Origin of the sequence: Paenibacillus konkukensis (genome assembly GCF_023523925.1) — a bacterium.
GTDB lineage: Bacteria > Bacillota > Bacilli > Paenibacillales > NBRC-103111 > Paenibacillus_S > Paenibacillus_S doosanensis.
Map to the genome: position 1 here is coordinate 2592833 of NZ_CP027059.1, position 57671 is coordinate 2650503.

At 52.7% G+C, this 57671-nt stretch carries 47 protein-coding genes (1 of these 47 cut by a window edge); 12 read left to right on the forward strand and 35 right to left on the reverse strand.

Translation table 11 applies throughout. The features are described 5' to 3' along the window. The 8 genes from SK3146_RS11065 to SK3146_RS11100 form a co-directional block, all read right to left on the reverse strand. Window positions 1-789, reverse strand: the 5' portion of a protein-coding gene (locus SK3146_RS11065) for a sulfatase family protein (RefSeq protein ID WP_249865126.1). 534 nt of this gene lie to the left of the window's left edge; the window shows 789 of its 1323 coding nt (coding positions 1-789); its start codon is at window positions 787-789; its stop codon lies off the left edge, out of view. Further along, window positions 786-1754: an ABC transporter ATP-binding protein gene (locus tag SK3146_RS11070; RefSeq protein ID WP_249865127.1), complete on the reverse strand. Its 969-nt coding sequence runs from the start codon at window positions 1752-1754 to the stop codon at window positions 786-788. Before SK3146_RS11070 ends, SK3146_RS11065 begins: the two co-directional genes overlap by 4 nt. Further along, complete coding sequence (locus tag SK3146_RS11075; RefSeq protein ID WP_249865128.1) at window positions 1720-2721, reverse strand: ABC transporter ATP-binding protein; 1002 nt, start codon at window positions 2719-2721, stop codon at window positions 1720-1722. The genes SK3146_RS11070 and SK3146_RS11075 overlap by 35 nt, the downstream gene beginning before the upstream one ends. A 99-nt stretch (window positions 2722-2820) precedes the next feature. Next, window positions 2821-3678 (reverse strand): ABC transporter permease, encoded by an 858-nt coding sequence (locus SK3146_RS11080; protein ID WP_249865129.1) that lies wholly within the window; start codon window positions 3676-3678, stop codon window positions 2821-2823. Between the two features lie 106 nt (window positions 3679-3784). Further along, a complete protein-coding gene (locus SK3146_RS11085; protein ID WP_249865130.1) occupies window positions 3785-4771 on the reverse strand; it encodes an ABC transporter permease in 987 nt (328 codons plus the stop codon). A 36-nt stretch (window positions 4772-4807) separates the two neighbouring features. Next, window positions 4808-6481, reverse strand: a complete 1674-nt coding sequence (locus tag SK3146_RS11090) for an ABC transporter substrate-binding protein (RefSeq protein WP_249865131.1) — start codon at window positions 6479-6481, stop codon at window positions 4808-4810. A gap of 206 nt (window positions 6482-6687) precedes the next feature. Further along, the gene (locus SK3146_RS11095) at window positions 6688-9063 is read right to left on the reverse strand and encodes a helix-turn-helix domain-containing protein (RefSeq protein WP_249865132.1); all 2376 of its coding nucleotides are present in this window, start codon (window positions 9061-9063) and stop codon (window positions 6688-6690) included. A 398-nt stretch (window positions 9064-9461) separates the two neighbouring features. Next, window positions 9462-10655, reverse strand: coding sequence for a sulfite reductase subunit alpha (locus SK3146_RS11100; RefSeq protein ID WP_349655202.1), 1194 nt, complete (start codon window positions 10653-10655; stop codon window positions 9462-9464). 299 nt (window positions 10656-10954) lie between these two features. Between SK3146_RS11100 and SK3146_RS11105 the strand changes: the two genes are divergently transcribed. Together SK3146_RS11105 and SK3146_RS11110 are read left to right on the forward strand one after the other, a co-directional pair. Then, complete coding sequence (locus SK3146_RS11105; protein ID WP_249865134.1) at window positions 10955-11536, forward strand: TetR/AcrR family transcriptional regulator; 582 nt, start codon at window positions 10955-10957, stop codon at window positions 11534-11536. Window positions 11537-11561: 25 nt separating this feature from the next. Further along, window positions 11562-12761 (forward strand): MFS transporter, encoded by a 1200-nt coding sequence (locus SK3146_RS11110; protein ID WP_249865135.1) that lies wholly within the window; start codon window positions 11562-11564, stop codon window positions 12759-12761. A 271-nt stretch (window positions 12762-13032) separates the two neighbouring features. Here the strand turns inward: SK3146_RS11110 and tnpA are convergent, their stop codons facing one another. The 8 genes from tnpA to SK3146_RS11150 form a co-directional block, all read right to left on the reverse strand. Continuing rightward, the gene (gene tnpA, locus SK3146_RS11115) at window positions 13033-13503 is read right to left on the reverse strand and encodes an IS200/IS605 family transposase (RefSeq protein ID WP_249860177.1); all 471 of its coding nucleotides are present in this window, start codon (window positions 13501-13503) and stop codon (window positions 13033-13035) included. A gap of 196 nt (window positions 13504-13699) precedes the next feature. Continuing rightward, entirely contained in the window at window positions 13700-14695 is a 996-nt protein-coding gene (locus SK3146_RS11120; RefSeq protein WP_249865136.1) for a glycoside hydrolase family 130 protein, read from the reverse strand. 52 nt (window positions 14696-14747) lie between these two features. Continuing rightward, window positions 14748-16295, reverse strand: a complete 1548-nt coding sequence (locus SK3146_RS11125; RefSeq protein ID WP_249865137.1) for an extracellular solute-binding protein — start codon at window positions 16293-16295, stop codon at window positions 14748-14750. 66 nt (window positions 16296-16361) lie between these two features. After that, window positions 16362-17234 carry a carbohydrate ABC transporter permease gene (locus SK3146_RS11130; RefSeq protein WP_249865138.1) on the reverse strand — a complete coding sequence of 291 codons (873 nt, stop codon included), beginning with the start codon at window positions 17232-17234 and terminating at the stop codon, window positions 16362-16364. A gap of 14 nt (window positions 17235-17248) precedes the next feature. Next, on the reverse strand, window positions 17249-18205 hold the full coding sequence (locus SK3146_RS11135; protein ID WP_375295546.1) for an ABC transporter permease: 957 nt from the start codon (window positions 18203-18205) through the stop codon (window positions 17249-17251). A 192-nt stretch (window positions 18206-18397) separates the two neighbouring features. Then, window positions 18398-20245: a sensor histidine kinase gene (locus tag SK3146_RS11140; protein ID WP_249865139.1), complete on the reverse strand. Its 1848-nt coding sequence runs from the start codon at window positions 20243-20245 to the stop codon at window positions 18398-18400. 15 nt (window positions 20246-20260) lie between these two features. Next, window positions 20261-21877 carry a response regulator gene (locus SK3146_RS11145; protein ID WP_249865140.1) on the reverse strand — a complete coding sequence of 539 codons (1617 nt, stop codon included), beginning with the start codon at window positions 21875-21877 and terminating at the stop codon, window positions 20261-20263. Window positions 21878-21969: 92 nt separating this feature from the next. Beyond that, the gene (locus SK3146_RS11150; RefSeq protein WP_249865141.1) at window positions 21970-23013 is read right to left on the reverse strand and encodes a LacI family DNA-binding transcriptional regulator; all 1044 of its coding nucleotides are present in this window, start codon (window positions 23011-23013) and stop codon (window positions 21970-21972) included. 154 nt (window positions 23014-23167) lie between these two features. Here SK3146_RS11150 and SK3146_RS11155 point away from each other — a divergent pair, with 154 nt between their 5' ends. Continuing rightward, a complete protein-coding gene (locus SK3146_RS11155; RefSeq protein WP_249865142.1) occupies window positions 23168-24571 on the forward strand; it encodes an FAD-dependent oxidoreductase in 1404 nt (467 codons plus the stop codon). A 14-nt stretch (window positions 24572-24585) separates the two neighbouring features. Then, window positions 24586-25215 carry an SGNH/GDSL hydrolase family protein gene (locus tag SK3146_RS11160; RefSeq protein ID WP_249865143.1) on the forward strand — a complete coding sequence of 210 codons (630 nt, stop codon included), beginning with the start codon at window positions 24586-24588 and terminating at the stop codon, window positions 25213-25215. Between the two features lie 179 nt (window positions 25216-25394). On the opposite strand, the gene SK3146_RS11165 is transcribed toward SK3146_RS11160, so the two are convergent. The 11 genes from SK3146_RS11165 to SK3146_RS11215 form a co-directional block, all read right to left on the reverse strand. Further along, window positions 25395-26267 carry a DUF1861 family protein gene (locus tag SK3146_RS11165; protein ID WP_249865144.1) on the reverse strand — a complete coding sequence of 291 codons (873 nt, stop codon included), beginning with the start codon at window positions 26265-26267 and terminating at the stop codon, window positions 25395-25397. A gap of 114 nt (window positions 26268-26381) precedes the next feature. Then, window positions 26382-27392 carry a glycoside hydrolase family 130 protein gene (locus tag SK3146_RS11170; protein WP_249865145.1) on the reverse strand — a complete coding sequence of 337 codons (1011 nt, stop codon included), beginning with the start codon at window positions 27390-27392 and terminating at the stop codon, window positions 26382-26384. Window positions 27393-27485: 93 nt separating this feature from the next. Continuing rightward, entirely contained in the window at window positions 27486-29051 is a 1566-nt protein-coding gene (locus tag SK3146_RS11175; RefSeq protein WP_249865146.1) for an extracellular solute-binding protein, read from the reverse strand. 82 nt (window positions 29052-29133) lie between these two features. Next, window positions 29134-30006: a carbohydrate ABC transporter permease gene (locus SK3146_RS11180; RefSeq protein ID WP_249865147.1), complete on the reverse strand. Its 873-nt coding sequence runs from the start codon at window positions 30004-30006 to the stop codon at window positions 29134-29136. Between the two features lie 33 nt (window positions 30007-30039). Then, window positions 30040-30936, reverse strand: a complete 897-nt coding sequence (locus tag SK3146_RS11185; protein ID WP_249865148.1) for an ABC transporter permease — start codon at window positions 30934-30936, stop codon at window positions 30040-30042. A gap of 166 nt (window positions 30937-31102) precedes the next feature. Beyond that, a complete protein-coding gene (locus SK3146_RS11190) occupies window positions 31103-32770 on the reverse strand; it encodes an extracellular solute-binding protein (protein WP_249865149.1) in 1668 nt (555 codons plus the stop codon). 12 nt (window positions 32771-32782) lie between these two features. Next, entirely contained in the window at window positions 32783-34327 is a 1545-nt protein-coding gene (locus SK3146_RS11195; RefSeq protein WP_249865150.1) for a response regulator transcription factor, read from the reverse strand. Next, a complete protein-coding gene (locus SK3146_RS11200; protein WP_249865151.1) occupies window positions 34305-36146 on the reverse strand; it encodes a sensor histidine kinase in 1842 nt (613 codons plus the stop codon). Before SK3146_RS11200 ends, SK3146_RS11195 begins: the two co-directional genes overlap by 23 nt. Before the next feature lie 254 nt (window positions 36147-36400). After that, entirely contained in the window at window positions 36401-36799 is a 399-nt protein-coding gene (locus SK3146_RS11205) for a VOC family protein (protein WP_249865152.1), read from the reverse strand. A 65-nt stretch (window positions 36800-36864) separates the two neighbouring features. Then, the gene (locus SK3146_RS11210) at window positions 36865-37368 is read right to left on the reverse strand and encodes a DUF3995 domain-containing protein (RefSeq protein WP_249865153.1); all 504 of its coding nucleotides are present in this window, start codon (window positions 37366-37368) and stop codon (window positions 36865-36867) included. Window positions 37369-37855: 487 nt separating this feature from the next. Then, the gene (locus SK3146_RS11215; protein WP_249865154.1) at window positions 37856-39235 is read right to left on the reverse strand and encodes a phospholipase D-like domain-containing protein; all 1380 of its coding nucleotides are present in this window, start codon (window positions 39233-39235) and stop codon (window positions 37856-37858) included. A 184-nt stretch (window positions 39236-39419) separates the two neighbouring features. On the opposite strand from SK3146_RS11215, the gene SK3146_RS11220 reads away from it, so the two are divergent. The 4 genes from SK3146_RS11220 (at window position 39420) to SK3146_RS11235 (ending at window position 43661) form a co-directional block, all read left to right on the forward strand. After that, window positions 39420-40112, forward strand: coding sequence for a response regulator transcription factor (locus tag SK3146_RS11220; RefSeq protein ID WP_249865155.1), 693 nt, complete (start codon window positions 39420-39422; stop codon window positions 40110-40112). Beyond that, on the forward strand, window positions 40093-41526 hold the full coding sequence (locus tag SK3146_RS11225) for a HAMP domain-containing sensor histidine kinase (RefSeq protein WP_249865156.1): 1434 nt from the start codon (window positions 40093-40095) through the stop codon (window positions 41524-41526). Before SK3146_RS11220 ends, SK3146_RS11225 begins: the two co-directional genes overlap by 20 nt. Before the next feature lie 172 nt (window positions 41527-41698). Next, window positions 41699-42592, forward strand: coding sequence for an alpha/beta hydrolase (locus SK3146_RS11230; protein ID WP_249865157.1), 894 nt, complete (start codon window positions 41699-41701; stop codon window positions 42590-42592). Between the two features lies 1 nt (window position 42593). Further along, entirely contained in the window at window positions 42594-43661 is a 1068-nt protein-coding gene (locus SK3146_RS11235) for a ketoacyl-ACP synthase III (protein ID WP_249865158.1), read from the forward strand. Between the two features lie 93 nt (window positions 43662-43754). Here SK3146_RS11235 and SK3146_RS11240 read toward each other — a convergent pair whose 3' ends face one another. Continuing rightward, window positions 43755-44534: a nuclear transport factor 2 family protein gene (locus SK3146_RS11240; RefSeq protein WP_249865159.1), complete on the reverse strand. Its 780-nt coding sequence runs from the start codon at window positions 44532-44534 to the stop codon at window positions 43755-43757. Window positions 44535-44724: 190 nt separating this feature from the next. Between SK3146_RS11240 and SK3146_RS11245 the strand changes: the two genes are divergently transcribed. Then, window positions 44725-45339, forward strand: coding sequence for a TetR/AcrR family transcriptional regulator (locus SK3146_RS11245; protein ID WP_249865160.1), 615 nt, complete (start codon window positions 44725-44727; stop codon window positions 45337-45339). A gap of 205 nt (window positions 45340-45544) precedes the next feature. On the opposite strand, the gene SK3146_RS11250 is transcribed toward SK3146_RS11245, so the two are convergent. From SK3146_RS11250 to SK3146_RS11270, 5 genes are all read right to left on the reverse strand, one after another. Further along, complete coding sequence (locus SK3146_RS11250) at window positions 45545-45952, reverse strand: cupin domain-containing protein (protein ID WP_249865161.1); 408 nt, start codon at window positions 45950-45952, stop codon at window positions 45545-45547. 26 nt (window positions 45953-45978) lie between these two features. Next, the gene (locus SK3146_RS11255; RefSeq protein WP_249865162.1) at window positions 45979-46842 is read right to left on the reverse strand and encodes an aldo/keto reductase; all 864 of its coding nucleotides are present in this window, start codon (window positions 46840-46842) and stop codon (window positions 45979-45981) included. A gap of 88 nt (window positions 46843-46930) precedes the next feature. Then, on the reverse strand, window positions 46931-47683 hold the full coding sequence (locus tag SK3146_RS11260) for a carboxymuconolactone decarboxylase family protein (protein ID WP_249865163.1): 753 nt from the start codon (window positions 47681-47683) through the stop codon (window positions 46931-46933). Between the two features lie 259 nt (window positions 47684-47942). Beyond that, window positions 47943-49112 carry an MFS transporter gene (locus SK3146_RS11265; protein ID WP_249865164.1) on the reverse strand — a complete coding sequence of 390 codons (1170 nt, stop codon included), beginning with the start codon at window positions 49110-49112 and terminating at the stop codon, window positions 47943-47945. A 620-nt stretch (window positions 49113-49732) separates the two neighbouring features. Further along, a complete protein-coding gene (locus SK3146_RS11270) occupies window positions 49733-51271 on the reverse strand; it encodes a glycine betaine uptake BCCT transporter (protein WP_249865165.1) in 1539 nt (512 codons plus the stop codon). Between the two features lie 285 nt (window positions 51272-51556). Between SK3146_RS11270 and SK3146_RS11275 the strand changes: the two genes are divergently transcribed. Continuing rightward, window positions 51557-52819, forward strand: a complete 1263-nt coding sequence (locus tag SK3146_RS11275; protein ID WP_249865166.1) for a mechanosensitive ion channel family protein — start codon at window positions 51557-51559, stop codon at window positions 52817-52819. Window positions 52820-52979: 160 nt separating this feature from the next. Here SK3146_RS11275 and SK3146_RS11280 read toward each other — a convergent pair whose 3' ends face one another. After that, the gene (locus SK3146_RS11280; RefSeq protein WP_249865167.1) at window positions 52980-53954 is read right to left on the reverse strand and encodes an aldo/keto reductase; all 975 of its coding nucleotides are present in this window, start codon (window positions 53952-53954) and stop codon (window positions 52980-52982) included. 313 nt (window positions 53955-54267) lie between these two features. Between SK3146_RS11280 and SK3146_RS11285 the strand changes: the two genes are divergently transcribed. Beyond that, the gene (locus SK3146_RS11285; RefSeq protein ID WP_249865168.1) at window positions 54268-55623 is read left to right on the forward strand and encodes a cytochrome ubiquinol oxidase subunit I; all 1356 of its coding nucleotides are present in this window, start codon (window positions 54268-54270) and stop codon (window positions 55621-55623) included. Continuing rightward, complete coding sequence (locus SK3146_RS11290; protein WP_249865169.1) at window positions 55620-56639, forward strand: cytochrome d ubiquinol oxidase subunit II; 1020 nt, start codon at window positions 55620-55622, stop codon at window positions 56637-56639. The genes SK3146_RS11285 and SK3146_RS11290 overlap by 4 nt, the downstream gene beginning before the upstream one ends. A gap of 101 nt (window positions 56640-56740) precedes the next feature. On the opposite strand, the gene SK3146_RS11295 is transcribed toward SK3146_RS11290, so the two are convergent. Continuing rightward, a complete protein-coding gene (locus SK3146_RS11295) occupies window positions 56741-57562 on the reverse strand; it encodes a putative protein N(5)-glutamine methyltransferase (RefSeq protein ID WP_249865170.1) in 822 nt (273 codons plus the stop codon). Window positions 57563-57671 lie beyond the last annotated feature (109 nt).

The window sequence follows — 57671 nt, forward strand, 5'->3', positions numbered from 1 at the left end:
GGTCGAAGGGCCGTTGTCGCTGGAGAAAAAGATGACGGTATCCTCATAGACGCCCTTGCGCTTTAACGCCGCTACGATATCGCCGACCCCGTCGTCGACGGCGGCGATCATGGCCGCCATTATTCTGCGGTCCGGAGGCAGGTCCGGAAACCGGTCGACGTACCGCTTCGGCGCATGCATCGGGTAATGCGGGGCGTTGTAGCCCGCCATCAGGAAGAACGGCTCCTCCGCCGGGCTAGCCTCGATATATTCTACCGCCTTGCTCGTAATCATCTCCGTCATGTACTCGCCGTTCTCCCATACCTCCTGCTCGTTATGCCACAGATCATGCACCGGGTTCACGCCGCCCGCCTGCTCCCAGTAGAAAATATGCGAGTAATAGTCGATGCAGCCGGCGCGAAATCCGAAAAATTCATCGAAGCCGTGCGCGTTCGGCCCGTGTTCCGCCGAGGCCCCGAGATGCCATTTGCCGAACAAGGCCGTCCGGTACCCGGCCGCCTTCAGCGTCTTCGGCAGCGAAGGCAGAGACGTCTTAAGCCCGGCCGTCCCTCTCCTGCCGCCGAGAATATGGCTGACGCCGGCCCGCGCCGGATATTTGCCCGTCAGCAGCGCCGCCCGCGAAGGCGAGCATACCGGCGAATTGGAATACCAATTCGTAAAGCGTATGCCTTCCTCCGCCAGCCGGTCGAGATGCGGCGTCTTCATCTGCGAAGAGCCGTAGCAGCTCAAATCGCCGTAGCCCAGATCGTCGCAGTACACGATAATATAATTCGGCCGTTTTTTTGTCATCGTCCTTCTCCTCCTCCTTGAGCGTATAAATGGCAGAGCACGCTCCGCCCGCTTTCCGTTTCGACCGCCGCAACCTGCGTCGCGCGGCACACGTCTTTGGCCGACGGACAGCGGTGATAGAAGCTGCAGCCGGCGCCGGAGAAGGGCTCTCTCTGCACATCCGTCACCGGCTCCTCCTCCGCGGATCTCCACGGATCGGGAGAGGAGTACAGCAGCAGCTTCGTGTACGGATGCTGCGGGCGCTGAATCAGCTCCTCCGCCGGTCCGTATTCCATCACTTGACCGGCATACATGACCATGATCCGGTCCGCCATATAGCGCGCGCTGCCCAAATTATGCGTAATCAGAATCAGCGACAGATCCTCTTTATCCTTTAAATCGAGCAGCAGGTTCATAATGTCGACGCCGATGGACACATCCAGCATCGATGTCGGCTCGTCGGCGATAATCACCTTCGGATTCAGTCCTAGCACCTTGGCGATGACGACGCGCTGCTTCTGTCCTCCCGACAGCTGGTAAGGGTACTTGTCGATAAAGTCCTCCGCCGGAGCAAGCCCCACCTTGCGCAGCAGCTCCAGCACCCGCGGGCGGGTATCCCCTTTCACCTGCCGCTGCACCTGCATCGGGCGGCCGATAATATAGCCGATCGTATGATGCGGGTTCAAGGCGGCGAACGGGTCCTGGAAAATCATCTGCACGAAGGTCGGCAAGCGGCGGCGCAAATCCCGGTTTTGCCTAAGCGCCTCCCCGTTGTAATAAATGTCGCCGTCCGTAGCCGGAATCAGATTCGTCAGCATCCGGGCGATCGTGCTCTTGCCGCTGCCCGATTCGCCGACGATCGCCAATACCTCCCCCCGCTCCAGGGAGAACTGAACGTTGCGCACCGCCTGAAACTGCTTTTTCTTGAACATCGAACGGGATGTAAACGTTTTACCGAGATCGTTCACTTGAAGCAGAGACTTCATCGTATACCCCCTCCTTCGAATATAAATAACAGGCGATCTGTCCTTGCGCATCGGCCTGCATCTCCGGTTCCCGGCTGCGGCAATGAGGCGACGCATGAGCGCAGCGCGGCTCGAATTTGCAGCCTGCGGGCGGACGGATCAGATCGGGCGGGCTGCCCGGAATGCCCGTCAGCCTCGTTCTCGGGCCGGATAACGACGGGAACGAATTCAGCAGCCCTTGGGTATACGGATGCCTCGGCTCCTTCAGCAGCTGGCTCCGAGACGCCACCTCCACCAACCGGCCTGCATACATAATGCCGATCCGGTCGCACATCTCCAGCATCAGCGGCAGATCGTGAGTAATGAACAGCACGGAGAAGCCGAACGTCCGCTGCAGCTCCAATATTTTACGGATAATCCCGTTTTGTACGACGACGTCCAGTGCGGTGGTCGGTTCGTCCATAATGACCAGACTCGGCTTGAGAGCCATCGCCATGGCAATGACGACCCGCTGCCGCATGCCGCCCGACAATTCGTGCGGATAGCTGTCCAGCCTGTCCGCGGGCAGATCGACCAGCTTCATCAAGGCGGCCGCCCGCTGCCCCGCCTCCGCTTGCGCCGACGGCTCATGAGCGACAATCGCATCGATCAACTGGTCGCGGATACGCAGCACCGGATTCAGGTTGTTCATCGCGCTCTGCAGCACGATGGACATCTTCGACCAGCGCAGACGGTCGAACTGCTCGTCGGTCAGCGACGTGAGCTCCGTGCCGTCCAGCTTGACGCTGCCGCCCGTCACCTTGGCCGGATGCCTGAGCAAACGGCAAATGCCGAAGGCGGTCGTCGACTTGCCGCAGCCGGATTCTCCGGCAAGCCCGAAGATTTCTCCCTTTCCGATCGTAAAGCTGACGCGGTCGGCAGCCCTCACGACGCCTCTCGGGGAGGCGTACTCTATGCAAAGCTCCTGTACTTCAAGCAGATCTGTCAATGGGTCTCCCTCCTTATCCCCCTTGCTATGGCGGAAACGCCGGCCCAATCTCCCTGCGCCGCCGCTTCCATCGTCAGGCCGCAATCCGCTTGCGTCCCTCTACAGGGCCGCATTGCCGCGGTTCGCCCGGTATTTCTCCAGAATGCCGTTGCCGATCAGAATAAAGCCGAAGCACAAGAAGGCGATAGCCAAACCGGGCGGCAGTATCCACCACCAAGCGTGGAACATGACCGCATTATTCGCATTGGCCAAAGCCAGAATCGTCCCCCAGCTGACATTGGTCGGATCGCCCAGACCGAGAAAGCTCAGCCCCGCTTCCGCCAGCACGGCCTGCGTGGTGACGAGCACCTGATTGGCGAGGATGACCGGCACGATGTTCGGCAAAATTTCCCGGAACATAATTTCCGTATCCTTCATCCCCACCATACGCGCCGCCTCGACATAGCCGCTCTGCCGCTCGGACATCGTCTGGCTGCGGATGCTTCTGGCCATGTAGAGCCAGCTCAGACAGCCGATGATCAGAATCGTGCTGCCGACTCCCATCGAAGGCAGAAAGGAAGCGAGAATAATCATCAGCGCCAACGTAGGAATAATGAGAAATAGATCGACGATCCGCATCAGGGATTCCTCCACCCAGCCTCCTTTGAAGCCGGAAATGACTCCGACCGCGACTCCGATCACCGTCGTAATCAAACCGGCGATGATGCCTACCCAGAACGAGGTCCGCGTGCCGTAAATCATTTGGCTGAGCACATCCTGCCCGTAGCTGTCCGTTCCAAGCCAATGATCAAGCGACGGAGCGAGCCAAGAATCGAAACCGATATAGTTGACGGGATAGGGCGCAAGCGCCGATCCGAATAAAGCGATCACGGTAAAAACGATAAAGATGGCGAGCCCGATCTTCCCCTTCGCCCCCGGAAATGCAGAACTTATTGCCTCTGCTATACGCCGCATCATGAGCATACATACCTCCTTATAAACAATCCAAAAATCCGATTTCAACAGCGATCGAAAGATCAAATGGGCGCCGCAGCGGAATTTTTCACCATACTTTCATGCCCCTTTAGTTCAGCACCACCCGAGGATCGAGCAGCGGGTACAGCAAATCCGCAATCAAGTTGCAGACGATAACCGATATCGCGATGAACAGAAACGATCCCTGAATTAACGGGTAATCATGATTCAGTATGGCGTTGAAGGTTACCAGACCGACTCCCGGATAGGAGAAAACGATTTCCGTCGTAATCGCTCCGCCGATCACGTGGCCGAGCGAGGTCATGAGTCCGGTAAAAGAAGGCAGCAGCGCGTTCCGCGCTCCGTACATATATTTTCTGCGCCGCACGGAAACGCCCTTCGCTTTGGCCAGCAGCATATAATCCTCAGACAGCACGCGCATCAAATTGTTGCGAAGGACAAGAATATGGCCGGCGAGCGAAGCGATGATAAGCGTAAATACCGGCAGAAACGCATGCTTCAATATCGACATCAGCTTGCCCCACGCGGAGAAACTGTCGATGGCGGGGTCCACCGCCTGCCCCAATGGGAACCAGCCCAAGTAAAAGGAGAAAATCATGATGAAAATGATAGCGATCCAGAAAAAAGGCACCGAATTTAAGAAAAACGATGTAAACAGCGTAGAATTATCGAAAAACGACCCGGCCTTCCAGGCGCCCCGAATGCCGATCAGCCAGCCGACCAAATAGCTCAGCAGCGTAGCGATCAGCACCGTGCCGAGCGTCCACGGCAGCGCCTTCAACATCACGTCGGCGACCGGAGACGGATAATTGACGTAAGACACGCCGAGATTGCCGTGCAGAAGCTGCAGCAAATAGTTGCCGTATTGATGCAAGATGCTCGGATCGTCCAGCCCGAACTGGGCCTTTAACGCATTCACCACTTCCTGCGAGCCGAGCGCCTTCTCGGAGGCCAGCGCGGTAGCGGGGTCCCCCCCCATCAAACGGGGGAGGAGGAAATTCAAAGTGACCGCCATGTAAAGCGTAACAAAAGCAAAGCCGACCCTTTTAATCAAATACACGGAATTGTAGCGCACATAAGCACCTCCTGTTCAGCTTTAAGCCCGATTAGGCTACTTTTTCTTGATCTGCTTAAGCGACAGGGCGGAGGTAACGGGAAGGTTCTCGTCGTAATTGGTGAACTGGTCCACCCGGTACGGGATATGTCCGCCTACGTTGTACATAACCGCGATCGGCGCCTTATCCGCAATTCGCTGCTGAACTTGCTGGTACAGCTCCTTGCGTTTGGCCGAATCGGCCGAGGATGCCTCATCCAGCCACTTATCCACATCCGCGTCGCGGAAACGCATGTAGTTGAGCCCCGGCGTATTCGACCCGATAGGCGCGGTCATTTTGCTGTGGAAAAATTCCAGCTGCGCCTGCGGATCGGGAGGCGTCGTAATGCCGTTCTGCAGCAGCTCGTAGTCGCCGGCCATCAAAAGCTTGGTCAGCTCCGGCCAGGTCACCAGCTTGGTCGTCGTCTCGATGCCGACCTCTTTCAGCCAGGCGGTAATCATCGCGCCTTCCTTGTTCTGCGCGGGCGCGTTCGCCGCCATATGGTAGGTAAAGGACAGCGGCTTGCCGTCTTTTTCATAAATGCCCTTGGCGTTCTTCTTGTAGCCGGCCGCTTCCAGCCCTTTGACCGCCTCGTTCAAATTGTAATTGTAAGCGGCGCTGTCGATCAGCTTCTTGTCGGTCATATCGCCGAATACGGACGATAAGAAGCCGGGATTGGCCGGGAATACGCCGTTGGACTCGCCCTTCTCAATCAGCGACTTGCGATCTAGCGCCAGTTGAATCGCTTTACGCACCGCGGGATCGGATAAGAGCGGCTTTTCATTGTTCATGATCACGGAGTACGTGCTCAAACCGGGATAAATTTGCAGCTTGTTCACCGGATTTTCCAGCAGCTTCGGCACGCTCGGCATCGCCACCGTTCCCGTAGTCCCTTGGACGTCGCCTTTTTCCAGAGCCAGCGTCAGCGTCGAGGAATTGTTAAACCGGTTTACATACAGCTGATCGATGGACGGCGCCCCCAGGAAATAGTCGGCATTGCGGTCGAGCACGATGGCGCTTTCATTGATGCTTTTAAATTTGAAAGGTCCCGTACCGACCGGCGTTTTATTCAGAAATTCCGCCGCGTTCTCTTTCTCGAACAGATGCTTCGGCACCATATAGACGGTAGATAAATAAAACGGCAGCGACGGGAATTGATTATTCATCGTAAACACAACCGTATCCGTGCCCTGGGCTGTCACGTCCTTCAGCCGGTTATCTCCCCACAGCTGGTAACGGTCGAGCACCTTATTGTTCTTGAGCGTCTGGAACGAGTACAGCACGTCGTCGACGGTGAACGGCTGGCCGTCATGCCATTTCGCCTTCAGATTCAATTTGACCGTATACGTCTTGTTGTCATTCGACCATTTGCCTTCGCCGTCGGCCAAGCGCGGCATCAGCGCACCCTTAACCGGATTGAAATAATAGAGCGAATCGAACACGTAATCGAAGAACGGCGTCCAGTTCCCGGTGGCCAGAAACGGATTAAAGTTAGTAACCTGTTCGGGATTGACCGTTTCTCCCAAATGATAGATCCCTCCGGACGTTGGCGCAGCGGTCTCGGCTTTCGGCTGCCCCTGGCCGGCTGGCGCAGGATCGCTGCACGCCGTCAGCATCCCCAGCAGCATGGCCGACGCCAGCAGGACGCGCGAGGCTTTGTTTCCGGCGATTTTCCCGGCATTGTACTTCATAAGATGTGTCCCCCTTACAATAGGATGGTTTCGCATGGCATTGCTTTTCTGCACTTTGTCTGTGCTAGGTGTTCGGTTACAGGACCATCATAGAAAACCCGTTTTCCATCGTAAAGAGACCATTGTTGAACTAAGGGACTTCTGCTGAAATTTTCGCTTCGAGGCGCGATGGTCCTTTGATGACATTGTTCACCGCGCGCCGTTAATCAGTAAATCTGATCGCCCGCCAGCTTGCTCGGGGCATGGATATCCCGGTACTCGCCGGGCGTAACCCCTTCGTATTTTTTAAATATCCGGTTGAAGCTCCGCTGATTCGCGTAGCCCACCAACGCGCCGATTTCCTTAATCGCCAGCTTGCTGTGCTGCAGCAGCTCCTTCGCTTTGGCCAGGCGCAGCATGAGCACATAATCGGTAAACGTCATGCTGATCTCCTGCCGGAACAGCCGGCTCACATACGAAGGGTCCAGCTTGAGCTGATCGGCGATGCCGCCGAGCGAGATGTCTTTATCGAAATTAAGCTGAATATAGTCCAATATTTGTCTGGCTACCGAAGGCGGCTCCTCCGCCCGGTTCGAGTACAGCTGCCGGTGGATCGCTCCGACATAATCCCGAACGAACCGCACCGCCTGCTCTACCGTTTCGAGCCATTGCATCTGCTCTTGGAGCCCGGATAGCTCCATATCCGGCCGAGACGGCTCGAGCCCAAGCTCGGAAGCGCGCTGGAATACGTCCACGACGAGTTGAAACAGAGAGTGCCGCAGCAGCGGGAACGACAAGCCATCGGCTTGCAAAGCAAGCTCGTAGAGACGCTCCAGCGCCTCTTCCAGCCGGTCCGGCTGCTCCGAACGCAAATGCAGCAGGAGCTCCCGCTTCGCCTCTCCCAGCTTGCGGAAAAATTGATGGTCGGCCGGCCCCCTCGCCTGCTGCATCCAGATCGGCGCGACCAGCCCGCCGCCCTTGAATGCCCGATGCTCCAGCGCCTCCACAGCCTCCTGATAGGAGATGCCGATATCCGCCGCCGACTCCTTCAGATCACCGACGCCGACGCTGATCGACAGCTTCAAATAGCTGTCGATGGAGCTTACTATGCTCGCCGCTACGGCCTCGGCCCGTTCCCGGAAGTCCTCCCTCTCCATCGCCGCTTCCAGGTTGCAGATCAGAATCATATCTCTGCTCTCGGTATGCAGCGGGTAACTGCGAAACGCGCCTCCGGCCAGCTCGCTGCCTGCCTTGGCAATAAAATAGCGGATGGAGCTCTGATCCAGACTGCTGTACTTTTTTACATAGGAGGCGTAATTATCGATGCGCAGCACGCAGACGAAAAACCCGTGGCGCGTCACCGGCAGACGATAATAGGCGAACTTGGCCAGCCGTTCCTCCGCATCCAGCGGCTGCTCCTGGATCAGCTGCTGCAGAAAACTCTGCTGCAATACCGGCCAGTTGTCCCGGAGCTGGACCTCCAGCTCGCTTCCTTTTTCTTTTAAGGAATGGAAGGCGTCAAACAGCATGGTCACTTCGCTCTTCTCCCCATCCGGCGGACGGTCTCTTCTCTCTTCCTTCTTGGTGTTCACCAATTGAACGAGCGAATAGATCGGACTGTAAATTTTCAAGGAAATGAAAAAGGCGAATACTCCCGCGATCCCGATACTGAACACCATCAGAATGAGCATGAACGATTGGATCGCTTTGCCGCTTTTATACAAGGAAACCGTCGGGATCAGGTTGACGTACTTCCAGCCGCTATAAGGCGAGGTGAGCGCCGTAAACGAATAATCGGCGTTGCGAAAATGGGAAGTGAACGCCGTCGTCCGGTCCGTCAAATGTTCGCCGACGACGGCGAATTCCTTATCGCTCACGACCGCCCCCGTCGTTATGTTGTAAGCGAGCGAAGCGTCCGGGCTGACCATCCAGATTTCTTCCCCCGGCCGAATCAGATGAATCGACGGGCTCTGAAACAATGCCTGCTGGTTCAGATTAACGATGACAGCCCCGTTGATCGGAGTGCCTACCCAGGGGGTTGTCCGGATTAAGGTGACCTGCGTTTCGTTAAGCTGGGACGCTCTGGTCTTGGAATAAGGGCGCACGAACCAGCGGCCCTCCGTCCGGTGCATCGACGCGTACAGCGGAAACCACTCCGGATCGTCGCTGTCCGCTACTTTCGTCAAGCCGGTAAGAGCCGATTGCATTAGCCCGCTGCGCGCATAATATACGGAGATGGACTCGATATAAGGCGAGGAAATATACGATTCCAGCATCATATCATGGATCGTATCCGTATCCGGCTTCGCCGGCCCTTCCAGCCCGGCTTCCAAAGCTCTGGAGAAGGCCATATTCTGGGCAAGCCGGATCGTAATTTGATCCACCTCGTTCAGCAGAACGTCCATCAGACGCCTGGTCTGCTCCAGCACCTGCATACTGGAGCGCGTCACTTCGTCCCGGACGACGTTCTGGCTGTACCGTTCGCCGAGAAAGCCGACGACCGCCGCAGTCATCGCCACCAGCACAATTTGAATAAACAAGATGCGGAAGAACAGACTGCGAAACTTAAAATTGGAAAAGGCCGATTGAATCAAGCTGATCATGGGAATCCCCCCGTAAAAGGATCTGATGTTTTATATCATATAAATCCGATAGGATTAATATATCATAGATCGGATGCCGGAAATACGATAATTGTTGCGGGGGTAATGAGATCAACCTCCATCAAGTGAGAGAACGCATAAGGACGAATATTATCGCCTACGTTTATATTATCATTTTGAGTGCGCTTTCAAAACAGTTTTATAGGCAGCCGCCTTGGATTGCGCCCGCCCGGGTCGGCCCGGGCCGCTAGCAGCACCCTCAAGCTATACGCCGGTGTTGGATTAGCATTTATTTCCCAAGCAATAAGAAAGCCGGCGGTATACGACAAAAAAAGAGCAGCCTTATGACCGCAAATTGCGGTATAAGATTGCTCTTCTTGTATAAAGTCTTCCTTCGATTAATATACGTCGCGTTGGTAGCGGCCCTGTTCCTGCATGTCTTTCAAATAAGCCTCCGCCGCATCGCGCGTCATTGCGCCTTCTTGTTCAATCACGCTGAGCAGCGCCTCGTGAACGTCCTTCGCCATATACTGCTTATCGCCGCAAACGTAGAAGTAAGCCCCGTTTTGCAGCCATGCAAACAATTCTTTGCCGTTTTCCAGCATTTTATGCTGAACGTATACTTTCTGCTCCGAATCCCGAGAGAACGCAGCATCGATTTTGGTCAGCACTCCGTCTTTTTGATAGCCTTCCAGCTCGTTTTGGTACAGGAAGTCCGTAGCCGCATGCTGGTCGCCGAAGAACAGCCACGCTCTGCCTGCCGCCTTGCTCACCGCGCGTTCCTCGATAAAGGAACGGAACGGAGCAATCCCCGTTCCCGGGCCGACCATAATGATATCTTTGTCCTTGGATTCCGGCAGGTTAAAGTGCTTGTTGGTTTGGATAAAGACCGGAAGCAAATCGCCTTCGTGAAGACGCTCCGCGCACAATACGGAACAAACCCCTTTGCGCTCCCGTCCGTGAGTCGTATAACGCACGGCGCCGATCGTCAGATGCACCTCATCGGGATGAGCGGCAAAGCTGCTTGCAATGGAGTACAGCCGCGGCGGCATTTTTCTCAAAATGGCCACCATATCTTGGGCGGAAGCCTTCCACGGACCGAAATCTCTCAGCAAATCAAGCAAATCGCGGCCTTCTACATATTCCTTTATATTGTCGCCCGATACAAGCTGCTGCAATTGTTCGTTGTCGGTCATGGCCGCCGCTTGCTGAGCCAATTTTTTCGTGAGCAAAGTAATTTCAAAATGCTTTGCCAAAGCTTCCTTCAGCGGAAGCGTATCTCCTTGCTTGGAAACGGGAACAGGCAATTCAGGGTCCCATTTCATTTCTTCCAAAATGGCGGCTACCAGCTCCGGATCGTTTTCCGGAACAATGCCCAGGCAATCGCCCGGCACGAAAGAAAGGCCGGAGCCTTGCAGCGATAGCTCAAGATGTCTCGTTTCTTTATTGGAGCCCGCTCCATTCAAATTCACGTTTTTGAGAACTTTCGCATGAAACGGGTTTGTTCTCGAAAAAGTTGTCGGCGTTGCTGTTGATTGCATACATTTCACCTCAAAAGTTGTTTGTATGTAGAATACCACAGGAAGCGGCATTTCGATATATTTTTGGCATAGAATTTTTTTATGACAATTCTGTCACAAAGGGGACAACTTTGGCGCCGTGCCGATAGGCCGTATACGGTGAGGATCTGCCCCGGCAAGATCCTATCGGAGACAACGGACGAGAATGGTCCCGTTCCTGTCGAGAGACAGCGGACAAGTTGGCGATAATGCGCGGTTGTCGAACAGCGTCGCGGCTTTTTGAACATAACAATTATTTTCTAGGCTTTGCATAGAAGCCGTTTATTTGATACAATGACTGACGAACGTTCGTCAGGTAGGAGGCGGTTATATTGAAAAGCAACGAGATTAAGGCGGCGGCTCTCAAATATTTTACCCTTCACGGCTATGAAGGCGCGTCTCTTTCGCAAATCGCCGACGAGGTCGGTATGAAAAAACAATCGATCTACGCTCATTTCAAAGGAAAGGACGATCTCTTTCTGCAAGTGCTGCACGATGCGAAGGAGACGGAGCTGGCCTTAAAGCTGCAATATTTCAGCGGCACCGGCTCGCTTCAGCCCGAGACGGATTTATACGGATTCCTGCGGCTGGTCATCGATCTGTTCCGTGAAAACGAGCAGTTAAAGTTTTGGCTGCGCATGTCTTTCTTTCCGCCGGCTCATCTGGTCAGAGCGATTGAACAAGAAGTCGTTGATCTGGAGGAGAAGGTGCAGGCAACGCTGGAACGCAAGTTTCAAGAATGGATCGATGCCGGCGCAATGGCGGAATTCTCGGCACAAATATCGACCCTTGCCTTCTTGGGCATCGTCGACTCTATTATGCTGGAGCTTGTATACGTCAACGACGAGAAGCGGCTGACGGATAAGGTCAATGCCTCTTGGGCAGTATTTTGGAGGGGAATTTCACAGCGCTGATTTTTATCACAGTGAGGTCATTTATATGAAAAAATCTATTAAAGATCAAAAGACGGTATTACTCATTCTATTAAGCAATCTGTTCATTGCCTTTCTCGGTATTGGTCTGGTCATCCCCGTCATGCCGTCCTTTATGAATATTATGCATTTGTCGGGACAAACTATGGGTTATCTTGTCGCCGTATTCGCTGCGGCGCAGCTTGTGATGTCGCCGTTCGCCGGGCGCTGGGTCGACCGGTACGGCAGAAAGAAAATCATCATCGCAGGCTTATTTCTGTTCGGCGTATCGGAGCTTATCTTCGGTTCGGGCACAAATGTATGGGTGCTGTATACGGCAAGGGTCTTGGGCGGAATTAGCGCAGCCTTTATTATGCCCGCCGTCACCGCCTATATCGCCGATGTGACCACATTAGAGGAGCGGCCGAAAGCGATGGGGTACATGTCCGCCGCCATCAGCACCGGTTTCATTATCGGACCCGGCGTCGGCGGATTTATTGCCGCATACGGCATACGCATGCCCTTCTATTTTGCGGCGGCGATTGCTTGCATAGCCTGCATATCGTCAATATTTATTCTCAAGGAACCGCTAACGAAGGAGCAATTCGCGGAAATTTCCGCCAATACGAAGCATACCAGCTTTTTCGGCGATGTAAGAAGATCGCTAAACCCTCTGTATTTCATTGCCTTTGCGATCGTATTCGTGCTCGCTTTCGGTTTATCTGCCTATGAAACAATTTTCAGCCTATTTTCCGATCATAAATTCGGCTATACGCCCAAGGACATCGCAGCCATCATTACCATAAGCTCGATCTTCGGCGTTGTCGTACAGCTGTTTATGTTCGGCGGGATGGTAGATAAGCTCGGCGAAAAGAAGCTGATTCAAATCTGCTTAATCACAGGCGCAATCTTGGCGGTAGCATCGACCCTGATCTCCGGCTTCTGGCTCGTGCTGACGGTGACCTGCTTCATCTTTCTCGCCTTCGACTTGCTGCGTCCGGCATTGACGACCTTTTTATCGAGATCGGCCGGAAAAGAACAAGGCTTCGTCGCCGGAATGAACTCCACGTACACGAGCTTGGGCAATATCGTCGGCCCGGCGGCGGGCGGCATCTTATTCGATGTCAACATCAACTATCCTTACCTTTTCGCTGCGGTCATTATGGTTATCGGTCTGGGCATTACGGTAATGTGGAAAGAACGGCTACAAGAAGAGATTCCAGAATAGGAATCTTGCAGTACCCATTCGCATCGACTCTCCAATCCATGCTGATCGCTGTATTTTAACTATAAAAGGTATTGTAACACAGCTCCTGGAAATGGGGCAGACTGCACTTCGGATCAACTGCGTTTCATTCGGCGGAAGAGTCATAACCACCGGCTTAGCCGGTGGCTTCCATCAGCCCTATAAGGGCATGGTACTAGCACGCGCCTAAGAAGGCGCACTGAAAGTCTGCCAACCGCGAGCGGTCCCGGGCTTGCCCCTCAAAGGGGCTCTTTTATTTGCCCTTTCCTACCGACTCACCCGTAAACGGGTCGAACAATTCTTTCATCGTGATTTGTTCGTAGTTCTTATCCTCTGTTAGTTGATTTCGAATGTATTCGGCTATCGCTTTCCTGTTTCGCCCTACCGTATCCACAAAATAGCCTCTGCACCAAAATTGCCGATTTCCGTATCGATACTTCAGGTTCGCAAATTTATCGAAGATCATCAGCGAACTTTTTCCCTTTAAGTACCCCATAAACTCCGATACACTCAGTTTCGGTGGAATACTCACCAACATATGGATGTGATCCGGGCACGCTTCCGCTTCGTGAATCTCCACCCCTTTGCGCTCACACAACTCCCGGATGATCTTTCCGATCTCTCTTTTTAATTTCCCATAGATGACTTGCCGTCTATATTTCGGTGCAAATACAATATGGTATTTGCAGTTCCAGCGGGTATGTGCTAGACTGCTCTTATCCATTCCCTTGTCCTCCTTGATTTGATGTTGCGGTTGGCAGACCGGCTATCATCTTATCATAAAGGTCAAGGGATTTTTACTCATAGCTATAAGCTTTCCTGAACCCCCAGTCGAACTGGGGGTTTTCTTAGACAACAAAGCCCGGGGGAACCCTTATCGGGCTCCCCCGGGCTGCTCTATGACAGATGAGGCCGGTCGGTTACTTACCGTTCAAGCACAAATTCACAAGATCGTCCACATGAGCCGTAGCCAGGCATTCCACCGTATCGGCGCCGCCGTAGTAGATTTTCACCTCGCCGTCGTCCTCGAGAATCATGCCCCCGGGGAAAATGACGTCATTGCGGAAGCCTTCCCGCTCATAGACCGTTTCCGGGGCCAGCAGCGGCTCGCTGCTCATACCGACGATTTGGTACGGATCGTTCAGATCCAACAGCATGATGCCGGCACAGTAGCGCTTCTTCCAGAACGGCTCCCAGCCGTTCTTGCCGCGGGACGGGTCGATGTCCACCGAGTGAAACGTCGTCAGCCAGCCCTTGGACGTCTTGACCGGCGGCGCGCCCGGGCCAATCTTGTCATTGGCGAACGGCACCTTCTCCAGACCGAGCAGCAGCTCCGTGCTGCCCCAATATTTCAAATCCGGCGAGTCGGAGATCCAGATGTCGAAGCTGTCCTTGCCGGCCTTGCCGTACACCGGGAACGGACGCTCCAGACGCACGTATTTACCGCCGATCTTCTCCGGGAACAGCACCATGTTGCGGTTATCCGGCGCCGACATGCTCAGCACCTCGAAGCTGACAAAGTCGTCCGTCACCGCCACCCCGCCGCGCACGCCGTGCTTCGTATCCACCGCGAAGCAGAGATAGCAGCGGCCGTCGATAACCGTCAGGCGCGGGTCGTACGTGCGGATGATCTCCTCGCTCTCGATGCCGAAGCAAGGCTTGTGCTGCACATCCCAATGAATGCCGTCGTTGCTGAACGCCAGCCCGATGTTGGTCGTGCTGCTCGGCAGCAGCGTCTGCTCTTGCGCATTGCCGTAATCGTTGCGGAACAGCATGACGTAGCGCCCTTCATATTTGGTTACACCTGCGTTGAACACAAGCGCCGGATTGTAGGGAACGTCCGCCGCCGTCAGGATCGGATTGCTTGGATGACGGGTAATGATCGGGCTGGATTGAAGAGAGCCGATAATAGACATGAAGTGACGCCTCCATAATAAATTGTATGAAAAACCAGCTGACTGCGGACGATTATTTCTTCGCCTTGGCGTACCAGTCGTTAACTTCCTTGTAGCTGGCATCGCCGCCGGCCGCCTTGTACTTGGTCAAGAAGGCGTCGAGATTGCCGATCTGCTCCGCTCCGAAGATGAGCTTGGTCGTGTAGTCGCCCGCCATCGTGTTCAGCGATTGGAAGGTCTTGGAAAACTCCGGCATATAAGGCGCATAGCCTAACAAGTCGGCGACCTTGGTCGTCTCCGGCTGCACCCGGTTCATAAAGTTCCAAGCGTCGAACAGTCGCATATCCTTGCGCACGCGGGCTTGCCAGTAGATCGGATAGTTTTTGTCGTCCGTACCGGTCAAGAAGTTGTTCGCCTGGTTTCGCTCATCGGTAAAAATCGGGTTAATCGGCGTATAATTGCCGTCCTTGAGCGTATAATGCTTATTCTCCTCCCCGATCGCCATCGTCTTGAAGGTGTCCTTCTCCAGCTTGGCGTTCAGCCACTTGACCGTATCCTCCGGATGCTTCGAAGCTTTCGGAATGAACGTAATACGATCGAAGCCCTTGGTCGCGGACAAGCCGACTTGCCCGTTCTTTCCGGTCAGCGCCGGGATAAACCCGCCCGTGGCCGCAGGAACGTTCTTCGTCAGGGCATCCATAATCGCCGGTACGTCAGACCAGTTCATCATAATCATGCCTGCCCGGCCGCTGGTGAATTTTTCTTTCGCGGTAGCGTCCTTGTTAGCGGCATACTCCTTATCCAGAAGCCCTTGCTTGAACAAGTCGGTGACGAAGGCGACATAGTCCTTGTAAGCCGGGTCCATGACACGCGGCGTCAGCTTGCCGTTCACGTCGTTCCAGAAATTCGGCATGCCGAAAGCGCCTACAATATTGGCGATGAAAGGGGCTTCGCCGCTGACCGTCAGCGGAATGTTTTTATCCCCGTTGCCGCCGGGGTCCTTCTCTTTAAAAGCTTTCAGCACAGCCGTCAGCTCATCCAGTGTCGTCGGCGCTTTCATCCCGACCTTGTCCAGCCAGTCCTGGCGAATGAACAAGCTGGTGTTGACGGTGAAGAGACTTTTGGTCGGAATGGCATACAGCTTGCCGTCCACCTTGGCCGCTTCCAGCGCTTCCGGATCGACCGCAGCTTTAATGTTGGGACCGTATTTATCCAGCAGCGGACCGAGATCGACAAGCGCGCCCTTCTTGGCATAGTCGGAATAAAGCGCTTTGAAATCGGTGGTGCCCGCCGTTGTTACCACATCGTAAGGCTCGCCGGATGCGATCAGTATGTTCAGCTTATCCTGCGGCTTATCCTGCGGAAGCATATCGTACTGCACCTTGTAGCCGGTCGCCTGCTCCAAAAATTTGGCTACCGGGTAGGTGTTGTAATCGTCCTTCTGCCAAATTTGCAGAGCTTTCAATTCCGGCTTGGGGCCGGCGGTTGCAGCCGGAGCTGCCGGCGCTTTGGAGTCGGTGTCGCCTCCTGTGCCCGCGTTATTGCCGCAAGCGGCCAGCGCTGCGACCGACAAGCAGGCGGTGAGTGATAGAAATGCCAGTTTTCTGTATTTCTGTTGCATACGTAAACCTCCCCTAATAATGTTAGCATATCATTAAGCCCTTAAGGTTTGGGCATTAACGCAAACTTAGCCTTTCACGGAGCCGATGAGCACGCCTTTGACAAAATGCTTTTGCAAGTACGGATACACCAGCAGCATCGGAACGATGGAAGCGATGACGGTGGCCGCCCGGATGCCTTCCGGGGAGGCGTTCATCAGCTCGTCCGCCGTCTTGCCCATCGAGGAGCTGTCCGCATCGAGCACGATGTCGCGAAGGTATAGCTGCAGCGGCTTCAAGCTCGGGCTCGTGATGTAGAGCATCGGGTTGAAATAGTCGTTCCAGAAGTACACGGCATAGAACAGCGCGATCGTTGCCAGCACGGGACCGCTAAGAGGCAGCACGATCCGGAACAAAATCGTCAGGTTGCGGGCACCGTCCATTTTGGCCGATTCCTCGAGCGCTTCGGGTAAAGATTCGTAGTAGCTTTTGATCACAAGCATATTGAACACACTGATCAGTGACGGGAGAATGATGGACCACAGGCTGTTCAGCAGATGAAGCTGCTTGATGAGCAAGTAGTTTGGAATAATCCCGCCGTTGAACATCATGGTGAAGATGAACAAGATCAGGATTAGGGAGATGCCGGGCAGATGTCTCTTCGACAAAGGATACGCCGTAATTGCTGTAAGCAGGATCGAGAGCAGCGTCCCAACGATCGTGACGAACAGCGAGACGGAAATCGAATGCAGAAATTGGGCTGAGGATACGACATACTTCATCGTCTCCAGCTGAAATCCGACAGGGATTAGCCCGACCTGGCCGGAGATGACAGCAGATTCCTCGCTCAGCGCCTTGGACAGCACGTTAACGAGCGGGAGCAGCGTGATGAGTCCGCAGACCAGCAGCATGATATAAATCAAAGCGTCCAGAGACCGCTCGCCTAAAGTTTTTTTGCGCATAGTTCGTTCCACCCCTACCATATGCTTCGCTTGATGAGCTTCTTGCTGAGTTCATTGCCTAAGATGATTAAGATGAAGCCGACGACGGAATTGAACAGCCCGACCGCCGTGCTGAAGCTGTAATCCTGCTGACCAAGACCTTGCCGGTATACGAAAGTGCCGATAACGTCGCCCGACTCATAGACGACCGAGTTGTACATCGTTAAAATTTGCTCGGTACCGGCTTCCAGCAAATGACCGAGGCGCAGCACCAGCACGAGAACGATCGTCGGCAGGATGCCCGGCAGCGTGATATAGAGCATTTGCCGGATGCGTCCCGCTCCGTCGATGGAGGCCGCTTCATACTGCTCCTGCTCGATGCCGGCGATCGCGGCGATGAAGATGATGGCGTTCCAGCCCGATTCCTTCCAGCCGGCGGTGAAGACGAGAACACTACGGAACACGTCGTTGTCTAGGAAGAACGAGATCGGCGTGCCGCCGAAATATTGAATGACGTTGTTGACCATGCCGCCGCTCGGGGACAAAATCGTCATGAACAGCCCGGAAATGATGACCCAGGATAAGAAATGCGGGAGGAAAATGACCGTCTGCACCGTCCGCTTGAACCATACCTTCCGCACCTCGTTCAGGAACAGCGCGATCAGGATCGGGATCGGGAAGAGCAGGACGATTTTGTACAGGCTGATGATCAATGTGTTTATAAAGACGTGGTAGAAGTCCTCCGAATGGAACAGCTTATTGAACTGGTCGAGCCCCACCCACTTGCTGCCGGACACGCCGTCGAAAATGTTGAAATCCATGAACGCAATGACAATGCCGTACATCGGGGTATATTTGAACAATAGCAAAAACAGCAGCCCCGGGAGCAGGATCAGGTAGAGATCCAAGTTGGAGCGGAACAGCCTCCATCGATCGCTCATGACTGCGGCACGCACTTTTCTGCGCTTCAAGCTTGCATCGGTCACGCTCATCGCCGACTCACCTCCAAGTTGTTATGTGTTTATTATAGGGAGGATGCCAGGATGACTGTAGATGGTGATATTTTTGTTTCTGGTAGTTTCTTATGGTCTTGGGCGGGAGATGGGTTCATTGATTCTCTCCGCATAAAAAAATGAGGCCCTTCCACGAGGAAGGGACCTCATTATATAGTGTACATCTCCAGGTTAAAGGGCCGGGCCTTGTTTCTCTCGCTGCACTCCCTTGAACCTGACGGTCACCGTCGTCCCTGCGCCCGGCTCCGATTGAACCGTCAGACCGTACTCCTCGCCGGCGAACAGCTTGATCCGCTCGTTCACATTGTACAACCCGTAGGAGCTGCCCGTACCGTCCGCCTTCATATCAGGCCGCGGCTCCATGAGCAAACGGTTCGCCAGCTCCGGCGCCATGCCGATGCCGTCATCATGGACCGAGAGCACCAGATCCTCCCCTTCTACTCTTGCGCGGATGATGATTTCTCCGGACTCCCGCTCCGACTCCCGAATCCCGTGCAGCAGTGCGTTTTCCACGATCGGCTGCAAGGTCAGCTTCGGCATCACATACAGCTCCAGCAAGCCTTCCACCTGTATATGGAACACGAAGCTCCGCGGAAACCGGCTCTGCTGGAGCTCCAGGTACACCTTCGCCAGCTCCAGCTCATCGGTGACGCTCACGACATCCTGGCCTTTATTCAAGCTCAAGCGAAAATAACGGGCCAGCCCGTCGATCATTTGGCTGATCTCGGGAGCCTTATGCCCGATGGCGATCCAGTTGATCGTATCCAGCATATTGTAGAAGAAATGCGGGTTGATTTGCGCCTGCAGCGCCCGCAGCTGCGCTTCCCGCTCCTGCACTCTCGACCGGAACGTCTCCTCCATCAAGTCATGAACCTTGCGGATGAGATGGTCGACGCTTTTTTCCAGCAGATTGAGATCCCCGCCCCCGTCAGCCGCCCCGGTCCTCTCGTCCAGCCGTTCGATGCCTTCCCGCCTGATCATTCTAATGACGGTCTGCATCCGGTTGTTCAACCCCCGAACGACAAAAGCCATCAGGATAAAAACCAACAGCAGGAACAAGAGCGTCGCTCCCAGCAAAGTGACAATGCCGGATACTTGGTTCAGTGCAACGGCGCGCGAGCTGATCTCCGCCTTCGGCACCTCGACCACCAGCTTCCAGCCGGTGGAACGGACGGTGGTGAAGACGACATAGCTTTGGTTCTTATCCTTCACGATGGGGGTTACGCCCTCCCCTTGGCCTGCCATGGCTTGCAGCACGTCGTCGGACTTCAGCTTCGTTCCAAGCAGCGACCGGTCCTTGTCCAGCACAATGGTGCCGTCGGGAGCAAGCATATACACATGCTGCTGATTGTTCAGCTGGATCGTCGACAAAATGTCCTCCAGCGTCTTGACCGTCACATCGATGACGAGTACGCCCGAGAACGCATCGTACCGGTCGGGATCGCGCAAAACCCGCGCATTCGATACCACGTAGATATCGCCCTTATCGATATACGTTTCCTCATACGCTCCCGTCCATATCATTCGGCCGCCTGCGTTCGCCACCTCCGGGTACCATGAACGGTTCAGCAAGCTATCCCACGGGAAGAAGTTCACCCGCTCGTTGGAAAAGTATTTGGAGCTATCGACGAACAGCCGGACGCGCAGCACCGTAGGATTCGCCTGGGCGTTATCGATCAGGTAGCTCAGCTCCTTCATCGCATCCAGCTGAGCGGCATAGGACGACGATTCCCGCAGGTACGTATGCAGCTTCGGATTCATCAGAATGGCATTGGACGTGTCGCGTATGGAATCGAACCGGCTGTTCAGATTGATTTCCGCCTGCTTCAGCGTCTGCAGCATCGTCTGCGTCACTTCTTCGTCCAGAATTTGCGAGGATTTCTGGGTATACCAGTACAGCAGTACGGAAGCCGGCAGCAGAATCAGCACCACATAGGCGATCAGCCAACGTCTGGCCGCCACCACGCTTTTGATGAGCATCAGCACATATCTCCAGCTTCGCGTCAGGAACCGCCTCATCTGCTTCCACCGCCTTTACATCACATCATCCCGATACGAGCTCGGGGTGAAGCCGGTATATTTCTTGAACAGCTTGCTGAAATAACTCGGGTCCGAATACCCGACGGCATAACAGACCTCATAGAACTTATTGGCCGGGTCCCGCAGCAGCGCCTTCGCCTGCTCGACGCGAACCTTGGTTAAGTACTCGTTGATCGTCTCGCCGGTCTCTTGCTTGAACAGCAGACACAAGTACGTCGCGGATAAAAAAACTTCCTTCGCCATATCCCCGACCTGCAGGTTCTCGGCGTACCGCTGATCGATCAACGCCCGGACGCGCTCGATCACATTCTTCGACTTGCCGCTGCGCTTCTCGCGAATCCGTCCGCACACCTCGAGCAAATGCTGCTCGACGAGCCGCCTGAGATCGTCCAGCGTCTCCTGCTGGAACACTTGAACCATCAGCTGGCTCTCCTTCTCCTCCGCATCCTTCCGTGACACGCCGAGCTCCAGCTGGGCCCGGCCTGCCAGAAGCAGCAGCTGCAGGCTGATGTTGCGCCCGTATTGGAAGCCCTCCCCGCGCCTGCGGGCTAACGCGTCGTAGATTTCCTGAAGACCGGCCAGCAGCTTGTCCTCGTCCGCCGCTTTCAGCGAGGAGATCATCCGCTCGTCCTGAGCCGGATCGAACCGGTAGGCGCCGTCATCGCTCTGCTCCAGATTGTCCATGGAGATGATCTGATTTTTCCCGAGATGCCACCGCTGATCGGCGGCTTCTCTGGCTTGAGCGTAGGAACGCGGCAAAGAAGCCAGGCTCGCAATCCGCTCTCCGACGCCGATGGTCACGCTGATTTTCAAATACTGATAGAGCGCGCCCCGCACATCCTCCGCCAGTTGAAAGAGCAGCGACTCCTGGTCCTCCCCCTCGTTCATGCGAAGGATGCCTACGAATTCGACCATCCGGTTCTCGAAGACGTAGCCCCCGATCTCCCGGTCGATCAGCTCCTGTACGATATTGAGCACGGAGTAGGACAGCAGCTGCTTGTCCCGCTCGGAGCGCGACTCCACGACGTCCGCCGAATTATCGAGACGGATGACGATGACCCAGTAAGGAGCCTCGAACGGCAGATGCAGCCCCAGAAAATCGACCCGATCCTTAATGCGAAGAGGCGAAGCGGCTCCGTCGCGAATGAGCGACATCAGGAACTTTTCACGAAGCAGCGGCATGCCTTGGGTCAGCTTCACCTGCATATCCGCAAGGAGCCTGCGCTCCCGCTCCTCCGCCCGCAGCGCGTCGACGACGCGCTCCATCACCTCCGTCAGCTCATCGACATTGACGGGCTTAAATATATAATCGACCGCCTTCACCTGAAGCGCCGATTTCAAAAAATCCGCATCATTATGCCCGCTGATGAAGACGATCTTCAGCTGCGGGTAACGCTCGCTAAGTATATTCGACAGCTGGATGCCGTCCATCTTGGGCATGCAGACGTCGGTCAGCACCAAGTCCGGCTTAATCCGCTCAATGACCTGCAGCGCCGCCAGCCCGTTCTCCGCCTCGTCCACCACTTCGATCCCGCAGGCGCTCCAATCGAAATAATGTTTCAATCCATACCGAACTGTCGGCTCATCGTCAACGATGACCAGTTTGAACATTGATGTCAGCCCCCCACCTTAGCAGTATCTTTATTATCTCTTAAAAAAGAGGCTATGGGCATAGGTGATTCTTATGATTTCTGGTTGAATCCTTAGTTGTATGGAGCGGACGATGTGCTGCCGAGATGCAGATCGCAATGAATCCGGATATGCTCGAACGGCAGCGCCGGGTTCGCGATGCGCCACAGCATCCGGTCGGCGGCGCGGTAGCCGGTCTCGTGAATCGGCAGCAGCGGCCGAGTGAACGGAGGCAACTGCGAGTCATCGGGCTGCTCGTTCAGGAAGCCGATTAGGGAGATCCGCTCCGGCACGCGCCAACCCAGCCGCCTGCAGGCGTCATAGACAATCGGCACCTCGTCGTTAATCCCGCAGATGATCGCGGTAGGCGCGTGGCGAACCATCTGCTCCATCAGCTGCTCCCGCCACTTTGGGCCGGTTCTCTCGCCGGTAGAATGCAAGGCCGGGTCCACCCCGACTCCAAAACGGTCCATCGCATAGCAGAAAGCCTGCCAGCGCAAAATGAAGCCCCGCTGCTTATGAATGTCGCCTACGTACATAATGCGCCGGTGCCCGAGGCTGTGCAAATACGCAACGGACTGATAAGCCGCGTCGTAGACGTCCCAGATGACACTGTCTATTTTTACCCCTGGAGGCGGGAAATTAAGCAATATCTTCGGCACCTGAAGCTGAAACAGGTTCGATTCCCACGCTTCCGAGTCGATGCTCGGCGCGATGAAAATCCCGTCCGCGTACGTCATGCCGCTTGCCTCGATCCACTTGGCGATCTGCCGCTCCCTCAGCTCCCTGGGCAGCATCAGCAGCTCAATTTGATACCCGAAGGAGAAAAACCGGTCCTGCAGCCCCTGCAGCAGCAGGCGGTTATATGCAACCGATTCCTGGGTTTGCGCCAGCACGAAGCGCCGCCGATCGTTTGGATAAGGGGTAATATGGTCGAGCCGGAGGCTGCGGATCTGATCGAGCGTACAATAGCCGAGCTTCTCGGCGGTTTGGAAGATGCTCTGCCGGGTCGCCTCGGACATGCCGGGCTTGCCCTTGAACGCCTTCGATACGGTCTGGACGGTTAATCCGAGCTCCTTGGCGATCGTGTCCAGCGTCACTTTCTTGCGGATAGGCATCGGGTCTGCACCTCCATTCTATGTTTGTCTATCGTAGCATGATATCGTTTTTAATTAAACTAAAATTAAACTAGTTCCCGCCTCCGCGGTATCTATAATGTTAAGAAAAGAGCCATTTTGCAGTACATTCTTGAATTATGGGAGGAGCATATCCATGTCAAATACGGTTAAGAAAACGGTTACGGTTCCGTCGCAAAATCTCGAAGTGAGCTACATCCCCGATGTTGTCGTTATCGGAGGCGGCGCCTCCGGCGTTGCTGCGGCGATTGCCGCTGCCCGCAATGGTGCGAGCACCCTGCTGATCGAGCAGCGCGGTTATCTCGGCGGCATGGGGACGGCGGCGCTGGTGCCGGCCTTCTGCCCCTATACCGACGGCCAGAAGCCGGTCATTCGCGGCATCGGTCTGGATTTGCTGGAGAAGATGAAGATCGAGGCCGGGGAAGATTTTATGAGCCGGTACAAAGACCTGCTCGACTGGGTGCCGATCGATGTGGAGACGCTAAAGCGGGTGTATGACCGGGAGGTGCTGGCAAGCGGAGCCAAAATCTTATTCCACACGGTGGCGGACCAAGTGCTGCTGGAGGGAGACCGGATTAGCGGGCTGGTTATCAGCAACAAGTCGGGACGGTCGGTGGTGCAGGCGAAGCTGTACATCGACGCATCCGGCGATGCGGATTTGGCGGCGCTGGCCGGCGTGCCGTTCCAGGTCGGAGGCGATCAGGGCGAGCTTCAGCCGGGCACGATGTGCTATGTGGTGACCGGGGCGGACCGGGCGCGGTTCAAGCAGTTTCTGGAGGAGACCGGTGAACGCGGGCAGCTGGAGAGGACCGTTACGGAGGCGCAAAAGAACGGCGATTTGCCGGATGGCCGCAAGCGGATTTCCGGTATGGCGTGGATTACCGACTCTATCGTCGGGTTCAACTTCGGCCATATTTTCGGCATTGACGGGACGAAGGCGGAGGATCTCACCCGTGCCGCCATCGAAGGCCGCCAGCTGATCGATACGCAGATCCGCTTCCTGCGCAAATATGTGCCCGGTTTCGAGCATATTCATCTCGTGCACTCCGGCGATCAGGTCGGCATCCGCGAGACGCGCCGGATTCAAGGGGACTACACGCTTGTCGTGGAGGATTTCCTGTCGATGCGGACGTTCGAGGACGATATCGCCCGCAATTCGTACTTCATCGACATTCATCTGGCGAACGCCAGCAGCACGATGACGATCAAGCATTTGCCGAAGGGCGAGTCGCACGGCGTTCCTTACCGCTGCATGCTGCCGCAGGGCAAATCGAATCTGATCGTCGCCGGACGATCCGTCTCGTCCGACCGTCCGGTGCAGGGCTCGCTGCGCGTCATGCCGAACTGCTTCGCTATGGGCGAGGCCGCCGGCATTGCCGCAGCGATGGCCGGCTCCGCGGGCGTCGGCTTCCGCGAGGTGTCCATTCCCGAGCTGCAGCGCAGGCTGATCGAGCAAGGCGCCTACCTCGGCGAGCGCCCGGGTCAGGCGAATGCCGGCGTGACGGTCGATGCGGTTACTTTTGAGACGGAATGCAAATAAGGATGGAGCGATAGATGGCGATGGAGATGACATTGCAGAGCAAGTGGCTGGGCGCCACGTGGGGGACGCTGGGCGACAGCATTACAGCGGCGGGCGGCTACCAGCCGCTCGTCCAGTCGGCGCTTGGGTTCTCGGAAGTGTTCAACTACGCGGTGAGCGGGTGTCCGATGACCGCCGGAGGAGACCGCGATTACGGCGCGACGACGCATGTCGGACAATCGATCGCGGCGGATCTCGACTGCGTGACGATCTTGGCGGGCGTGAACGATTTCCGGCTCGATAAGCCGCTGGGCGAGCTTGGCAAGGCAGATGTGTATACGTTCTATGGGGCTTATACAACGCTGATCGAGCATATATTGAAGAAAAATCCGCGCTGCCGGTTGAGCTTGTGGACGCCGCTGCAGCGGGATAAGGACGGGTACGATATTTTTTATGTGAATGCGGCGGGGCACCGGCTTGTCGATTACGCGGATGCGGTGGCGGCGATTGGGCGGCAATATGCGCTGCCCGTGCTGAACTTGTATGAGCTAAGCGGGCTGAACCGGTTGACGCTGCCGCACTTTACCTCGGACGGACTGCATCCGAACGAGGCGGGGCACCGGCGAATCGCCGATTTGGCGATTCCGTTTTTGGCAGGCTTGTAAGCCGCTTCATAGCGAATTTCCCTTTCAAAAAGTCGTTCGGAAATATCCTGGAGTCACCGTCACGGCCGATCCGCGACGGTGACTCCAAGATGCCGTCTTGCACAAGCAGGAAGAAACATCGTCCTCCCCGCTGCCGTTGTGCAAACTGCGGGATTCGCGAGCTCCCCTATCTTCCTCCCCTAAACAAGACACCCATGTCCTGCGAACGGATAGTCGATCGCAATGCGCCCCGCCTGACAATCGCCAATGCCGCTGTAAAGATCGGCCTTGCCGTCCGGACGCATCACGATGCCCGAAGTAAACACGCAGTCGACCAAATGCGGCGCCTTGGCAGGTCCCGGCGGGTAGCAGGAACGGCTTCCGATCACCTGAAGGTCGGACGACTCTCGGGTCGCTGGATCGAAGACGAAGGCCATGTTCAGATACACCTTCACTTCCCCGCCGTTCTCATTCTGATCCAGGTAACAAATGTGGCCGATGACGCCGATTTTGCCGCTGTCGAGCAGATATGCCTGATTCACGCCTCCCCATTCTCCTTCCCCGAAGATGCCGTAAATGTACGGCGCGTTCTCGATGACGTCCGCAGTCAGCTCCTCCAGTCTGTCAACGACCGTGAAGCCGATCATGGATTCGCTCCCGAATTTGGCTTTCGTCTCCGCACCGCGCGGTCGCGAGAAGACGCCGATCCTGCCATCCGATAGCGGAACAAGGCGAATATCCTTCATTTTGTTAGGTCCGGTCGTGAAGTAGTACAAATTGTGAAGGTCGGTGCCCCGGAAGAAGTAGCCGAAAAACGTGCTGTATTTTCCGCGCTGATACTGCACATGCGTCCCGCCCATGACAAGCTCATCGCCGATTTCACTGATGTAAGGGTCTTCCAGCGTATAGATCATACTGTCCTTCACCAAGGTCCATTCATCCTGTCCCGTCTCTTCGAACAGGCGGACCCAAGAGCGGGCCCATTCCTCGCGGCGTTCTACCCGCCCGAACAAATAGCGCTTCCCGTCCCGTACGAACGGAATCGAAATATTGTAGACATCAAAACCGTCCACGCCATGAAATATCAGGGTCGCACTTTCATAAATCTTTTTTGCCGCTTCAAATTCCATTCTTTGCGCCTGTAAGGTCAACTTCTCCACACCTTCCCATTTGAATGACGGCCGTGCCTACAGGCACAGCCGGAGCAGATCGTCCACATCAGCGGTCGCCAAGCATTCCACCGTATCCGCCGCGCCGTAATAAATTTTCACCTCTCCCGAAGGCTCCAGAATCATCCCGCCCGGAAAAATCACATCGTTGCGGAACCCGCCGGATGTCTCGTACGCCGCTTCCGGAGCGAGCAGCGGCGACTTGCTCATGCCCGCGATCCGGCTCGGGTCGTCGAGATCAAGAAGCATGATGCCGGCCGAATAGCGCTTCTTCCACGACGGCTCCCAGCCGTTCTTGCCGCGGCTGCGGTCGATATCGACGGCATGGAACGTCGTCAGCCAGCCCTTCGCGGTCTTGACCGGCGGCGCGCCCGGGCCGACCTTATCGTTGGCGAACGGCACGTCCTCCACGCCGAGCACGAGCTTGGAGCCGCCCCAATAGCGCAGGTCGGGCGAATCGCTCAGCCACGTGTCGAAGCGGTCGACGCCGCCGCGGCCGTATACCGGGAACGGTCGTTCCAAACGGACGTACTTGCCGCCGATCCGCTCGGGGAACAACACCATGTTACGGTTGTCCGGCACCGACATGCTGAGCACTTCGAAGCGGCGGAAATCGTCGGTGACGGCAATGCCGCCGCGCACTCCATGCTTCGTATCGACTGCAAAGCACATATAGCATCTGCCGCCGATGACGGTTAGTCTCGGGTCGTATACCCGCACGACCTCTTCATCGTTCCAGGACCAGACCGGACTTGCTTGCACATCCCAATGCACGCCGTCGTCGCTCCACGCCAGCCCCAGGTTCGTCGTGCCGGCGGGCTCGATAGTCTCCGCCTCGGCATCGCCGTAATCGTTGCGGAATACCATTACGTACTTGCCCTCGTATTTGGCAACACCCGCGTTGAACACCATCGCCGGACCGTAAGGCACATCCTTCGGCGTCAGCAGCGGATTCGCCGGATGACGGCGGATGACCGGACTGGAATGCAGCGGGCCGATCGTTTCATTCATTTTCCTGGACATGGACATAAAGAAAATCTCCTTCGTAATGTAATGTCGGCAAACACAACGGAGGTCCTCCGGCCTATCGGCCGGTAAGCCCTCCACGGCAGATAGCCGCTCCTATTTGCCCAGCTTATTCATATAGTCAATGTATTCCTTCTCGGCGTCGGCGGTGGCCGGATACCATTCCTTCTCCAGGAAGCCTTGGAATTGCTGCAGCGAAATCGCCCCGAGGATGTACTTCATCTCCTGATCGTCCTTCTTCTTCACAAGATCGGGAATCGTTTGGTTCAAATTCAAAATTTTCGGCGAACGTACGGCCGGCACGTTGATGACGGTCATCAGCTTCATCGCATCGTCCAGCTGCGCCTTGTACTTGCTTAGCCGCTCCGGCGTATCGGCGTTCTCGATGAGCGCCGGTTCGCCGTTAATCGCATTGGCGAGCGTCATATACGTACTCGTCGTGCTGGCAAGCTTCGTCGTTTCGTCGGCGGTACGCGATATGCTCTTTGTGGCCGGATCATAGCTGTCATAGGTAAGCCCCTTGATACCGAGTTGGAACAACGTGTTCGCCTCCGCTGTATTGCCCCAGTCCAAAAATTTCAAGACGTCGTCCACATGCTTCGACGATGACGGGATCATCCAGCCGCCCCACGTCGCCGGCGTCACCCAATCGTTCGCCACACCTTGGCTGTTCTTCAAAACGGCATGGTACGTATATTTTTTGTCCGAATCCTTGTCCTTGGAAAGGTTGCCCATGACGGTGTACTGATGCGCATAATTGATACCGATGCGGTTCTGGTTCAATTTGTCCTGATCGACGTAAATTTTATTGACCAGAAACTCCGGATCGATCAGTTTCTCGTCGTTGAGCTGTTTCAAGTACGTCAGGAACGGGATGTAGCCGGACATTTTCTCCCGGATTTTGTACGTACCGTCCGTATCTTTCGCTCCGTTCACGATCGGCAAGCTGAACGCGGACGCCAGGAAGTTGGACGAGTTCCATATCGTGTTGGAGCCGAGCGTCGGGTTGGAGAAGCTGAGACAGTACGTATCCGCCTTGCCGTTGCCGTCGGGATCGTTCTGCGTAAACGCCTTGCACACGTTCGTAAATTCGTCGAGCGTCGTCGGCGCTTTCAAATTCAGCTTGTCCAGCCATGTCTGGTTAATCATATAGCCCCAATGATTGACGACGTTGGTGCGCGGTACGATGTAAATTTTGCCGTCGTTCACCGACCTGACTCCGTCCCACATTTCTTTCGTAATGTTTTTCATCAGGTTCGGGTATTGGGCGATTTTGTCGTCGAGCGGCGTTAGCAGCCCGTTCTTGGCCCATGTTTCCATGTTGGAATCGGCGCCGCCCCAGTTGTAGATAAGGTCCGGCAGATCGCCGGAAGCCATGAGGACCTGCAGCTTGTCGACGTAATTGTTGATCGGCGGCGCTTCCACCGATAGCTTGACGTTCGCCAGCTTTCCCGCCTCGGCGATAACCGGGTTATTGTCGATGACGACCTGCGCGTTGACCCTGTTGAACATGCTGATGGTGACCGGCGCGCTTTGTCCAGGCGCCGTGCCCCCGCTATTGCCGCCGGACGCTCCCTCGCTCGGGCCGCAGCCTGCGGCGATGGCCGTCAGCAGCGCTGCGCTGACGACGGCGCCTGCCGTGCGTTTACTCGCCTTTTTCATTTTCCATGACTCCTTCGCAATAAGTTATATTACAACTGCGGCTTGCAGCTATAATCCAGATACATTGACGCGCCTCGCTGCCTTACCCTTTGATCGAGCCGACGAGCAGGCCTTGCATGAAAAAACGCTGCAGGAACGGGTACACGAGCAAAATCGGCAGCGACGCAAAAATGATGATCGCCATCTTGATCGTAAACACCGTCACGCCGGCGCTGCTGGCGTCCATCGCGTCCTTGGCAAGCCCGCCGTCATCCACGACCAAATCGCGTAAAATGAGCATAAGCGGCCACAAATCCCGCTTCGACGTGTACATGACCGCCGGGAAAAACGTGTTCCACTGCGTGACCGCGTGAAAAATGACGAAAGTGGCGATCGCCGGCATCGACAGCGGTACGATGATCCGCGCCAGCACCTTCAGCTCATTGGCTCCGTCGATGAACGCCGCCTCCTCCAGACTCGGCGGGATGGCGGCGACGAAATTCTTCATCAAAATGAGATTGTAAGCGCTGAGCGCCCCGGGCAATATCATGCTCCACAGCGTGTTGTACAAGTGCAGCGTCTTCACCAGATAAAAGTTCGGTATGAGCCCCCCGTTGAAAAACATCGTGAACGTGATGAGCACAAGCACGATGTTCCGCCCTTTTAAGTCCGTTTTGGATAGCGGGTACGCGGAAATCAGCATCAAAACAATATTTAGCGCCACGCCGACAACCGTGATCAGGATCGTGTTCCTGTAGCCGGTCCACATAAGCGGCATGTGCAAAATTTGCTTGTACGCGCCGAACTCGATATGGCTCGGGATGAGCTTCATCGGATTTTGCAAATATTCGGAATAAGGCGTAACGGAGAACGAAGCCACGTAAATGAACGGGAACAAGCAAGCCAAAGCGAACAAGGTAACGAATAAATAGTTGACCACATCAAACGTTTTATCGCTGAACGATCGGATTTTCACCGAAACCACCTCCTCTTCGACATGCGGCGCGGATTACCATATGCCGTCCTCCTTTAGCAGCTTGGCGATACGGTTGCCGGCCAGCAAGAATATGAGCCCGATCACGGACGTGAACAGTCCGACGGTCGTTCCGAAGGAGAACCGTCCGCCGAGAATGCCGACCCGGTACGCATACGTCTCGAACACTTCAGACACGTCCAGATTCATCGGGTTTTGCAGCACGAAAATTTGCTCGAAGCCGTTGTTCATCACTTGCCCCAGCCGTAAAATAAGTAAAATGACAATCGTTGACTTGATGCCCGGCAGCGTCACATACCATAATTTTTGCATCCGGCTTGCGCCGTCAATGCTGGCCGCTTCGTACAGCTCCGAGTTGATGCCGGCGATCGCCGCCAAATAGATGATGCTGCCCCAGCCGGATTCCTTCCAAATGCTGCTTAGCACGACGACCGGGCGGAAATAATGCGGATCGGCGAGAAAGAACACCGGATCGACGCCAAGCTGCTTCAGGAAAATGTTGACGATCCCCCAAGCCGGCGACAGGAAGTTGACGAGAATGCCGCCGATCACGACCCAGGAAATGAAGTGCGGGAGGTAGATGACGGTCTGCGTCACACGCTGGTAGGCCAAATTACGCATCTCATTCAGCAGCAGGGCCAAAATAATCGGCAGCGGGAAGCCGAACACGATCCGCAGCACGCCCAAATAAAGGGAGTTCCAGAACACTTTGTAAAAATCGCTGAGACCGAACATATACTTGAAATTGTCGAAGCCGACCCACGGGCTGTGGACAATCCCCTTGGCAAAATTAAAATCTTTGAATGCCATCAGCACGCCGTACATCGGCACGTAATTGAATACGAGGAAGTAAGCGACGCAAGGCAGCAGCAGCAAATACAAATATTTTTTCTTGTTCAAATAGCGAACCACCGTTTTCACCTCCACTTTTGTTATGTCTTGACCAGTGTAATATGCGCGTACCCTCTCCAACATCTAGGAATTATGGGTATCCGGATAAAATCTTTAGTTCGTTGTGAAGGCGCAAAAAGAACAGCCCGGGAGCGGAGGCTTCCGAGCTGCTGCTGACGATCCGTTATTATTTGCCCTGTTCGATGCGCTGTTCCTTGAAGATGCTATAGATGTCTTTCGTCAAGATGATGCTGTCTTTGTCATGCGCGAAAAAATTCCGGTACCATTCGTCGACCTGCTTGCCCCCGGCTTGCTCCCACACCGCAATCGCATCCCGCTTCGCCTGTTCGGGCGTATAGTCCGGCGTAACGATCGCCTTGATCCAGATGTCGCCGGAGTCGACATCGACCTGATTCTTCGTGGCGTTCAAAATCGCCTGCAGCTCCTTCGGCAGCTGCGGCATTTGCTCGGAGCTCGTCGGTCCGGCGAACGGCAGGCTGAAATCGACATACGCCGAGTTCAGCTCGAACATATTTTTGACATCCCGCTGCAGCGGATCGTGCGGGTCCAGCTTCTCGGTGCCGTAATAGCAGTTGCCGGCCAAAATCGGAGAGGCCAGCATCGCAAAATCGCCGGTGGCGTAATTGAATTCCGTCCTCCATTTGTCGAGGTCCGTCACGACCGGGCATTTGCCCGGCTCGGTCTTGCTGTGGACGCCTTCGAAGCCGTAGTACATCGTCTTCATAAACTTCTCGGAGGCGGCGAAATCGACGTATTTCATCACCGCTTCCGGATGCTTCGTTTCGGCATTGACGACCGCCGTCATTTGAATCGGATTGACGAAGATCGAGTTGAACCGCCCCACCGGCGTCGCCGGGTACGGGATGACCATAAGCTCGGCATTCGGCACGTTGCGCTTCAGCGGCGCATACGTGTCGGTATAGAACGTAATCGGCACGTTGAACTGATCCATGTAAATGCCGATCCGATTATTCAGAAAATCCTGCTTCGCCCGCGCCCCGTTCTTGTCGCTTAAAAACTCCCGATCCGCCAGCCCTTCGCTGTACAGCTTTCGCTTGAACGCCGTCAGCGCCTCGATATGGTCCCAGCCATGCACCAGCTCGCCGTCCCGGACGACGAAGTCCGGGTACGTGACGCCGAATATTTCGCTTAAGACGGCGCCGGAGTTATACGACAAGGCGATGCCGTACGTATCGTTCCTGCCGTTGCCGTCGGGGTCCTGCTCGGTGAACGCTTTTGCCACCGTGTAAAGCTCCTCGGTCGTCGTCGGCACGGCCAGATGCAGCTTCTTCAGCCAATCGGCGCGTATGAAGAGGCCCCGTATGGGAATCGTCTCGTTAATGCGCCCGAACTGGTACAGCTTGCCGTCCGCCCCGGTTCCCGCCTTACGCAGCACCGGGTACTCGGTCAGCAGCTGCTTATACGTCGTGCTGTACTTCTCGATCATGTCGTCGATCGGGCGCAGCAATTTGCGGTCGATCAGCGTATTTTTAACTTGCGGCGCATATTCCAAAATGAGGTCCGGCGCTTCCCCGGAGGCGAACAGGGCGTTCAGCTTCTGCTCCGACTGCGTCCGCGGCACGGCCACGAATCGCGCTTCCACCAGTCCGGCGTCGTTAATCCACTTCGTTATTTTATTGTTCTCGATCGTGCCTTCGCTGGACGGAATGTTGCCGCGGTCGTAGATCGTCACCGTAATTTTATCCCGCGGCGGAGCTTTCGGCGCGTCTTCGGCGCGGTAATAGCTCGGGCTTGCCGTGCAGCTTACCATAGCGGCGATCACCGCGCCGGCCGTAAACAGCGGTACGGCCGCACGCTTCAGCTCATGCAGCATCTGCGCTCCCCCTTATATCGTATTCTGCTTGCGGTACTCCTTGGGCGATAAGCCGGTGTTCATTTTGAACAGCTTAGCGAAATAATTCGGCAAATCGTACCCGACCATACCCGACACTTCCGTGACGCTCAGATCGGTATTGGACAATAGCTGCTTCGCCTTGGCCATGCGCACGTCGATCAGGAAGTTGACGAAGCTGCGGCCGGTTTCCTTCTTGAACAGGTGACTGAAATAGGCGGCGTTCAAATGAACGTGCGAAGCAAGCTGCTGTAACGAAAGCTGCTCGGCATACCGCTCTTCGATATAGCGGACCGCCCGCGACACCGCGCTTGCGCTATACCGGTTTTGCCATTCGTCATAATGACGCATAAACCGCTCCGTCTCCGCCTTCATCCACGCGCGCACTTCATCCCTGCCGCGGCATTCGTTCAGCTTGCTGATGCGCTCCGTCAAGCTGCGGGCGTCGGACTCCCGCTCCAGCTGCTTGCGGGCCACATCCTGCAGCGCAAAGCTGAGCGATAGCGCCTCGATCGGCAAGGTTTCGGCGTCCATCGCACTCATTTCTTTCGTCATCCCGTCCAAATACTGCCGCAGCGCTTCCGACTGTCCGGCCATAATTAAAGCGGCCGCCTGGGCGCCAATGAGCCGCTGCCTGACGCGGTTGACCGGCAGCGCCGCTTCCGGCTTGCCGTCCCGATCCGCAGCGACGCGGCTCTGAGCGCTCTCCGCCAGGGCCGCCTCGTACAGATCGGCAAGCCCGCCGAGGCTGCGAACGAGGCCGGCAACATGCGGGACGACCGTCAGCCCGAGCAGCTGCCGCACCGTGCTGCAAACCGCGCCAAGAAGCCGCTGTTCCTCGGCGCCGGCGTCGGCAGGCAGCAGCAAGGCGAAGCGTCCGGCTTCGATCAGCAGCAGCGTGCCCCCGGGTCCTTGCGCGTCGAGCAGCTCGCCCATAATGTTCAGGACGGCGAATTGCAGCAGCGGCACATCGCGCTTCGCATACCCCCGGTCTGCCGGGAGAAAATCGGCAACGTGCAGCACGATCAGCTTGCTGCCACGCAGCTCCCGCTCCAGCAAGGCAGCCGCCTCCGGGCGATACGGGAAGCGCAGGAAAACGGTGCGCAGCGCGTTTTCCTGCAGCAGCTGGCGCTCGATCGCCTCCTTGCGTGCGGCAGTCTGCTTCTTTTGCACATATGCATCCGCCTTGGCAAGCGCTTCATGCATATCCTGCTTGCTGCACGGCTTGACGAGCAAATCGAGCGCGCCGCTGCGGAGCGCCGCTTGCGCATAATGAAAATCTTGGAACCCGGTAATGACGATAAACTCGATGTCCGGGAAGGCCGGCTTTGTGCGCCGCAGCAGTTCCAGCCCGTCCATGACCGGCATCCGAATATCGGTGACGACGAGATCGGGCTGCAGCTCGGCGATGAGCCGCTCCGCCGCAAGGCCGTTCTCCGCCTCGCCGCAAACGTCCCAGCTCGCTTCGGCACCGGCGATCATTTTGGCGAGGCCTTTGCGGAATAAAGGCTCGTCTTCAACCAGCAGAATGCGCATCATTTGCCGTCCCCCTTTCCTCCATGCGATCCGTTTCACAAGGCAGCGTGACCCGAACGAGCGTCCCTTGCGGCAACCGCCGAATCTCAAGCCCGTACGACGCGCCGTGTACCAAATAAATGCGCCGCAGCACGTTGCGCACCCCAAGCCGCTCCCGCTCTCCGCGCTCGTCGTACAAGGTTCGGTCGTCGAGCAGGCGATGAATCGTTTCAGCCGAAATCCCGTTTCCGTTATCCTCGATTTCAACCAGCATGTCGGCCTCCTGGCGGCTGACGCGAATCGCCAACCGCTTGCTCGCCGTCTGATCCAAGAACGCATGAACGAAGACGTTCTCGACGAGCGGCTGCAGCAGCAGCCGCTGCATGCGGCAGCTTAAGAGCTCCTCCGGAGCGTCAATACTGACGTGCAGCTCATCGCCATGCCGCGCTTCCTGAATCCTAATATAGTTACGGATTTGCGCAAGCTCGTCCCGCAGCGTACTTAGCGTCGATACGGGCGCGAGCGAGTAGCGAAGCAGATCCGACAAGCTGGTGACGAGCGCCGCCGTTTCTTCGTCATCGTACAGCAGCATGATTTTCCAATAGATCGAATTGAGCGCATTATGCAGAAAATGCGGATTCAGCTGCGCCTGCAGCGCCTTGAGCTCGGCTTCCTGCTCGCTCAGCTTGCTGACGTATACCTCCTGAATGAGCGACTGAATGTCCGCCACCATTTTGTTAAAGCTATCGGCGAGAAATGCAAACTCGTCGTTCGACGTACTCGGAATGGTGGTTCGCAGGTTGCCCTCGCGCACCCGCCGCATCGCCCTCACGAGCGCCTGCAGAGGCTGCAGCATTTTGCCGCTAAAGAACGACACGCTGACTGCCATCAGCACGATGCTGACAAGACCGAAGGCGAGGGCCAGATGATAGACGGTGCGCCCCTTCGCCTTAATATCGGCGAGCGAAATGCCGCTGACGAGCGTGAACGAACGGGGCTCGTACTCGCTCTTCACAAACAAATAGTCATTGCCGTCAAGGTGCTCAATAAAGCTGCCCGGACCCTTGTCCGGGGCGGGCTCGAAGCCGGGACTGCCGGCGGGCTCACGGCTGTACAAAAGCCGGTCGTATTTATCATAAATATACGCTCCGGCCGTTTGTCCCGCCATGAGCGGGTCCAGCGCACTGCCGAAGTATTGTTCGTCGATAATGAGGATCAGCATTCCGTACACCGTCTGCTGCTCGGTCGATTTCAGCCAGCGCGCAGCTACGAGGCTGCTCTTTTCCCCGGACGGCTCGTAGAAATCGGAGATGTTCATCCGCTGCCAGGCGATTTCCGCAGAAGAATGGCTCATCCCCTGTTTGACCCGTTCGTAAAAATCCGGGAACTGCAGCTGAATTGAAGGGTTCTCTTGGCTGAAATACATGTTGTGGCCTTGCAAATCGACGATGTAGACGGCGCGGATATGCGTCGTTTCGTTCTTGAGCGGCTGCAGGACGTTCGCCAGGTTCCGCTCCAGCATGAAATTGCGATACTCGACGCTTTCCCCCGGTGCCGGTTTGACGTGCATATTTTGTACAATTTGCTCCACGTACGGGTTGAAAATCACGAAGTCGGTGATCCGGTAAATGTCTTGAATTTTGAAGCCGATCTGCTCGATCGTTTGCTCGCTCGTCTTCAGGTACTGTTTGCTGATCTCGCTTTCGAACAAGTTCAAATTCATTTGATACGACATATAGCCGGTAACGAGCGAGCAGATGGTAATAATGATCGACAGCGACAAAATGAGCTTCACTTTGAAGTGCTGGTTAATGTATTGGAGTACATGCTTATGTTTCATCATGGGTGATTCCTCTTCCCGCAGTAACAGACGTTGGCTCTAAGCCCAGTATATTAAATACGCGTCCATCCTGCAGCCAACAACGCTACAAAAACGGATAAAATTTTTAGAAGTTTGGAGAAATTTAAACTCTAATATGAAACCAGCGGCAGTCTTGGACTGGAAAATGAAGTCCTAGACTGCCGCTGGTTTATTGAACTCCCTCGGCACGATTGAGTTTTCTCGCAAATGCTCGTTTACGCCGCCCCTCGAGGTTTTCATTCCCCTATTTCATAATTGGAAATTTCTATCAAATTCCCATCGGGATCTCTTACATAAACGGATGTTATCGATCCTAGTGCTCCTGTTCTTATTACAGGTCCTTCTTCAATGATTACTTGGCACCCCTCTAAATGATGAATTACGTCGGGGATTTGAATATCGGTTATAAAACATAAATCCCCAGTGCCAGACATAGGCAATTTTGCTTTTGGTTCAAATTCCTTGCCTACTTCATGCAAGTTTATCTTTTGCTGTCCAAAATGCAGTGCCTTTCTTCCTTCACCAAAAGTAACAACCTTCATTCCTAAAACTCGGGAATAAAAATCGCATGTCGCATCGATATTTGTGACAGTCAAAACCAGATGATCCAATCGATTGATGTTCAATTCAATCACTCCCTTTTGCATGGTAAAGTGGATCAACACCTTCTGTTTCTGCATGAAACCTTGTCTTTGATTGCTTATGCAAATCGCACACCCATAATCCCAGTGACCAAGCCGAAAATAACGCCGAATATGCAAGCCGCCAGCCAAATCATTCTGCTACGCTTTTCTTTCAAAAAACACCAACCTACAATGCCTAATAAAATCCCCTCGATCAGAAACCACGGTTCAAAAAGCACTAGATCCCACAACACATAGGCATCTTCGTTTATGTGAAATGTTCCCGACTCCAAACCAATTACTCCGCTGATTTGAAGTATTCGATAAACAATTCCAAAAATGCCGTGCGAAGCGGCTACCGAACACCCTGCCCAAGATATAAATAACAACATATAACTAAAAACTCTGCCCTTATTCCAATAAATAAATGCAAGACCAATGAGTCCGGCAACAGTTAGGAATACGGTTGCAATCCAATTAATAAATTCAAAATGGAGTGAATGTACTATATCAGGCTTTAGAATACCCCCGCCCATTTTGCCACCTAGAGCCCAGTAAAGATGTGGGAGCATATATGCCATGGACCATATGAACACCGCGTAACCCGACCAAACCAGCGATTTTGTCTTCGATCGTTGTGTTTGCGAATACATATTTATCGGAACACACCTCCTGTTACCCATTAGTAAGGTTCCCTTATCTCTAACGGTATCGTCGGTAATCTGTTTTTCTTAGGTTCTTCTGACCGGTAATGGTTGTTATGGCTGCTACATTTCTTCATAAAGGCAGCCCAAGATTGAAGCTGCCTGATCGTCATGAAACTATGGTCTCCCCTTAACTTAATCTTTTCTTGTGAGCACAGAGTATTTCTCAAATGACAGAACGTCATCAATAAATTCACCGCCGCTCAAACATATGACATCGTAGCCGTATAAATCCTGGATATTTTCAAATTCGATCAACGAACACGACTTTTTGAAATCCCATGGCTTCTAAATCTAGTTTTGCTCTTTGGGATTTTGATCTCTCGTCGACATCGAATTAATATACAACTCAAATTTCGGGTAACTATTCGCCGTAAGCTGTTGGTTCTAAACTAAATGCAAGGCCCGTCCAGTTAAAGTCGCCGCGCTCTCTTTTTTGGCGGTTATCGTGCGCTACTTTTCGATATAGTTGTAGAGCAGTACGGTCATCCAGATGTCCGGTATCCTGGCCTAGATGTTCGGACAAAAGCTGCCGACGGAACGTGCGCACCGCTTGCTCATCCCATATGGATGCGTTCATTTCCGAATGACCGAAGAATGAGTTCGAGTGAAGGTTACAAGAGCCGATCGTCATCCAAACGTCGTCAACGAGCATGACTTTGGCATGGACGTATATATTGCTGCGTCCTCCTTTTCCGTCAGGACCGGCAATTCCTGCTAGAGTAAAATTCTCATACTTACCCAGCGCTTCTATGTGATCAAAAAAGCCTTTGCGTTCCGGGCTCTTGCGGGCAGCCCGTACATAATCCTCGGGGTCGGCTGGAACGAGCAGCACAATATCTACGCCTCGCTTCAGCGCATTCTCCAGTCTGACAGCAATCTCTGGAATGGGAAGCGCCTGATTCTCGATATAGATGGTACGCCGAGCGGCATCTATCGCCTGTGTGTATTGCTTAGAAAGCGAATGTTCGCCTTCAGCGATATTGAACGGTTTTCCTTCAGGAGTAGGGCAGCTATCGTTATAGCGGCATTTATAAACATTTCTTTGTATTTGTACCGGTGTATTTCCCCGAGGAGCGGATACATGGGTGGGAAAGGATAATTCGTCTTCGCCGGTAGGTCCCCATTTGCCGTCAGCCCCCATCCTTTCGCTAGCTTCATTCCATCTTTGAACGAAATTATGGTGCACATCGGTTGCAGACGGTCCCGACACTTCGACATAAATATCGTGGCGTTGATTTTCCCCGATATGGCCGGGTTCGACGGACTTGTAAGTCGGATTAATTCCCCCAACAAAGGACGTCTCGGACGGATGGCCCGCATCAATAAGCCAAATTTTTTGATGCTGACAATAGTATCCGTGTGCCCGGTCCCAACGGGCGCGAAATCTTGAACCTCGTGCGGCGAGCATTTCATGGTCTTCCTTGGACCCTGCAAAGGCTTGGCCGTAACCGCTGCTCTCCGGGTTGGGGCGCCAAAATAAAATCCGGACGTCCAATCCTCGAGTTACCGCTCGATCCAGCACATCCAGAATAGTACCGCGTCCGTCTGGCATCTGGAAATCCGGTGCCATGAAAGTAATCGAAAGCCAGATACTATACTGCGCACCTTCGATAGCTTCGCAGATGCGTCTAAAGGTCGGAGCACTATCTATAAGCGGATGCACAGCATTACCGTTTCTTACGGGATATGATCCGGATTCAATATAGGGAATATGGGACGGCAAATGGACAATGGTTGACAAGGAGACTCCCCCTACCGCAAATTGGATAAATTCATCCTATCACAATCTTTTGGCAGGGATAAAGTTAATAGTATATTGAGGTCTTTAGGCCCGGTCTTTTTCGTGTCGAAAGCAGGGATTTCCAGCTAAAACGAGAAATATGTCCTAAGAACTATATCGACCCGCAAGCTTGAAGAGGTGACGGATGATGAAGCAGAAGATTCTAATTGTTGAAGATGAAACGAGAATCTCCATGGTTTTAAAGGCGTTTCTGGTCAAAGCCGGCTATGAGGTGGAGCAAGCCTATAACGGCGACCAGGCGATGTCTTTGTTCGAGTCGTGGGAGCCGGCGCTGGTGCTATTGGATGTCATGCTGCCAGTCATGGACGGATGGTCGGTTCTTAATTCCATTAGGAAACGAAGCGCTTGTCCAGTCATTATGTTAACGGCGCTCAGCGATATTCATTATCGGCTGGAAGGACTGAATGGGGGCGCTGACGATTATTTAGTCAAGCCATTCATCGGAGAAGAGGTTGTCGCTCGTGTGCGGGCTGTGTTAAGGCGATTGCCGCAGGTTGCGACAGAAAATTCGGCTATTTTCGGCAATTTGAAGGTCGATTTTAATTCGCATAAGGTGACGCTAAACGGGGATGAGGTTCATTTGACGCCGAGGGATTTATCGCTGTTTCTATATTTGGCCAGCCATCCGAACCAGACATTGGATCGAAACCAGTTGATTGACGCTGTATGGGGAAGGGATTATATGGGCAGCGATCGAGCCGTCGATATGGCCATAAAACGGATTCGCCAAAGCCTCGCGGAATGGTCCGCCGGAGATGGAGGGATCATTACATTGAAACGATTGGGGTATCAATTTCGTGTCCAAGCGAGAACGTAAAAGCCTGCTCTATTATTGGTCGATCCGTTATTTTACGATCTTATTTATCAGTATCATGATCCTTGGTTTGCTTGCCATGTATGTTTTCAACAGAAATGCGATATCCGCTCAATATACCAGTGTGGAGAACATGGTCGGCGATCTTGGGGCCGTCGCCCAAGATAATCATGGGAGGCTCCCCCAGATTCCCGATATGGAGGGGTTTTTAGGCAAGCTGGCTGAGCGGCATAATCTTCAAAGCAGACCCATTATGTTCATTCTTAATCGGGACGGCCAGGTTGTTCAACAATACCCCTCTGTTCCGCCAGAGGAAATCAAGCAAATGATGATGCGAATCCCCGATATGATGTCTGGAGATGCACAGGTCATCAAGCTGGAGGCTCAACAAGACCAAGAGCCGTATTTAGCGGGCATATATCCGATTATTATTGAATCCTCCAAGGCAGGGTATGCATTGTACATGGCCCCTCAGCGTAATGCGCTGGACGGCATGTTTGCTTTCAGATATCCAAGATGGATTCTGCTGGCGTCTTTCTTGTTTATTGGCTGGGGAATTGTGCATGTATTGACAAGAAGATTGATCAAGCCCATTCAGGAAGCGGCCAATGCTGCAAAGCAAATTGTGGCCGGCAATTATAATTTGCAATTTAGAAATGATTACAAAGAGAAAGAAATCCATGAGCTTACTCATTCGTTCCAGGAAATGGCCGATCGGCTCAATCGCTTGGAGAAGCTTCGTACGCAGCTGCTGGCAGGAGTTACACATGAATTGAAAACACCCGTCACAGCCATCAGCGGGTTAGTTCAGGCAGTCCGCGGGAAGGTCGTTGAAGGGGATGAGGCGGAAGCGTTCCTCGATCATTGCATGAATGAATGCAATCGTCTGCAAAAGATGGTAGAGGATTTGCTGGATTTCAACAGCTTTGCAGCGGGCAATATTCAGGTGGATCGCGAGCTCATCGGCATACAGACGATGCTGACCGATATCGTGGAGCGCTGGAGCTGCGTTCAAGAGCGCCACTCGATTGAAGTGAAGCTGGAGGCGCCCGTTCCGGCGGCTAACCTTCAATTATGTACGGACCCGATCCGTATCGAACAGATTCTTATTAATCTACTGAATAATGCGAGAGACGCAATCGTTGCCGAAGGAGTAGTTATAGTTCGTCTGGATACAACCGCGCGTTATTGCCATATTAGCGTTCACGATACAGGCTGCGGGATTCCCGTAGCCGGGCAGAAGGATATATTCGAACCGTTCTACCGCGGCGCAGATAAGAGGACGCTTGTACATGGGCTTGGCCTCGGATTGCCTTTCAGTCGAATGATAGCACGTTCATTAGGCGGCGATCTGGTATTGACTCACAGCTCTACAAACGGTTCAATCTTTGAACTCATCGTTCCGCTTGAATCCTAATGTTCAAGAATGACTACAAACAACTTTTTCATAAGGATCATGTTCCTTGTGCAGAAGTTGTTTTTTTTCGACAAAAAACACAAATTTACACCCCTTCTGACATATTACTGACACTCTGGGATGATAGTCTGTGACTGCCTGGTACTATTTTAGGATAAAAGGAGTAGTTCGCATGAGTATGTGGGTTGGGTATATCATTCTAATTGTTCTGATCGGAATATGTGCGATCTCGTTATGGGCGGTATGGAAGCTGATGCATCCTGCGCGCAAGCCGGTGCTATTGACTCCCGATGAGGAAGGGCTGGAATATGAATCCATCACTTTCCGAAGCCGGGACCAAGCGGTGAATCTGAAGGGATGGTTTCTCCCCGCTGCCGGATCGCCCAAGATGACAATCATATTCGCGCATGGATACAGGAGCAACCGCCTCCAGAATAAAGTCGCTGCACTTGGATTAGCCAAGGCTCTCGTCCAGCGCAATTATAATGTGGTCATGTTTGATTTCCGCAATTGCGGAAATTCTGAAGGACGGTTAACGACAATTGGTCTGGATGAACAACAAGACATCCTGGGCGCCGTTGACTGGTGCACAACGTTCTGTAAGGGACGAATCGGCTTAATCGGTTATTCGATGGGCGCGGCTGCGTCCCTCCTGGCAGCAGCGAAGTGCGAGGAAGTATCCGGTGTCATTGCGGACAGTCCGTTCAGCGATTTGAATCGGTATTTGCTGGATAATCTGTCGATATGGTCCAAGCTTCCGAAATACCCGTTCTCCCCGCTTATGGTGCTTGCCATTCGTTTCATTATGAAGAAGAATCCGCAGCTCGTTAAGCCGATCGTATCCATACAGCAGATTTATCCCCGGCCGGTTATGTTCATTCACGGGGATCAGGATGAAACTATACCGTGCGCCGACAGTGAAATGATGTCACAGCGATTTGCCGATGCATTCAGCTACTGGAAGGTTCCGGGAGCCAAGCATACGGGATCTTATAAGTTGTTTCCTGTGGAATATACCAATCGGGTAGATCACTTCTTCGATCGACTTGCAGGAGGCCATAGATAACATGAGATCAAAAGCAAAAATTACGGCAATCGGCAGCTATGTCCCTTCCAAAGTGTTAAGAAACGCCGATTTGGAAATGATGATGGACACGAGCGACGAATGGATCGTTCAGCGAACGGGCATACGTGAAAGACGTATTGCGGCTAAGGATGAGTTCACGAGTCATATGTGTATAGGGGCAATTGACGACCTTATTAATAACTATGAAGTATCGATTATGGATGTGGATATGATTCTGGTAGCCACCTATACTCCGGACTTTCCGACGCCTTCCGTTGCTTGCTTAATCCAGCATCATTATGGTATTCCGGCTACGGGGGCGCTCGACGTTAACGCTGCTTGCACAGGGTTTGTTTATGCGATGAACATGGCCAACGGATTAATAACCAGCGGGCTTAATCGGAAAATTTTGGTGGTCGGCGCGGATACGGCATCCAGAATAATGGACTATTCGGATCGTACTTCCAGCATCTTATTCGGTGATGGAGCTGGCGTTGTTCTAATGGAAAGAACGGAGGATGCGGGGGCGTTCGCCACGCAGTATTTTGGATCGGACGGTCATGGGGGAAGTTATCTCTATCGCTCGGGCCTAAGAAATGAGCTCGCAGGAAATAAGCTGGCAAGCGACGGGATGCTGGTGCAGAACGGGCGGGAGGTATACCGGTTTGCCGTCGGGACGGTGCCGCAAGTCATACATACAATTCTAGATCGGCTCCGCTTGAGTGCGGATGAGATTGATTGGTTCATTCCCCACAGCGCCAATCTTCGTATTGTCGAGTCCATAAGCAGGAAAATCGGTATTCCAATGAGCAGGACTCTGCACAGTATGGAGTATTACGGCAATACGACGGCTGCCAGTATTCCGCTTGCCTTGAGTATGGGAGTCAAGTCAGGTCAAGTCAAAACGGGAGATCGGCTGCTGCTGGTCGGCTTTGGCGGCGGCTTCACCTTCGGCGGGATGATTGTGGAATGGACATTAGCGGCCCAAGCTGCTGTCCTGCCGGCAAATGAGAATACGATGGCGCAAAACGGGCATCCGCTTGGCCTTCCCCAATCTGTATCCACTTGAATACAACATTATCACTCCAGCAATTCGTGAAGCGAAAGACATCACCGTAATTCAATTCGGCGATGTCTTTCTTGCGATTGAGTTTACGCAAGCTCAAAACCTACTGTTCGAATTTTTCCGTTTTTCTGCCGGCAGTATGCTCTCGATTACGTCCCAATGCTCAGCGATCTTTCCATCCTCTACGCGGAACAAATCGTAGAAAGCAGTATGTTGACCATCAAATTGACCTTCACTCAGGATAAGAACAAAATCGCCTTGCCCGATGACTTGATGGACTTGAGTATATTGAAACTCAATATTTTTCTCCTTCAGAGCCTGCAAAGCAGCGTGAAGACCAGAAAGGCCGTCTGCAATATGAGGACTATGCTGAATGTAGGTATCCCCATCAAAGTAAGAGGCAAGCAGGTCAGGCTTCTTCCCGAGCAAAATGTTCTCAACATAGCTTTTGACCAATACTTTGTTGGCCTCCGTCTTGTCAATATCCTTAATTGTGACCGGTCCGTCAATCATCGTATGATTGCTCGGTGTCCTTCCCTCCATCTTTTGCAAATTGTCCCAGTGCTCTACGATGAGTCCATTCTCAAAACGAAAGATATCAATAGCGATTTTAGGGCCGTGAAAATCATATACAGAATGAAGAGCCACATAATCTCCGTCGACTAAAGTACGCTTAATGCTTACCTTTGTACCCGTTTCCTTTAAATGATCAAGCGCACCAAGCATGGCTTCACGACCATCGGGTAAGGCCTGGTTGTGCTGAATATATTGATCTGGATGAACGTAAGCCGTAATCGCTTCGGGGCTGCCGCTCTCAAAACTTTCCAGCACGGCGACCGCCTTACGTACAAGCTCATTTTGATGGTTGAATGTCATTGGAATATCCTCCTTAGAGTTTTTTAGTCATTAGATAAATAATGAACAATATGTTGTTTATTTATCTGCCACTCATTATAATGGAGGGGAATGCAACGCTCAATATTCAATATGTTTAGTTTTGAAGGATAACAGACAAATCATAAAGCTTTGTCGCTTAACGACCAAATTTAGGTGGGAAACAAAAACGATGAACAAGAAAACCGACCTTAGAATAGTGCGCACGAAACAATCGATTCGAAAGGCTTTTTATGAGCTTATTCAGGAAAAAGGATATGAAGCGATAACGATCCAGGATATTGCCGATCGGGCCATGATCAACCGAAATACTTTTTATCTTCACTACCAAAACAAGCCCGACTTATTGGATATATGTATGAATGAACTGTTGAGCGAACTAAAGGATGCAGTCGTTCTTTGTCCCATCAGCATGAATCCTTTCAGTATTTCTATGCTCGAGACAGTCATGCAAGCTGTACTGGAACATATTTCATTAAATATAACCTTTTACCATTCCATGTTAATTGAAGAGAACAGAATCTATCAGTTTCAAGCGAAAATGGAGACTATCGTTAAAGATAAATTAATTGAGGGGTGGAACCCTGCTCAGGGAAACTCGACTTTAGCGATATCCAAAGAATTGCTGCTCGAATACCTCGGATCGTCTTTCATGGGAATTGTAATTTGGTGGATTAAAAACAATAAACCCCTTCCTGCAGATGAAGTTTCCTATCAATTTAGCAGAATCGTTGCCTACGGGCATTTAAGAGCTGCCGGCATCGCCGTCGAGGATGAAAAGAAATAGAAATATAGCTACTCAATACCAATTAGAACAAATCCCCCAAAAGTGACGTGATGCTCTGAAGCTTATTCCTATTACTTTCGGGGAGCCCCCGGATATTCACAGGAAATAGCTGCGCATCATTTCCTAAACAACAAAAAAATACCGTAAGATGTTTAAACCATCTTACGGTACGAACAATTACTCCCATTTGTACGACATTCCGAGCTTAAAGCTTGTTATATTCCTCGTCTGTTACGGGTTCCAGCCATTCCGGTTTGCCTGCCGTGATTGCGATGTGTTCAAACCAGCTGTCCTTTGCAGCACCGTGCCAATGTTTGACTCCATCATGGGTGACAATAACATCGCCGGCTTTTAAAAATTGAGCAGGCTTGCCTTCTTCTTGATACCAGCCTTCGCCGCCGGTTACTAATAAAAGTTGAAATCCATCGCGATGAATATGCCAATTATTTCTGCATCCCGGTTCAAAGGTCACATTCCCGACGCCAACATTCACTTTAGGATCGGCAATTAATGTTTTCAGATAACTTTGCCCGACAAAATATTGCGCAAATGCTTCATTTTTTTCGCCCGCTGGGAAAATGACGCCATTTTTTACTTCTTCATGCTTTGCCATTTTTACGCCTCCAATAAATATCTGATTTACTTTAATTTCCCGCCAAATACCGGAAAGAAGCTGTGCTCGCCATAATTCTGGATGTGCTCTACCTTCTTCAAAGTCTCCATATCCGCATCGCTGATCACAAAATCAAGCTCCGCATTGATTCTCATATGATCTGGATTTGCCGTCTTAGGAATGACTACAAGACCAAGCTGGATATCATAACGCAGGCAAAGCTGGGCAACAGATACGCCGTACTTATCGGCTATTACCTTAACCTCAGCATGATCAAGGACTGCGCCGTGTGCAATGGGCGAATAGGCTTCTACCAGGATGTCATTCTTCCGGCAGAACTCAATGAGCTCCAACGGAGTATTGCTCACATGCGCCAAAATCTGATTTACCATAGGCTTGATCTCACAGCTTGCCAAAATATTCTCTATATCATCCTGAAGGAAGTTAGAAAGGCCGATTGCCTTTACTTTGCCTGCCATATAAGCATCCTCCATCGCTTTCCATACTTCCTTGTTTTCCTCGAAGTAACGGTTCTCCTCACGGAACTCCTTCCAAGGCTGCGGGCTGTGGATAATCAGAAGGTCAATGTAATCGAGTTCCATTTTTGCTAAAGACTCATTAATGGACTGCGTAACGGCTTCATAGGTCTTTAATTCTGCAGCAACCTTTGTCGTGATGAAAAGCTCTTCTCTTGCGATACCGCAAGAACGGATTCCTTCGCCTATACCGGCTTCATTCATATAAGCCTGAGCCGTATCAATATGGCGATATCCGATAGATACCGCATCGCGCAATGCCTGTGCCGCCTGTTCATTGTCAAGCAGCCAGGTGCCAAGACCTAATTGGGGAATCTCTACGCCATTCGATAATTTGTAAGTTTCGTTAAACATGCTTTTGTCTCCTTTGCATTGTTATATTTTTGTAATAGGTCGTCCTTTATACATGGGTTTCCTATTTCTTCGTCATCCGACAGTTCAACTACTCCGGAATGATTTCATTGACGCAGGCTAAAGCGTTTAATGTTCTCGGAAAGCCCATATAAGGAAGACAATGAGTGAGGGCTGAGATCATGGTTTCCTTGTCATTGCCCACATTCAGGTTACCCTGTACATGTGCCTTCACTTGACCTTCTGCGCCGCCAAGGCTGCTTACAATACAGAGAGTCAACAGCTCTCGCGTCTTTAAATCAAGACCGCCGCGGGTATAGAAATCGCCGAAGCAGAAGGCGGAAAGGTAATCTTGAATATGCTTTTGGTTGGACGGGGCATTCTCCCGCATTTTTGCAATGACATCCCCGAAAATCTCCACCTGCACGGCAAGCCCTTTGTCTAAACGATTATCTTCGTCCACCTGCTTCTGGCTTTCAAGCGGCAAGGTAATATTTCTGGCTTTGAAAACTTCATTGACCTCATTAATGGCGTTTAACGTTTTGGGGAAACCAAGGTATGGCGCACACTGGTAAACGGCTTCTTTGATTTCCACCGGTGTGAGTCCGACATTCAGCGCGGCAAGAGTATGAGCTTTGAGCTGCGGCAAGGTTTGATTGGTTGCAAGCACCACGAGAGTAATAAGCTCGCGCTGTTTGTTATCCAGACTGCCCTGATAAAAAACTTCCCCAAAAATGAAGCGGCTCAGGATGTCCTGAAAATCAGGATCGGCAGCATAGGCCGCCGGCACTCCATCGCCGAAGAGTTGTTTGTACGTTTCTCGGCTCTTTTCAATTCGATTCATAGTTAAGCCTCCTGCTTGTTTTTTGGCGGCTGAATGAGACCCATGCAGCTATGCTAAGCCGCAGGATGGAGCCGTACATGCTCAGCATAATCCCGGAGACTTCCGGAGCCAGCGCAACGAGATTATCCAATCGAATCCGCTTCCTTGCTCCATGTCCGGTTGCTGAATTCGCGGCCGCGCAACACAACCTTGTTAGTATAAACCTCAACGAACAAGCCTTGCGCAGCATCTTTCCTTACATTCTCGTACTTGGTATTCATCACGAGACCGATTGTTGAGCAGGGGTAAGCATGTAATGTCTTAGTAAAATGATGGCCGTGCTTAATATTAACGAAAGTAATCCCGCGATTACGACGTATTGCGTACCCATCGCTGAAATAAATAGCCCGCCTACGGCCGTACCCAAGGTTGTCCCTACATTAGCTGATGTTAAAAACAAGCCGTTAGCGAAATCAGGCGCTTCCGGAGCTGCGGACATCATTAAATATTGATTGATATTGCCTCCAATACCCGCTACGATCCCCCAGATTAAAGTCATGACGGCGACCGGGACGCTAAGCTTTCCAAAGAAGAACAACATGATGTACACGGCTCCCAATACAAATGGAAGAGCTGCGACGGATCTGACAGCATGGTTCGTAAGCAGCCTGCCTGCGACCACATTACCGATAATATTGGCTCCACCGTACATGAATAACATGAAACTGATCGAATTTGAATACATATTTGTCACTGTTTTCAAATACTCCGCAAGATAACTATAAACTCCAAAAACGGATGAATTCAATAAAATGACGGCCGCTATGGAAACCCAAGTGATTGCTTTTTTTAATACGGACAGTTGAGCCCCATAAGACTGCCTGCCCTTTACAGGCATAGAGGGTATAAATAGCAATGTAGCCAAGAATACAAGGATATTGACAACAGCAAAGAATATCATTGCCACTTCTAAAGAAGCCGCACTGGCAAGAAAACTGGCGATGGGTACACCGATGACCATGCCGGCCGATACGCCAATAAAAACTTTGGAAACTGCTTTAGGAGCTTCTTCCTCGCTGACCGAGTCGGCAGCTACGGTTAACGCCAATGAACAATATACGGGATGAAAAAAGGCCGGTATGACGCGAGCAATTAAGGCAACGGCAAAGTTTGACGCAAAAATGGAAACCACGTTTCCAACTACGAAAACGCCAAGTACGAGTAGCATGACCTTCTTCCGGTTGATTCCCGAAAACAATAACGGCATGGTTGGACCAGACACGGCTACAGCTATGGCAAACAGACTCACCAGCCACCCCGCCCGGGAGATACTTACGTTATAGTGTTCCGCAATGGAAGGCAATATCCCGATCACCCCCATCTCGGTATTTAAAATACCGAAAACGCCGACAGACAATATAAAAATAAGCAAATGGTTTCGCTTTTGCAAACTTACAGCTCCCTCTTCGGGTAATTATGAATCCTGTTTCAAGTTTCAAGATATGCCTATTTTTTGAAGGTGAGCCAAGTAAGCATCGGATACTTGCTCGCGGGATGTCTTCGTGTTGCAAACTTAATGTGTGCCCTAATGTAAAGTGTTCCTCCATGGTGACTCTGCCGCACATCCAAGCGTTCGCCTCATAATGCTCATGAATTTTTTCGTATATATCTGTGAAATCGGCGTCTCGCTCTACTTTCAAAAAATTCCCGGCGATTTTCCCCATCCAATGAAGTTGCCATGTGGCAAACAATATAGGGCCTCTCCATACTTGCAGCTCCTTTGCGCAATAATGTATTTCTTATCAAGCACCGGCTTCATGTAAATGAACATTGATTGTTTAATCAACTCACGATTATAATTCTAAACAGAATCCCAATGCTTGCAATAATCAATTACCCACGATGTGTGGATTAATCAACAATAAATCCATAATTGCCGATTATCTAACAAATAGCGAACTGCACCCTAATTGTTAGACACAAGCTAACAATTGGGGTGCAGTTTTTCGGCCATAACAATAGCACAAACGCTGGCGCAAACAGAATGGGAAATCTCTAAACCATCAGCCGTTATTCTGTCTGTTGTGCTTCTTTTGTTACCAGGCGCTCTACTGCTCTACGAAACTCCAGTTCCCTCTTCTTGCTTTTTCGCAATTCTTCTCTAAGTGATCTCATTAAAGAAACACACATCAGTGCCATAATAATGGAAAACGGAAGCGCGGTAACAATCGAAGCCGTTTGCAATGCATTAAGCCCTTGGCTCAGCAGCAGGACGAGGGCGATCGCCGATTGTGTTAGCCCCCATGTAATTTTAATTTTCCTAGACGGGTCCAGACTTCCGTTGGAAGAGAACATGCCCAACACATAGGTCGCTGAATCTGCCGAGGTGACAAAGAATGTAATAATGAGCAGAAGCGAAAGCATTGCAAGCATTTTACCGAAGGGCAAGTGGCTTAAAGCAGTAAATAAAGCGGCGGTCATATCCTTACTCACAGCTTCCGACAGCTGGATTCCCTCCATGATCTGCTCGTGCAAACCTGTTCCTCCGAATACCGAAAACCAGACGAAGCTGAAGAGACTCGGTATGAAAAGAACGCCCAGTACAAATTCCTTGATCGTTCTTCCTTTCGAAACTCTTGCAATGAACATACCGACAAAAGGCGCCCAGGCAATCCACCACGCCCAGTAGAACAGCGTCCAATTGCTAACCCATGTCCCTTGAGTGAATGGCGTAAGCCTCAAGCTCATTTGAATTAAATTTTGCAAATAGCCGCCTACGGTTAGCGTAAAGGTATCCAGCAGAAATGATGTAGGTCCAAGAATGAATGTACATACCAGAAGCCCCAGCGCTAGAATCAGGTTAGCGTTACTCAGCAGCTTTATTCCTTTATCCAGTCCGGTAGTGGCAGAGAGCAAATATAGCAAAGTCAACACAATCAATATGACGATTTGGACACTGACATGATTCGAGATGCCTAATATAAATTGAAATCCTCCATTAATTTGCAGCGTTCCAAGCCCGAGTGAAGTGGCTACGCCAAAGGAAGTAGCAATAATAGCCAGTATATCGATTAATTTTCCTAACGTCCCATTAACTCTCTCCCCAATTAGCGGGAATAAAGTTTGGCTTATGAGACCCGAACGTTTTTTTCTAAATTGAAAATAAGCAAGAGTCACTCCCACAACCGAATAGATGGCCCAAGGATGAAGTCCCCAATGAAAAAACGCGTATTGCATAGCGAGCCTTGCCGACTCAACAGACTGACTTTCCGCACCTTGCGGCGGTGTCGTATAATGGGAAAGCGGCTCGGCTACGCCCCAGAAGACCAGCCCGATTCCCATTCCAGCGCTGAACAGCATGGCGAACCAGCTCAGATCGGAAAATTCCGGTTCATCCTCATCATGGCCCAACCGAATCTGTCCATATTTGCTAAAGGCCAAGTAAACTACAAAGATTAAAAAACCGAAGGTCACAAATAAATAAAACCATCCGAAGTTGCTTGTTGTAAAAGCCAGAAATTGATCTGCCTGTTTGACCAAACCTTCCGGATTCATCATGCCCCATAATACGAACGCGGCAATGATAAGGATAGAGACGATAAAAACCATAGTATCCTCCGTTAAAGAAGCTTCGCGCTTGTTTCGTTACATTTTTTCCTGCGGTCTTCCGAAATATTCAAGCAAAAGCAACATATCCCTCAGCTAAAACGACATTATGTTGTTATTCGCAGACATTATTCCTGCGGTTAGGAGGCCAAGCTTAACTGAATAAAGCTTCTGCAGTGTCAGGCTTGTAATCATTGACGGGTTTGGACCGTTCAGGTAAGATAGTAGGTAATAAACTCCCACTTGTGCGTATTACAAGGGGGACTTTTTATTTTTCAGGAGGCGATTATGGAATATATTACAAAGTTACTTGAGAGTATGGGTTTCCATGGAGCTGCAACTGTTTATCTTGCCGATGCAATATTGATCGCTGGGATCGCTTTGCTTTGTATCTTTGCCAATTATGTTACGAAGGGAATTGTACTGAAGCTTGTTACTGCGTATATACGAAACCACAGTCGGACGACTTGGAATCATTACATTCTAGATCATAAAATCATTCAGAGGCTCTCTCATCTTGTACCGGCCATCATTATTTACTATTTCTCTTTTTCGTTCCCGCTCTATACGTACTTAATCGCGAAGGGCGTCTTCGTCTATATGATCATCGTGATGATTTTCGTGCTGGATGCGCTGCTGAATGCCATCAACGATATCTATATTACCTATGAAATATCCAAGACCCGGCCCATTCGCGGCTATATACAGGTCGTTAAGATCTTTTTATTTACGATCGGCGGCATTCTGGTCATCTCCAATTTAATCGGTCAAAGTCCGCTGATTTTGCTGAGCGGCATCGGCGCTTTATCGGCTGTTCTGCTGTTAATTTTCAAGGATTCCTTGTTGGGGCTGGTTGCCGGCGTCCAGTTGACGGCCAATGACATGGTGCGGGTTGGCGATTGGATCGAGATGACTAAGTACGGGGCTGACGGTGACGTGATTGATATTTCCTTAAATACCGTCAAGGTACAAAACTGGGATAAAACCATTACTACGATTCCGACGTACGCCCTAATCTCGGACTCGTTCAAAAATTGGCGGGGCATGCAAAACTCCGGCGGCCGCCGGATTAAACGCGCAGTTTATATCGATGTAAGCAGCATAGCTTTCTGCACACCGGAAATGATTGAGAAGTTTAGAAAAATTCATTTTCTGAATGAGTACATTGCTCGTAAAGAAGCAGAAATCGAGCAATACAACCAGGAAAACGGTATTGATCGTTCCGTAAGAGTGAATGGCCGTGCGATGACGAATATAGGCGTATTCCGGGCATATATCCAGAGCTATATAGAGCACCACCCCAACATCCATGAGGGAATGACTCGTATGATCCGGCAGTTGGCTCCAGAGGAGACAGGAATCCCTTTGGAAGTTTACGCTTTTACCAATGACATCAACTGGGCTGTATATGAGGGCATACAATCTGATATTTTCGATCATATTCTTGCGGTCGCGCCGGATTTTGGTCTACGGATCTTCCAGAACCCGACCGGCCATGATTTGAAAAGCATGGTACAGGATGAATCCGAAAAAATGCTGTTACGAGGATAGCCTATCTGAACGTATCGTTATTGAGACATAGATGATGCCAAAAGAGCCGTTCGAGCTTATACATAAACGAACGGCTCTTGCTTTATTCTTCCGGCGACATTCCCAATGAGTGATGGCGGCGATCATGGTTTCACAGGCGCATCACCTTCCTTAGGCGGAATTATGAATGCCCGACGACTCGGTGCGGTACATACGGTTCCTCCAAAAACGCAATCTCTTCAGATGTTAATTTAATGGAAAAGGCAGCTTCCGCATCCTCGAGATGAGAAATCTTCGTAGCCCCGACGATGGGGGCGGTTACCGGTTCTTTGTGCAACAGCCACGCCAGTGCGATGTGAACACGGCGAACGCCATGTTTTTCCGCAAGAACCGCGACGCGGTCGACCACCAATTGATCCACGTCCGCTGCGGCATCGTATTTTTGTTTTGCAATTTGATCGGTATCGGCCCGATGCGTAGATGCTTCCCGCGCCAATCTTCCTCCTGCGAGCGGGCTATACGGAATGACCCCGATTTTTTCTTCCTTGCAGAGCGGCAGCATCTCCCGCTCCTCTTCGCGGTAAATGAGGTTTAAGTGATTTTGCATAGATACAAATCGAGTCCAGCCGTTTTTCTCGGCTATATGCAACGCCTTTTGGAACTGCCATGCCCACATGGCGGAAGCGCCGATGTATCGTGCCTTACCAGCCTTGACTACATCGTGAAGCGCCTCCATCGTCTCTTCGATGGGCGTGTTATAATCCCAACGATGAATTTGATACAAATCGACATAGTCGGTTTTCAATCTCTTAAGGCTCTTATCGATTTCGCTCATGATCGCTTTGCGGGAAAGGCCGGCGCCGTTGGGCCCATGATGCATCCGTCCATGTATTTTAGTGGCGATAACAACTTCATCGCGGTTTGCATAATCCCTGAGTACGTTTCCAACGATCTCTTCGCTCGTTCCCTCAGCGTAGACGTTTGCTGTATCAAAAAAATTAATTCCAAGCTCCAGTGCCTTTTTTATGATTGGGCGAGCGCGCTCCTCATCGAGCACCCAACGATGATGCCCCTTCTCCGCGTCGCCGAAGCCCATACAACCAAGACAAATCCGGGACACATCCAAACCGGTATTCCCAAGTTTCGTATAATCCATTTCGTTGTTCCTCCCTTATTTGCTTAAATAAAAATCAAATGGGCGATTTTATGAACGCTGCTTGTTTTATCAACTCACGTTTTAGTCTAAACAGAATCAACATGCTTGCAATAATCAATTCCTCGCGATGTGTGGATTAATCAACAAACGATCAATAATTGTCGATTATTTCGGTAAGATCATCATTTTGTAACGATAAGTTCACCTCCGTTTCACAGATTATGTGAATTAAATCACAATGATCATTTATACTAACGTCAAGGGAATAGGTAAACAATAAAACCATATCCTACCTTATAAGGAGTTGATGATCATGATGACCTACGACCCGGTGGTGTACAGCCGCATTTTAACGGGGCTCACGCTCGGATTTCACATTATTTTCGCTACGATCGGGGTCGGCGTTCCCGTAATGATCGCCATTGCCGAGTTTCTCGGGATCAAGCTGAAGGACCCTTATTACACTTTGCTTGCGCGGCGCTGGGCGCGAGGCTTCGTGATTACCGTCGCCGTCGGGGTCGTGACCGGCACCTCGATCGGTCTGCAGCTTAATTTGCTGTGGCCGAGCTTTATGCAAATCGCCGGTCAAGCTATCGCGCTGCCGCTGTTTCTGGAGACGTTCGCCTTTTTCTTCGAAGCGATCTTTCTCGGCATTTATTTGTATACGTGGGACCGGTTCCGTAATCCCTGGACTCATTTCTCCCTTGCACTTCCCGTCATCATCGGCTCTTCGGCATCGGCTTTTTTCATTACCGTGGTGAACGCCTTTATGAATACGCCGCAAGGCTTCAAGCTGTCGGGGCGTACGATCGTCGATATCGACCCGCTCGTCGCCATGTTCAACCCGGCTACGCCGACGAAGACGGCGCATGTGCTCTCTTCCGCCTACATGACGAGCGCCTTCGTGCTGGCGGCGGCGGCCGCCGTATCGCTGCTCGCCGGAAGGAAGCATATCTACTACCGGAAAGCGCTGAAGCTGACGATGCTCGCCGGGCTCATCTTCTCGCTGCTGACCGCCTTCATCGGCGATCTGTCCGGCAAATTCCTCGCCGAATACCAGCCGGAGAAGCTGGCCGCGGCCGAATGGCATTTTGAGACGACCGCCCGGGCCTCTCTCGTCGTCGGCGGCGTATTGACCGAGAACCAGGAAGTCCGCTACGGACTCAAGCTGCCGTATGCGCTCAGCATCCTCGCGTTCGGCAAGCCGAACGCCGTCGTAACGGGACTGAACGATATACCGGCCGACGAGCGTCCGCCGCTGTATATCCACTACTTGTTCGACGTTATGGTCGTCATCGGCAGCCTGCTGATCGTGCTCTGTATCGGCTATATTCTATTCTCCCGCAAGGCGCGGGCGGCTAAGGGGCAGGCGCTGCCCCGCTGGCTGCTGCGCTGCATCGCGGCATCGGGACCGCTCGCCATGCTCGCTATCGAATGCGGCTGGATCTTCGCCGAAGCCGGACGTCAGCCGTGGATTCTCCGCGGCTATATGAGAACGGAGCATGGAGCGACGACGGCCGCTCATGTGGACTGGATGCTGCTCTTGTTCTCGCTGCTGTACATGCTGCTGGCCGTAACCGTCTGGGCCGTGCTGCGCAAGCTGTTCCGCACCAACACAGCCGAACAGGAAATGATCAGCCGCGGCATCGAAGGAGGCGAACCGAGATGAATATCGAGCTCATCGGCATTACGGTTCTATGGCTATTTCTATACGGGTACCTGATCGTCGCATCCATCGATTTCGGGGCCGGTTTCTTCAGCTATTACAGCATGATCACCGGACGGAAGCATCTCGTTCACGGCATCATCGAACGCTACTTGTCGCCGGTCTGGGAAGTGACGAACGTCTTTCTTATTTTCTTTATGGTCGGCATGGTCGGATTTTTCCCGGACACCGCCTATTACCTCGGAACCGGCCTGCTCATTCCGGGGAGCATAGCGATCGTTCTGCTCGCTATCCGCGGCTCCTACTACGCCTTCAGCACATACGGAGCGAAGGACAACCCGGTCTACCTGCTGCTGTACGGCAGCAGCGGTCTATTCATCCCGGCCTCGCTGTCCATCGTGCTGACGATCTCGGAGGGCGGCTATATCGAGGAACGGGGCGGTCAGGTCGTCCTACAATACGGCAGGCTGTTCACAAGCCCGTATGCCTGGTCCGTCGTTATTTTATCGCTGGTCAGCATTCTGTTCATCTCCGCCTCCTTCCTGACCTACTATGCGGACAAAGCGAAGGATTACAAGGCGATGGAGGTGCTGCGCGGCTTCGCCATCGGCTGGAGCGCGCCGACCATTCTGGCCAGTCTGCTCGTCTTTTTCTCGATCCATGCCCACAGCCCGTGGCATTTCGAGAGAATGATGGAGCTGGCCTGGATGTTCGCTCTCTCCCTCCTCTGCTTCCTGGTCGCAACGTATTTGATCTGGCAGCGCAAGCGGCTGGGCGTCGCCTTCATTATGGTCATGCTGCAGTTCGCCTTCGCCTTCTTCGGCTATGGCGCGGCTCATCTGCCCTATATCTTGTATCCGCTCGTCACAATCCATGCCAGCGTCACAAGCCCTACGATGGGCGTCGCGCTCATTATCGCGTTTATCGCCGGCTTGCTGCTGCTCATCCCTTCGCTGTATCTGCTGATGCGCTTGTTCCTGTTCAGCGCTTCTTATGTGCAGGGTAAGAACGGGAAATAGTTATCGGGGCGGGAGGTTGCGGGGGACCAGCAAAAAACAAACCGGAGTCGGACAAGGAAATCCTTCGTCTGCCTCCGGTTTGTTTGCATTGACGTTGATGTTCATAAATCAACTCTTCCATTCATACGATCTGCCCGTGTCCCGGTAATAACCGTAGCATCTTCTTCTTCCGATCGTACCATTGTAGAGCGAAGTCCGTATTGAGCCAAAAGCTCTGCGGCCAATGGCGCCTGGCGCTCGCTCGTCTCGATCAGAAGACAGCCGTTCCGTGCAAGCCAGGATGGTGCGGCGGCGGCAATTTTGCGCAAAACGTCAAGGCCGTCGGAGCCGCCGTCAAGAGCAACCAGCGACTCATGCTCCCGGGCTTCCTGAGGCAGAAGCTTCACAGCCTCGGTCGGCACATAGGGCGCATTGGCTATGAGCACATGAACCCGGCCGCGAAGCTCATCCGGCAGCGGTTCATAGAGATCGCCTTCGTACACGAAGCCGCTAATGGATTGGATATTACGTCGGGCGCAGCGCACCGCGACCGGATCGATATCGACGGCATGCAGCTCGATACGCTCCGACGCTGCCGCTACAACCGCCCCTATCGCTCCGCTGCCGCAGCACATATCCACCACGACGGCTCCCGGCTGAACGAGGGCAGCCGCTTGCCGGGCCAAAAACTCGGTTCGATACCGCGGCACAAAAACGCCCGGGTCCACTTGAATCCGTAAGCCGCAAAACTCCACCCATCCGATTAAATACTCGACGGGAACTCCGGCGATTCTCCGCTCCACCCATGCAGCGAGCTGCTGAGAAGTCGGCGCAGACGAGATGAGAAGCCGCGCCTCATCCTCCGCAAAAACAGAGCCGGCATGGCGCAGCTTGCTGACGATTTCCGAATAAACAACGTTTTCATTAAGCTCATAATTATGCACAAATCATCCTACTTTTTATGGGGATTGTATCTTCAGTATACCTTCCGCTCCTTCCTATCGGTGTGTAGAAAAATAGTATAATGAAACTATACCGCCCCGCTTCAGCCAT

Excerpts from the sequence above, each read along its gene's own strand:
- SK3146_RS11070 (WP_249865127.1), bottom strand. The coding sequence starts at position 1,754 with ATGAAGTCTCTGCTTCAAGTGAACGATCTCGGTAAAACGTTTACATCC.
- SK3146_RS11080 (WP_249865129.1), bottom strand. The coding sequence starts at position 3,678 with ATGATGCGGCGTATAGCAGAGGCAATAAGTTCTGCATTTCCGGGGGCG.
- SK3146_RS11090 (WP_249865131.1), bottom strand. The coding sequence starts at position 6,481 with ATGAAGTACAATGCCGGGAAAATCGCCGGAAACAAAGCCTCGCGCGTC.
- SK3146_RS11095 (WP_249865132.1), bottom strand. The coding sequence starts at position 9,063 with ATGATCAGCTTGATTCAATCGGCCTTTTCCAATTTTAAGTTTCGCAGT.
- SK3146_RS11100 (WP_349655202.1), bottom strand. The coding sequence starts at position 10,655 with ATGCCGCTTCCTGTGGTATTCTACATACAAACAACTTTTGAGGTGAAA.
- SK3146_RS11110 (WP_249865135.1), top strand. The coding sequence starts at position 11,562 with ATGAAAAAATCTATTAAAGATCAAAAGACGGTATTACTCATTCTATTA.
- tnpA (WP_249860177.1), bottom strand. The coding sequence starts at position 13,503 with ATGGATAAGAGCAGTCTAGCACATACCCGCTGGAACTGCAAATACCAT.
- SK3146_RS11120 (WP_249865136.1), bottom strand. The coding sequence starts at position 14,695 with ATGTCTATTATCGGCTCTCTTCAATCCAGCCCGATCATTACCCGTCAT.
- SK3146_RS11125 (WP_249865137.1), bottom strand. The coding sequence starts at position 16,295 with ATGCAACAGAAATACAGAAAACTGGCATTTCTATCACTCACCGCCTGC.
- SK3146_RS11130 (WP_249865138.1), bottom strand. The coding sequence starts at position 17,234 with ATGCGCAAAAAAACTTTAGGCGAGCGGTCTCTGGACGCTTTGATTTAT.
- SK3146_RS11135 (WP_375295546.1), bottom strand. The coding sequence starts at position 18,205 with ATGAGCGTGACCGATGCAAGCTTGAAGCGCAGAAAAGTGCGTGCCGCA.
- SK3146_RS11140 (WP_249865139.1), bottom strand. The coding sequence starts at position 20,245 with ATGAGGCGGTTCCTGACGCGAAGCTGGAGATATGTGCTGATGCTCATC.
- SK3146_RS11145 (WP_249865140.1), bottom strand. The coding sequence starts at position 21,877 with ATGTTCAAACTGGTCATCGTTGACGATGAGCCGACAGTTCGGTATGGA.
- SK3146_RS11150 (WP_249865141.1), bottom strand. The coding sequence starts at position 23,013 with ATGCCTATCCGCAAGAAAGTGACGCTGGACACGATCGCCAAGGAGCTC.
- SK3146_RS11155 (WP_249865142.1), top strand. The coding sequence starts at position 23,168 with ATGTCAAATACGGTTAAGAAAACGGTTACGGTTCCGTCGCAAAATCTC.
- SK3146_RS11160 (WP_249865143.1), top strand. The coding sequence starts at position 24,586 with ATGGCGATGGAGATGACATTGCAGAGCAAGTGGCTGGGCGCCACGTGG.
- SK3146_RS11170 (WP_249865145.1), bottom strand. The coding sequence starts at position 27,392 with ATGTCCATGTCCAGGAAAATGAATGAAACGATCGGCCCGCTGCATTCC.
- SK3146_RS11175 (WP_249865146.1), bottom strand. The coding sequence starts at position 29,051 with ATGAAAAAGGCGAGTAAACGCACGGCAGGCGCCGTCGTCAGCGCAGCG.
- SK3146_RS11190 (WP_249865149.1), bottom strand. The coding sequence starts at position 32,770 with ATGCTGCATGAGCTGAAGCGTGCGGCCGTACCGCTGTTTACGGCCGGC.
- SK3146_RS11195 (WP_249865150.1), bottom strand. The coding sequence starts at position 34,327 with ATGATGCGCATTCTGCTGGTTGAAGACGAGCCTTTATTCCGCAAAGGC.
- SK3146_RS11200 (WP_249865151.1), bottom strand. The coding sequence starts at position 36,146 with ATGATGAAACATAAGCATGTACTCCAATACATTAACCAGCACTTCAAA.
- SK3146_RS11210 (WP_249865153.1), bottom strand. The coding sequence starts at position 37,368 with ATGGCATATATGCTCCCACATCTTTACTGGGCTCTAGGTGGCAAAATG.
- SK3146_RS11220 (WP_249865155.1), top strand. The coding sequence starts at position 39,420 with ATGATGAAGCAGAAGATTCTAATTGTTGAAGATGAAACGAGAATCTCC.
- SK3146_RS11230 (WP_249865157.1), top strand. The coding sequence starts at position 41,699 with ATGAGTATGTGGGTTGGGTATATCATTCTAATTGTTCTGATCGGAATA.
- SK3146_RS11235 (WP_249865158.1), top strand. The coding sequence starts at position 42,594 with ATGAGATCAAAAGCAAAAATTACGGCAATCGGCAGCTATGTCCCTTCC.
- SK3146_RS11240 (WP_249865159.1), bottom strand. The coding sequence starts at position 44,534 with ATGACATTCAACCATCAAAATGAGCTTGTACGTAAGGCGGTCGCCGTG.
- SK3146_RS11245 (WP_249865160.1), top strand. The coding sequence starts at position 44,725 with ATGAACAAGAAAACCGACCTTAGAATAGTGCGCACGAAACAATCGATT.
- SK3146_RS11250 (WP_249865161.1), bottom strand. The coding sequence starts at position 45,952 with ATGGCAAAGCATGAAGAAGTAAAAAATGGCGTCATTTTCCCAGCGGGC.
- SK3146_RS11255 (WP_249865162.1), bottom strand. The coding sequence starts at position 46,842 with ATGTTTAACGAAACTTACAAATTATCGAATGGCGTAGAGATTCCCCAA.
- SK3146_RS11260 (WP_249865163.1), bottom strand. The coding sequence starts at position 47,683 with ATGAATCGAATTGAAAAGAGCCGAGAAACGTACAAACAACTCTTCGGC.
- SK3146_RS11270 (WP_249865165.1), bottom strand. The coding sequence starts at position 51,271 with ATGGTTTTTATCGTCTCTATCCTTATCATTGCCGCGTTCGTATTATGG.
- SK3146_RS11275 (WP_249865166.1), top strand. The coding sequence starts at position 51,557 with ATGGAATATATTACAAAGTTACTTGAGAGTATGGGTTTCCATGGAGCT.
- SK3146_RS11280 (WP_249865167.1), bottom strand. The coding sequence starts at position 53,954 with ATGGATTATACGAAACTTGGGAATACCGGTTTGGATGTGTCCCGGATT.
- SK3146_RS11285 (WP_249865168.1), top strand. The coding sequence starts at position 54,268 with ATGATGACCTACGACCCGGTGGTGTACAGCCGCATTTTAACGGGGCTC.
- SK3146_RS11290 (WP_249865169.1), top strand. The coding sequence starts at position 55,620 with ATGAATATCGAGCTCATCGGCATTACGGTTCTATGGCTATTTCTATAC.